59 protein-coding genes (2 of these 59 cut by a window edge) are annotated in these 54,275 nt (G+C 69.4%); 30 read left to right on the top strand and 29 right to left on the bottom strand.

Annotation, left to right across the window (positions count from 1 at the left end; translation table 11 throughout):
• Nucleotides 1-1,048, top strand: partial view of a GNAT family N-acetyltransferase gene (locus ACZ60E_RS36885; protein WP_469446247.1) — the 3' portion only. The gene continues 209 nt to the left of window position 1, outside the view; only the last 1,048 of its 1,257 coding nucleotides appear in the window; the start codon falls outside the window, past its left edge; its stop codon occupies nt 1,046-1,048.
• A 195-nt stretch (nt 1,049-1,243) separates the two neighbouring features.
• On the opposite strand, the gene ACZ60E_RS36880 is transcribed toward ACZ60E_RS36885, so the two are convergent.
• Nucleotides 1,244-1,429 (bottom strand): hypothetical protein, encoded by a 186-nt coding sequence (locus ACZ60E_RS36880; protein WP_384813079.1) that lies wholly within the window; start codon nt 1,427-1,429, stop codon nt 1,244-1,246.
• Between the two features lie 264 nt (nt 1,430-1,693).
• Between ACZ60E_RS36880 and ACZ60E_RS36875 the strand changes: the two genes are divergently transcribed.
• A complete protein-coding gene (locus tag ACZ60E_RS36875) occupies nt 1,694-2,545 on the top strand; it encodes a winged helix-turn-helix domain-containing protein (protein WP_384813081.1) in 852 nt (283 codons plus the stop codon).
• 57 nt (nt 2,546-2,602) lie between these two features.
• On the opposite strand, the gene ACZ60E_RS36870 is transcribed toward ACZ60E_RS36875, so the two are convergent.
• The gene (locus ACZ60E_RS36870) at nt 2,603-2,791 is read right to left on the bottom strand and encodes a hypothetical protein (protein ID WP_210881204.1); all 189 of its coding nucleotides are present in this window, start codon (nt 2,789-2,791) and stop codon (nt 2,603-2,605) included.
• 265 nt (nt 2,792-3,056) lie between these two features.
• On the opposite strand from ACZ60E_RS36870, the gene ACZ60E_RS36865 reads away from it, so the two are divergent.
• From ACZ60E_RS36865 to ACZ60E_RS36835, 7 genes are all read left to right on the top strand, one after another.
• The gene (locus ACZ60E_RS36865) at nt 3,057-3,935 is read left to right on the top strand and encodes a GntR family transcriptional regulator (RefSeq protein WP_385837937.1); all 879 of its coding nucleotides are present in this window, start codon (nt 3,057-3,059) and stop codon (nt 3,933-3,935) included.
• Nucleotides 3,936-4,004: 69 nt separating this feature from the next.
• Complete coding sequence (locus tag ACZ60E_RS36860) at nt 4,005-4,763, top strand: HAD family hydrolase (protein WP_469446245.1); 759 nt, start codon at nt 4,005-4,007, stop codon at nt 4,761-4,763.
• 237 nt (nt 4,764-5,000) lie between these two features.
• Complete coding sequence (locus tag ACZ60E_RS36855; protein ID WP_469446244.1) at nt 5,001-5,828, top strand: GntR family transcriptional regulator; 828 nt, start codon at nt 5,001-5,003, stop codon at nt 5,826-5,828.
• A gap of 141 nt (nt 5,829-5,969) precedes the next feature.
• Nucleotides 5,970-7,103, top strand: coding sequence for an aminoglycoside phosphotransferase family protein (locus ACZ60E_RS36850; RefSeq protein ID WP_469446243.1), 1,134 nt, complete (start codon nt 5,970-5,972; stop codon nt 7,101-7,103).
• Between the two features lie 10 nt (nt 7,104-7,113).
• On the top strand, nt 7,114-7,977 hold the full coding sequence (locus ACZ60E_RS36845) for an HAD family hydrolase (protein ID WP_469446241.1): 864 nt from the start codon (nt 7,114-7,116) through the stop codon (nt 7,975-7,977).
• An 81-nt stretch (nt 7,978-8,058) separates the two neighbouring features.
• Nucleotides 8,059-8,679 carry a TetR/AcrR family transcriptional regulator gene (locus ACZ60E_RS36840; protein WP_469446269.1) on the top strand — a complete coding sequence of 207 codons (621 nt, stop codon included), beginning with the start codon at nt 8,059-8,061 and terminating at the stop codon, nt 8,677-8,679.
• Nucleotides 8,680-8,720: 41 nt separating this feature from the next.
• Complete coding sequence (locus tag ACZ60E_RS36835; protein WP_469446240.1) at nt 8,721-10,847, top strand: HelD family protein; 2,127 nt, start codon at nt 8,721-8,723, stop codon at nt 10,845-10,847.
• Nucleotides 10,848-10,883: 36 nt separating this feature from the next.
• On the opposite strand, the gene ACZ60E_RS36830 is transcribed toward ACZ60E_RS36835, so the two are convergent.
• Entirely contained in the window at nt 10,884-11,801 is a 918-nt protein-coding gene (locus tag ACZ60E_RS36830; RefSeq protein ID WP_469446239.1) for a nitroreductase/quinone reductase family protein, read from the bottom strand.
• A 548-nt stretch (nt 11,802-12,349) separates the two neighbouring features.
• Here ACZ60E_RS36830 and ACZ60E_RS36825 point away from each other — a divergent pair.
• The 3 genes from ACZ60E_RS36825 to sigJ all read left to right on the top strand — a co-directional run bounded on the left by ACZ60E_RS36825 (nt 12,350) and on the right by sigJ (nt 14,443).
• The gene (locus tag ACZ60E_RS36825; protein WP_469446237.1) at nt 12,350-12,769 is read left to right on the top strand and encodes a hypothetical protein; all 420 of its coding nucleotides are present in this window, start codon (nt 12,350-12,352) and stop codon (nt 12,767-12,769) included.
• A 130-nt stretch (nt 12,770-12,899) separates the two neighbouring features.
• Nucleotides 12,900-13,562: a carboxymuconolactone decarboxylase family protein gene (locus tag ACZ60E_RS36820; RefSeq protein ID WP_469446236.1), complete on the top strand. Its 663-nt coding sequence runs from the start codon at nt 12,900-12,902 to the stop codon at nt 13,560-13,562.
• The gene (gene sigJ, locus ACZ60E_RS36815; RefSeq protein ID WP_384813113.1) at nt 13,559-14,443 is read left to right on the top strand and encodes an RNA polymerase sigma factor SigJ; all 885 of its coding nucleotides are present in this window, start codon (nt 13,559-13,561) and stop codon (nt 14,441-14,443) included. Before ACZ60E_RS36820 ends, sigJ begins: the two co-directional genes overlap by 4 nt.
• Nucleotides 14,444-14,576: 133 nt before the next feature.
• Here the strand turns inward: sigJ and ACZ60E_RS36810 are convergent, their stop codons facing one another.
• Nucleotides 14,577-15,458, bottom strand: coding sequence for a GNAT family N-acetyltransferase (locus ACZ60E_RS36810; RefSeq protein WP_469446235.1), 882 nt, complete (start codon nt 15,456-15,458; stop codon nt 14,577-14,579).
• A 146-nt stretch (nt 15,459-15,604) separates the two neighbouring features.
• On the opposite strand from ACZ60E_RS36810, the gene ACZ60E_RS36805 reads away from it, so the two are divergent.
• From ACZ60E_RS36805 to ACZ60E_RS36795, 3 genes are all read left to right on the top strand, one after another.
• Nucleotides 15,605-16,183: a helix-turn-helix domain-containing protein gene (locus ACZ60E_RS36805; protein ID WP_469446234.1), complete on the top strand. Its 579-nt coding sequence runs from the start codon at nt 15,605-15,607 to the stop codon at nt 16,181-16,183.
• A gap of 170 nt (nt 16,184-16,353) precedes the next feature.
• Complete coding sequence (locus ACZ60E_RS36800; RefSeq protein WP_453794506.1) at nt 16,354-16,950, top strand: hypothetical protein; 597 nt, start codon at nt 16,354-16,356, stop codon at nt 16,948-16,950.
• 167 nt (nt 16,951-17,117) lie between these two features.
• Entirely contained in the window at nt 17,118-17,462 is a 345-nt protein-coding gene (locus ACZ60E_RS36795) for a DUF2516 family protein (RefSeq protein WP_107015800.1), read from the top strand.
• A 182-nt stretch (nt 17,463-17,644) separates the two neighbouring features.
• Here ACZ60E_RS36795 and ACZ60E_RS36790 read toward each other — a convergent pair whose 3' ends face one another.
• From ACZ60E_RS36790 to ACZ60E_RS36780, 3 genes are all read right to left on the bottom strand, one after another.
• Nucleotides 17,645-19,126, bottom strand: coding sequence for a PP2C family protein-serine/threonine phosphatase (locus ACZ60E_RS36790; RefSeq protein ID WP_469446232.1), 1,482 nt, complete (start codon nt 19,124-19,126; stop codon nt 17,645-17,647).
• 521 nt (nt 19,127-19,647) lie between these two features.
• Complete coding sequence (locus tag ACZ60E_RS36785) at nt 19,648-20,745, bottom strand: C40 family peptidase (protein ID WP_385839199.1); 1,098 nt, start codon at nt 20,743-20,745, stop codon at nt 19,648-19,650.
• 323 nt (nt 20,746-21,068) lie between these two features.
• On the bottom strand, nt 21,069-21,878 hold the full coding sequence (locus ACZ60E_RS36780) for a class I SAM-dependent methyltransferase (protein WP_469446231.1): 810 nt from the start codon (nt 21,876-21,878) through the stop codon (nt 21,069-21,071).
• Nucleotides 21,879-22,286: 408 nt separating this feature from the next.
• Here ACZ60E_RS36780 and mshA point away from each other — a divergent pair, with 408 nt between their 5' ends.
• From mshA to ACZ60E_RS36765, 3 genes are all read left to right on the top strand, one after another.
• The gene (gene mshA, locus ACZ60E_RS36775; protein WP_453794510.1) at nt 22,287-23,624 is read left to right on the top strand and encodes a D-inositol-3-phosphate glycosyltransferase; all 1,338 of its coding nucleotides are present in this window, start codon (nt 22,287-22,289) and stop codon (nt 23,622-23,624) included.
• Nucleotides 23,617-24,126, top strand: a complete 510-nt coding sequence (locus ACZ60E_RS36770; protein ID WP_384813134.1) for a type III secretion system chaperone family protein — start codon at nt 23,617-23,619, stop codon at nt 24,124-24,126. Before mshA ends, ACZ60E_RS36770 begins: the two co-directional genes overlap by 8 nt.
• A 156-nt stretch (nt 24,127-24,282) precedes the next feature.
• A complete protein-coding gene (locus ACZ60E_RS36765; protein ID WP_469446229.1) occupies nt 24,283-25,983 on the top strand; it encodes a glycosyl hydrolase family 28-related protein in 1,701 nt (566 codons plus the stop codon).
• Between the two features lie 24 nt (nt 25,984-26,007).
• On the opposite strand, the gene ACZ60E_RS36760 is transcribed toward ACZ60E_RS36765, so the two are convergent.
• Nucleotides 26,008-26,805, bottom strand: a complete 798-nt coding sequence (locus tag ACZ60E_RS36760; protein ID WP_469446228.1) for a helix-turn-helix transcriptional regulator — start codon at nt 26,803-26,805, stop codon at nt 26,008-26,010.
• A gap of 49 nt (nt 26,806-26,854) precedes the next feature.
• Between ACZ60E_RS36760 and ACZ60E_RS36755 the strand changes: the two genes are divergently transcribed.
• Nucleotides 26,855-27,322 (top strand): DUF2000 family protein, encoded by a 468-nt coding sequence (locus tag ACZ60E_RS36755; RefSeq protein WP_453794513.1) that lies wholly within the window; start codon nt 26,855-26,857, stop codon nt 27,320-27,322.
• 21 nt (nt 27,323-27,343) lie between these two features.
• Here ACZ60E_RS36755 and ACZ60E_RS36750 read toward each other — a convergent pair whose 3' ends face one another.
• Nucleotides 27,344-28,660 carry an MDR family MFS transporter gene (locus tag ACZ60E_RS36750; protein ID WP_469446227.1) on the bottom strand — a complete coding sequence of 439 codons (1,317 nt, stop codon included), beginning with the start codon at nt 28,658-28,660 and terminating at the stop codon, nt 27,344-27,346.
• A gap of 139 nt (nt 28,661-28,799) precedes the next feature.
• Entirely contained in the window at nt 28,800-28,946 is a 147-nt protein-coding gene (locus ACZ60E_RS36745) for a hypothetical protein (RefSeq protein ID WP_469446225.1), read from the bottom strand.
• Between ACZ60E_RS36745 and ACZ60E_RS36740 the strand changes: the two genes are divergently transcribed.
• Nucleotides 28,945-29,706: a phosphoglyceromutase gene (locus ACZ60E_RS36740; protein ID WP_384813148.1), complete on the top strand. Its 762-nt coding sequence runs from the start codon at nt 28,945-28,947 to the stop codon at nt 29,704-29,706. The two genes, ACZ60E_RS36745 and ACZ60E_RS36740, sit on opposite strands and share 2 nt — an antisense overlap.
• A gap of 80 nt (nt 29,707-29,786) precedes the next feature.
• Here ACZ60E_RS36740 and ACZ60E_RS36735 read toward each other — a convergent pair whose 3' ends face one another.
• The 11 genes from ACZ60E_RS36735 to ACZ60E_RS36685 all read right to left on the bottom strand — a co-directional run bounded on the left by ACZ60E_RS36735 (nt 29,787) and on the right by ACZ60E_RS36685 (nt 37,492).
• Entirely contained in the window at nt 29,787-29,966 is a 180-nt protein-coding gene (locus tag ACZ60E_RS36735; protein WP_469446223.1) for a hypothetical protein, read from the bottom strand.
• Nucleotides 29,967-30,402: 436 nt separating this feature from the next.
• A complete protein-coding gene (locus ACZ60E_RS36730; protein ID WP_469446222.1) occupies nt 30,403-31,641 on the bottom strand; it encodes a tyrosine-type recombinase/integrase in 1,239 nt (412 codons plus the stop codon).
• On the bottom strand, nt 31,641-31,880 hold the full coding sequence (locus tag ACZ60E_RS36725; RefSeq protein ID WP_469446220.1) for a helix-turn-helix transcriptional regulator: 240 nt from the start codon (nt 31,878-31,880) through the stop codon (nt 31,641-31,643). Before ACZ60E_RS36725 ends, ACZ60E_RS36730 begins: the two co-directional genes overlap by 1 nt.
• On the bottom strand, nt 31,873-33,180 hold the full coding sequence (locus ACZ60E_RS36720; protein ID WP_469446218.1) for a replication initiator: 1,308 nt from the start codon (nt 33,178-33,180) through the stop codon (nt 31,873-31,875). The genes ACZ60E_RS36725 and ACZ60E_RS36720 overlap by 8 nt, the downstream gene beginning before the upstream one ends.
• Before the next feature lie 165 nt (nt 33,181-33,345).
• On the bottom strand, nt 33,346-33,591 hold the full coding sequence (locus tag ACZ60E_RS36715) for a SpdD protein (RefSeq protein WP_190855405.1): 246 nt from the start codon (nt 33,589-33,591) through the stop codon (nt 33,346-33,348).
• 25 nt (nt 33,592-33,616) lie between these two features.
• Nucleotides 33,617-33,811 (bottom strand): hypothetical protein, encoded by a 195-nt coding sequence (locus tag ACZ60E_RS36710; protein WP_404192587.1) that lies wholly within the window; start codon nt 33,809-33,811, stop codon nt 33,617-33,619.
• A gap of 15 nt (nt 33,812-33,826) precedes the next feature.
• A complete protein-coding gene (locus tag ACZ60E_RS36705) occupies nt 33,827-34,018 on the bottom strand; it encodes a mobile element transfer protein (protein WP_469446216.1) in 192 nt (63 codons plus the stop codon).
• 22 nt (nt 34,019-34,040) lie between these two features.
• A complete protein-coding gene (locus tag ACZ60E_RS36700; RefSeq protein ID WP_469446214.1) occupies nt 34,041-34,721 on the bottom strand; it encodes a DUF2637 domain-containing protein in 681 nt (226 codons plus the stop codon).
• An 87-nt stretch (nt 34,722-34,808) separates the two neighbouring features.
• Nucleotides 34,809-36,194, bottom strand: coding sequence for an FtsK/SpoIIIE domain-containing protein (locus ACZ60E_RS36695; protein WP_469446212.1), 1,386 nt, complete (start codon nt 36,192-36,194; stop codon nt 34,809-34,811).
• Nucleotides 36,194-36,550 (bottom strand): SCO3933 family regulatory protein, encoded by a 357-nt coding sequence (locus ACZ60E_RS36690; RefSeq protein WP_210880941.1) that lies wholly within the window; start codon nt 36,548-36,550, stop codon nt 36,194-36,196. The genes ACZ60E_RS36695 and ACZ60E_RS36690 overlap by 1 nt, the downstream gene beginning before the upstream one ends.
• Before the next feature lie 156 nt (nt 36,551-36,706).
• Nucleotides 36,707-37,492, bottom strand: a complete 786-nt coding sequence (locus ACZ60E_RS36685; protein WP_275317495.1) for a GntR family transcriptional regulator — start codon at nt 37,490-37,492, stop codon at nt 36,707-36,709.
• A 107-nt stretch (nt 37,493-37,599) separates the two neighbouring features.
• Here ACZ60E_RS36685 and ACZ60E_RS36680 point away from each other — a divergent pair, with 107 nt between their 5' ends.
• From ACZ60E_RS36680 to ACZ60E_RS36670, 3 genes are read left to right on the top strand one after another with little or no spacing between them, the layout of a single operon-like run.
• Nucleotides 37,600-38,007, top strand: a complete 408-nt coding sequence (locus tag ACZ60E_RS36680) for an NUDIX hydrolase (RefSeq protein WP_469446267.1) — start codon at nt 37,600-37,602, stop codon at nt 38,005-38,007.
• A gap of 46 nt (nt 38,008-38,053) precedes the next feature.
• Nucleotides 38,054-38,482, top strand: coding sequence for an ATP-binding protein (locus ACZ60E_RS36675; RefSeq protein ID WP_469446210.1), 429 nt, complete (start codon nt 38,054-38,056; stop codon nt 38,480-38,482).
• A complete protein-coding gene (locus tag ACZ60E_RS36670; RefSeq protein WP_469446208.1) occupies nt 38,476-38,859 on the top strand; it encodes a hypothetical protein in 384 nt (127 codons plus the stop codon). Before ACZ60E_RS36675 ends, ACZ60E_RS36670 begins: the two co-directional genes overlap by 7 nt.
• A gap of 795 nt (nt 38,860-39,654) precedes the next feature.
• On the opposite strand, the gene ACZ60E_RS36665 is transcribed toward ACZ60E_RS36670, so the two are convergent.
• The 3 genes from ACZ60E_RS36665 to ACZ60E_RS36655 all read right to left on the bottom strand — a co-directional run bounded on the left by ACZ60E_RS36665 (nt 39,655) and on the right by ACZ60E_RS36655 (nt 42,201).
• Nucleotides 39,655-40,374: an ANTAR domain-containing protein gene (locus tag ACZ60E_RS36665; RefSeq protein WP_469446206.1), complete on the bottom strand. Its 720-nt coding sequence runs from the start codon at nt 40,372-40,374 to the stop codon at nt 39,655-39,657.
• A gap of 23 nt (nt 40,375-40,397) precedes the next feature.
• Complete coding sequence (locus ACZ60E_RS36660) at nt 40,398-41,132, bottom strand: ANTAR domain-containing protein (protein WP_469446204.1); 735 nt, start codon at nt 41,130-41,132, stop codon at nt 40,398-40,400.
• 637 nt (nt 41,133-41,769) lie between these two features.
• Nucleotides 41,770-42,201: an STAS domain-containing protein gene (locus ACZ60E_RS36655; RefSeq protein WP_469446202.1), complete on the bottom strand. Its 432-nt coding sequence runs from the start codon at nt 42,199-42,201 to the stop codon at nt 41,770-41,772.
• A 1,301-nt stretch (nt 42,202-43,502) separates the two neighbouring features.
• Here ACZ60E_RS36655 and ACZ60E_RS36650 point away from each other — a divergent pair.
• Complete coding sequence (locus tag ACZ60E_RS36650; RefSeq protein ID WP_469446200.1) at nt 43,503-44,057, top strand: hypothetical protein; 555 nt, start codon at nt 43,503-43,505, stop codon at nt 44,055-44,057.
• A gap of 360 nt (nt 44,058-44,417) precedes the next feature.
• Here the strand turns inward: ACZ60E_RS36650 and ACZ60E_RS36645 are convergent, their stop codons facing one another.
• Together ACZ60E_RS36645 and ACZ60E_RS36640 are read right to left on the bottom strand one after the other, a co-directional pair.
• A complete protein-coding gene (locus ACZ60E_RS36645; protein WP_469446199.1) occupies nt 44,418-44,948 on the bottom strand; it encodes a P-loop nucleotide/nucleoside kinase family protein in 531 nt (176 codons plus the stop codon).
• 9 nt (nt 44,949-44,957) lie between these two features.
• Entirely contained in the window at nt 44,958-45,488 is a 531-nt protein-coding gene (locus ACZ60E_RS36640) for an HAD domain-containing protein (protein WP_469446197.1), read from the bottom strand.
• A 169-nt stretch (nt 45,489-45,657) separates the two neighbouring features.
• Here ACZ60E_RS36640 and ACZ60E_RS36635 point away from each other — a divergent pair, with 169 nt between their 5' ends.
• The gene (locus ACZ60E_RS36635) at nt 45,658-47,682 is read left to right on the top strand and encodes a cell wall-binding repeat-containing protein (RefSeq protein ID WP_469446195.1); all 2,025 of its coding nucleotides are present in this window, start codon (nt 45,658-45,660) and stop codon (nt 47,680-47,682) included.
• Between the two features lie 115 nt (nt 47,683-47,797).
• On the opposite strand, the gene ACZ60E_RS36630 is transcribed toward ACZ60E_RS36635, so the two are convergent.
• Both ACZ60E_RS36630 and phoU read right to left on the bottom strand, forming a co-directional pair.
• Nucleotides 47,798-47,950, bottom strand: coding sequence for a hypothetical protein (locus ACZ60E_RS36630; RefSeq protein WP_188113919.1), 153 nt, complete (start codon nt 47,948-47,950; stop codon nt 47,798-47,800).
• Nucleotides 47,951-48,190: 240 nt separating this feature from the next.
• Nucleotides 48,191-48,868 carry a phosphate signaling complex protein PhoU gene (phoU, locus tag ACZ60E_RS36625; protein ID WP_107015299.1) on the bottom strand — a complete coding sequence of 226 codons (678 nt, stop codon included), beginning with the start codon at nt 48,866-48,868 and terminating at the stop codon, nt 48,191-48,193.
• Nucleotides 48,869-49,156: 288 nt separating this feature from the next.
• Between phoU and phoR the strand changes: the two genes are divergently transcribed.
• Together phoR and phoP are read left to right on the top strand one after the other, a co-directional pair.
• Nucleotides 49,157-50,434, top strand: a complete 1,278-nt coding sequence (gene phoR, locus ACZ60E_RS36620) for a two-component system sensor histidine kinase PhoR (protein WP_210881173.1) — start codon at nt 49,157-49,159, stop codon at nt 50,432-50,434.
• Nucleotides 50,435-50,439: 5 nt separating this feature from the next.
• Nucleotides 50,440-51,111: a two-component system response regulator PhoP gene (phoP, locus tag ACZ60E_RS36615; RefSeq protein WP_468666368.1), complete on the top strand. Its 672-nt coding sequence runs from the start codon at nt 50,440-50,442 to the stop codon at nt 51,109-51,111.
• A 151-nt stretch (nt 51,112-51,262) separates the two neighbouring features.
• Here phoP and ACZ60E_RS36610 read toward each other — a convergent pair whose 3' ends face one another.
• Complete coding sequence (locus tag ACZ60E_RS36610) at nt 51,263-51,958, bottom strand: copper chaperone PCu(A)C domain-containing protein (RefSeq protein WP_469446192.1); 696 nt, start codon at nt 51,956-51,958, stop codon at nt 51,263-51,265.
• A 700-nt stretch (nt 51,959-52,658) separates the two neighbouring features.
• Here ACZ60E_RS36610 and ACZ60E_RS36605 point away from each other — a divergent pair.
• The 3 genes from ACZ60E_RS36605 to ispF all read left to right on the top strand — a co-directional run.
• On the top strand, nt 52,659-53,141 hold the full coding sequence (locus tag ACZ60E_RS36605; protein ID WP_003953493.1) for a CarD family transcriptional regulator: 483 nt from the start codon (nt 52,659-52,661) through the stop codon (nt 53,139-53,141).
• A 370-nt stretch (nt 53,142-53,511) separates the two neighbouring features.
• Nucleotides 53,512-54,264, top strand: coding sequence for a 2-C-methyl-D-erythritol 4-phosphate cytidylyltransferase (ispD, locus tag ACZ60E_RS36600; RefSeq protein ID WP_384816665.1), 753 nt, complete (start codon nt 53,512-53,514; stop codon nt 54,262-54,264).
• Nucleotides 54,254-54,275 carry the beginning of a 2-C-methyl-D-erythritol 2,4-cyclodiphosphate synthase gene (gene ispF / locus ACZ60E_RS36595; protein WP_469446190.1) on the top strand. 485 nt of this gene lie beyond the right edge of the window, so the window shows 22 of its 507 coding nt (coding positions 1-22); its start codon is at nt 54,254-54,256; its stop codon lies beyond the right edge, outside the window. The genes ispD and ispF overlap by 11 nt, the downstream gene beginning before the upstream one ends.

The following is a 54,275-nucleotide window of genomic DNA, read 5'->3' as shown; positions in this document are numbered from 1 at the left end:
GATCACGGCGGTGGGCGGCGCGGCCGTGCGGGCCGCCGCGATCACGAACGTGACCGTGACCTCCACCCACCGCAGGCGGGGCATCCTGACGCGGATGATGGCCCGGGAACTGGCCGCCGCCGAGGAGCGCGGTGACGTCGTGGCGACGCTGATCGCCGCGGAGTACCCGATCTACGGGCGGTACGGGTTCGGGGCGGCGACGACGGCCGCCGAGTGGACGGTCGACGTCCCGCGGACGGGGCTCGACCCCCGCCTGGCCGGCCCCGAGGACGGCGGCCGTGTCGACCTGGTGGACGGCGACGACGTACGGAAGGCCGGGCCGGAGCTGTACGAGCGCTTCCGGCGGGCGCAGCCGGGCGCGGTCGACCGGAGCGAGCGGTGGTGGCGGATCGCCACCGGTGCGCTGCTGCTGGACCGGGTCTCGTGGACCGAACCCTTCCACGCGGTGTACCGCGATGCGCGCGGTGAGGTCGAGGGGCTGCTCTCGTACACCGTGGACGACCGCTGGGGGGACGCGAAGCAGCCGCTGCAGACCGCGAAGGTCACGGACCTGATCGCCGTCTCGCCGGCCGCGGAACGCGCCCTGTGGCGGTACGTCTGCTCGATCGACTGGGTCACGCGGGTCAGGACGGGGTGGCGGGCGCCGGACGACCTGCTGCCGCATCTGCTGCCCGACCCGCGCGCGGCGGCGATCACCTCGCAGGCCGACTGGCTGTGGGTACGGATCCTGGACGTCGTGGCGGCCCTGGAGGCGCGTACGTACGCGGCGGCCGGCGCCCTCGTCCTGGAGGTGGTCGACGGGCAGGGGTCGGCCGGGGGCCGGTACCGGCTGGATGCCTCACCCGAGGGCGTCAGCTGTGTCCGGACCAGCGAGGACGCCGAACTGACACTGGGCATCGCCGAGTTGAGTGAGCTGTGGCTCGGGGGCGAGTCCGTGGTGCGGCTCGTGGCGCTGGGCCGGGTCCGGGAAGAACGAGCGGGCGCCGGCCCGGCGGCCGACGCCCTGCTGCGTACGTCCAGGCGACCGTGGTGCCCGGACATCTTCTGATCCTCTTGCTCCTGATCCTCTTGCTTCTGCTTCTGCTTTCGCTTCCTTCCGTTCTCGGTCTGTTGGTGCAGGTCATCCGTAGCGATTCAGTTGTTGTGCGGTGGTGCGGTGGTGCGGTGGTGCGGGCCGACCGGGCTCCCGGCTCCCCTCCGGAAGGGAACCCGGTCGGCCGGACTGACGGGCGGTGAGGCCCGGTCAGCCGGACTGGGCGAGCAGCAGCACGAGGATCACGGCCCCGATGCCGCCGATCATTGAGTTCTTGGCCTTGACACCGATGGCGAGGGCGACGAAGGCGATGACGCCCATCACTCCGTACTTCACCTGGAGCAGTTGCTCCAGGCCGATGGCGAGGGCGGCGACGAGGATGGCGATGAGCGGCATGCGGTCCCTCCTTCGGGACGGGGAGGCGGACCCCCGCTGGGACCGATCCACCTGATCGCCTGTGCGACTCTGGCGGCCAACCCCCCGGAAGCCTGACCATGTTGCTCAAGTTGGTGACCAACTTCAATGAAGTTATCTCCACTTGGATGCGTCTCATAACCACCTTCTCGATAACTGCCCAAAGATGGCGCGAAGTTGTAGTGTTTGGCCGTGGACCCGGAACACGTCGCCGTCAATGGGCGGAAGAGGGCACAACGGCCACAGATGTCACACCGCGAGGTGGCCGACGAGCTGCGCAGCCGGATCGTGTCGGGTGAGCTGCGGGCGGGAGAACGCATGCCCACCCAGGCCAGGCTGGCCGACGAGTTCGGAGTCGAGCGCGGGACCGTACGGCAGGCGCTGCGCATCCTGCAGTCGGAGAACCTGCTGTCCAACGTGTCCAAGGGCAGTCCCGCGACCGTCGCCGACAGCGTGGAGAAGGCTCTGACCGGGCCGGCGGCCCCACCGCGGACCACCATGGTGGCGCTGGCCTCACGGATCACGGCCGCCTTCTCGGCGCCCCACGTGGAGATCGACGCCCTGTGCCTGACGGCCGTCTCCCTGACGCTCGCGATGGGCGAACCGCTGCGCCTCATCCACGAGGGCCGATTAAAACCGGCCAGGATCGACGTGCGCGTGCTCCTGCCGTCCCGCGACATCGATCTGGCCTTCCCGGCGGCGGTGGACGCGACGGAGGACGGGGAGCGGGTGCAGCGGCGGTGGCTGGCCCAGCGCAATGCCCAGGGGCAGGTCCTGAAGCACAACCTGCTGGCGTTGCGGACGACGCACGGAATCGACGTACACATCACGTTCAGGGCCCTGCCGTTCACTCCGCCGGTGAAGTTGTACCTGCTCAACGAGGCGGAGGCGCTCTTCGCGTACTACACGCTGTCGCGGCGGGGCGCGGAGATCGACAGCGAGTACCTGGAGACGTACGACGCCGAGGGGACCCAGTCGACGCTGTTCGCCTTCGAGCAGGGGGAGGGGCTGCGGGCCACGACGTTCGTGGAGCAGTCGCATCTGTGGTTCAACGCACTGTGGGAGACCATCAGCTCGGAGCTGGTGCTCACGGGCTGAGATCTCCCACTTGTACGGTGCCTGGTGCTCGTCGTGCGGGCGGGCTGTCGCCGCAGGTCATAGGGCAGGTCCCGCGAACATCAGCGCCAGGACGACGGCCCCGATCGAGCTGCAGGTGGGGCTTTTCATTTTCAGGCCCACGGTGAGCAGCAGCAGTCCGACGGCGCCGCTGGGGCCGTACTGCCATTCCACGAACTGCTCGAATCCGACGACGAGGAGGGCGGAGAGAAGGGCTATGGCGGGCATGGTGGATCCTCCTTCGGGTCTTGCGGGAGCGGGCGGGAGAAGTGCGATGGTGCTGTGGTGCGATGGAGAGCGGTGGTGCGTGAGTCGTGTTCCGGTGCCGCAGAGGCGCGGAACCTTCCCATCTGCCAACTATGTGCGAGAGGAAGGAGAACTTCCGCCATCTTCACTAAGTTGGCAACCAACTATGCTTAACTTATCCCCAGTTGGTACCTATCTCAAAACAACTTTCAAACAACTCCCCATAGATGGGCCAAAGTTGTAGCGTTTGGTCGTGACCCAGGAGAACGTGGCAGTGAACGGCAGCAGAAGGCTCTCGCCGCAGGAGATCGCCGACATCCTGCGGGACCGCATCCGCGCGGGCGACCTGCGCGCCGGCGACCGCCTGCCCACCCAGGCCGAGCTCGCCGAGGAGTTCGGCGTGGAACGCGGCACGGTCCGCCAGGCCCTGCGCGCGCTCCAGGACGACGGCCTGCTCAGCAACGTCAGCAAGGGCAGCCCGCCGCGGATCGCCGAGGTCACCCACACCCGGGACGAACCCCAGCCGACGATGGTCGCGCTCGCGCCGCGGCTGGTGGAGGCGTTCGCCGCGCAGCACGTGCGGATCGACGTCGTCTGCCACACGGCGGAGACCCTGATGCTGGCCATCGGCGATCCGGTCCGCCGGATCCACGAGGGCACCCTGCGCCCCGAGTCGATCGACGTCCGCATCCTGGTGCCGTCCCGGGAGATCACCCTCGCCTTCCCCGTCTCCGTCGACAGCGACGCCGACGACGACCCGGTCCACCAGCGCTGGCTGGACATGCGCAACGCCCAGGGACACGTCCTGCGGCACAACCTCCGCGCCCTGCGCTCCTCGCACGGCATCGACGTGAAGGTCACGTTCCGCGCGCTGCCGTTCACCCCACCGGTGAAGCTCTACCTGCTCAACGGGCAGGAGGCGCTGATCGGCTACTACGTCCTCACCCGACGGGAGGAGCCGTACGAGAGCCAGACCCTGGAGATGTACGACGCCCTCGGCTCCGAGTCCCTCCTCTTCTCCTTCCTGACGCGCTCGGGGCAGCGAGACGGCGCGTTCGTGGAGGAGTCGCAGAAGTGGTTCGACGGGCTCTGGGACACCATCACCACGGATCTCACCCTGACGTGAGCGCCCCGAGGGCCAGAAAGCGGCGGACGCCCTCTGGGAAACGATCGTCGTGAAGCCGACACTCTCTGAGTGACATTCGAAACCGAACAGTTCGAGCTGGTGGCGGGCGAGGCCGAGAAGTTCCATGAGCTGGTGGGACGGGCCACGTGTGTCCTCTTCGACTTCGACGGGCCGATCTGCCGGCTGTTCGCGGGCCACTCCGCGAAGTCCATCGCCACCGACCAGGAGGAATGGCTGGCCGCGCGCGGGCTGGCCGGGGTGCTGACCGAGGGGGAGCGCAGCAGCCGTGACCCGCACTGGGTGCTCAGCGAGGTCGCCGGGCGCCACCGCGGCAGCGATCTGGTCGTCGAACTGGAGGAGTGGCTCACCCAGCAGGAGCTGAAGGCGGTGGCGCGCGCGATGCCGACGGCGTACGCCGATCCGCTCATCCGCACCTGGCGATCCGTCGGCGCGCGGCTCGCCATCGTGACCAACAACTCGGACCGCGCCGTACGGGCCTATCTGGAGAGCCGTTACCTGGTGGGGTACTTCGCGCCCAACATCTACGGCCGCACCCGGGACCTGAGCCTCCTCAAGCCCCACCCGTACACCCTGAACCGCGCGCTGAGCGCGCTCGGGGCCGCGCCGGACACCACCCTGATGATCGGCGACACCCCCTCGGACCACGCGGCGGCCCTGAGCGCGGGCGTCCACTTCCTCGGCTACGCCCGCAACGAGGAGAAGGCACAGCTGCTGCTGGACGCGGGGGTGCCCCGATGGGGCATCGTGCGGTCGCTGGAGACGGTTTTGAGGGCTGTGCGGGGTGGGGCTGTGCGAAGCACGTCCTAAGTCCACCGTCCGCCTCCTCGCCCGTCGCCGGCTTCCGCCGCCGAACCGATCAGCCCACCAATTGGGCTGATGGAAGTGAATTGGTTGTCCCCGGGCTGGCTGATCGGTAATCACCAGTCCAATGGGAGTGCTGAATTGGTGGGAAGTGGTGTGTTGGCGGCGGCCGGGCGGTAGGTTCGGTGTGTGGATACTTCACGATCGGCGGATGGCGGAGGCGGAGAGTCCACGCAGGCGCGCGTGGAGAGAGTGCTCCGGGAGCAGATGGAGAACGGGACCTATCCGCTGAAGGCCCGGCTGCCCTCGCAGCGACAGCTGGCCGACGGGTTCGGGGTCAGCCGGGACACCGTCCAGCGGGTGCTGGCCAGGCTGACCGAGGACGGGCTGATCGAGACCCGGGGCGGCAGCGGCACCAGGGTGATCAGGGTCCCGAACTCCCGGCCCGAGTCCCCGCAGTCCCAGAGGCCGGGGTCCGCATCGCTCAAGCCGCTGATCGAGCAGGCCTTCCAGCAGACCGAAGTGTCCTTGGACGTCGCCACGCTCACGGCCGAGACGCTGCTGCGGCATCTCAGGAACCAGCATGACCTGATCGCCTTCGAGGAGGCGAGCGCACCGGAGAAGCTACGGATCCGCATGCTTCTGCCGTGGACGACGGAACGGCTCGCCTATCCTCGCGCCCTGGAAGCCGGGGACACCCGGATCTGGGAGCGCTGGCGCACCATGGTCCGCGAGAACGGCATCCAACTGGACGAGTTGAAGGCCGGCTTCACGGGCCTGGGGGTGGAGACCGAGGTCGAGATCCGGCGCATTCCGGTGACACCCCAGTTCAAGCTGTATGTGATCAATGACGAGCACATGCTGTTCGGGCCGTACTCGGTACTTCCGCGCACGATCAAAGTTCCTCGCGAGGGCCATCCCGACGAGGACGAGACCGTCGACTCGCTGGACGTGCTGGGCCTCGGCGCGACCCTGTCGTACCACCGCCTGGAGGCGGACGAGAGAACGCACGACTCCGTCTTCTTCACCAGCATGACGGAATGGTTCACCTCGAACTGGGACCACTTGTAGGAAGTTCCGCATCCCGAATAGGTGACGGATGGGTCACCCATGAAAAAGTTGGTATCGCGCCATTTACCGACAGTGATCGGAGGCTGTCCAAATGGTGACACGAGGTGAAAGCAGTCACTCCAGTCACTATTCTTTGCGCGCATGTTCTCCCCTCAGCCCCGTGGAGCGCGCCAGTCACTGGTGCGCCTGTTCGCGGAGGCGCGCCGCAGTGGTCGCGACGGGCTGGTGGTTTCCGGCCACCACAACACCAACCGCATCGCCCACCTGCGACAGCCGCTGGCATTCCTCTTGGGGGCGGAGTCGGGAAAGGTCCTCGCCAAGTTCCGTACGCCTCTCCCGACGGTGGAGGTCGTCCCGCGGATCTGGCGGCGCGAGTCGGACGTGCTGCGCGCGGTCGCCGCGCATGTGGGTGAAGTACCCCGCTGTCTGGCGGACTTCGACTCATGGTCGCTGCACGGCTATCTCGACGGGCGGGCACTGGCCGACGAGAACCCCGGGGGGCAGCTCGGCAGCGCACGGTTGCTGGAGCTCGCGGAGTTCTTCGCCCGCCTCGCCGGGGTGCCCGTGGGCGAGTTGCCCCCGCTGCCGGAAGGCTGGCCCGACGAAGGGGACAGCCGGGGTTTCCTTGCCTGGCTGGCCCGGTTCGCCGAACAGAAGGTGCACCAGTCCAATCGGTCGCGCTTTGGCGGCCTCTTCGACGCGGTGGGCGTTCCGGTGGACGCGATGGACCGCTTCATGAGGTCGGTACCGAAGCTGACCAGCCGTCCGTTCTCCCTGCTTCACACGGACGTCCACCGGGCCAATGTGGTCGTCGTGTCCGACTCCGCGGGCGGGCATCTGTCGGTCATCGACTGGGAACTGGCCCTGTACGGGGACCCGTTGCACGACCTCGCCACCCACCTGGTGCGCATGAACTATGACAAGTCGGAACAGGACCTGATGACCCTCATGTGGACGGACGCCATGCGGCGCGCCGGCCACGGGGACATGACCGACGGCATGGACGTGGACCTGCCCGTCTATCTCCGGTTCGAGTACGCGCAGTCGGTGTTCCCCGATGTGATGCGCGCGGCGCTGGCGCTGCCCGGCCACCCTGGCGAGCAGGACCTCACCGCGGCGGCCGAGCGAGTGGCCCGGGCCCTGCGCAGGGCCCGGGAACCGCTCGGCCTCACGGAGAAGGTGCCGGGCCTACGGGACCTGGGCGAGGCGCTCCGGGAATGGCACGCCATGGACGGGGCGACGCGTGATCAGCACGACGGTGAAGTGGTGAAGTGAGGAAAGCGGTATGGCTGCGGGCACCGAAGGTCTCGTCGAGGAAAGGGAGGCCAGGGCCGCCTGGGGACTGGTCGTCGGCGCGCGGTGTGTGCTCTTCGATTTCGACGGCCCGATCTGCCGGCTGTTCCCCAAGGACCGGTCCAGGCCGGTCGCCGACCAACTCCGGGATCAAACCGCTGAGTTCGGCGCCGGAGGCGTACTGACGCCGGACGAGCGCGTCGACAAGGATCCGCATGCCGTGCTGAGGGCGGTGCATCGGGCGGGGCGGAATCGGTCCCTGCCGGGCCTGTTGGAGGCGCTCGAAGAGCTGGTGGTGGCAGGTGAGGTGGAGGCCGCACGGACGGCATGGCCCACACCGGACGCCGACACCCTGCTCGACCTCCTGTCGCGGCGGCGCACGCGCATGGCCGTGGTCACCAACAACTCGCCCCTGGCCGCTGAGACCTACCTAGGCCAGGAGCGTCTGCTCCACCACTTCGCCGTCATCGAAGGCCGTACCGCCGACCCCGGCCGTATGAAGCCCGACCCCGATGTCGTGTTCCGCGCCCTGCGGGGGATGAAGCTCCGCCCCGGGGACGCGGTGATGATCGGCGACACCGGTACGGACGTCGAGGCGGCCGGACGAGCGGGTGTGGGTTTCATCGGGTACGGGCGCAACAGTGAGAAACGAGAGCGCCTGCGCGCCGCCGGGGCGACGGTCGTGATCGGCTCGTACGGTCCCTTGCTCCAGCAGCTGGGACAGGCGGGTCAGCTGGGGCAGGCGGGCCACGCGGGGAGAACGCAGCGGGAAGCGGTCGGTCGCGGGGCCGGTGCGGTTCCCGGCCTCAAGGCCGGTTCTGCTCAAGGGGACGGCGGGCGTCCGGAAAATGCGTAGGCTCGGGGTATGGGCGAGACGGGTGCGTGGGGCGCGGCTGATGCGGGCGGTGCGCTCGGGGTGAGGGGCGCGGTGGGTGCCGTGGGCGCCATGGGGTTGCGTGAGCGCAAGAAGCTGCGGATGTACCAGGACGTCTCCGACATCGCCATCTCGCTCTTCCTGGAGAAGGGGTTCGAGCGGGTCTCCGTCGCGGAGGTCGCCGCCGCGGCCGAGATCTCCAAGCCGACCCTCTTCCGGTACTTCTCCTCCAAGGAGGACCTCGTCCTGCATCGGTTCGCCGATCATCAGGCCGAGGCCGCGCGGGTGGTCGGGGCCCGGGCGCCCGGGCAGTCCGCGATCGACGCCCTGCGGCTGCACTTCCTGGCCGGCGTCGAGCGGAGCGACCCCGTGACCGGGGTCAACGACGATCCCCAGGTCCTTGCTTTCCACCGGCTGCTGTACGGGACCCCGTCGCTCGTGGCCCGGCTGTACGAGTATCTGGAGCGTTCCGAGGCCGCGCTGTCCGCAGCCCTCGGCGGAGACCTGGAGGCGCGGCTCGCCGCCGGGCAGATCGTTGCCGTCCAGCGGATTCTCGCGATGGACAACTGGCGGCGGATCGCCCAGGGCGAGGGCATCGCGAAGGTGCGCCAGGACGCCGTCGCCGCCGCCGAGTCCGCCTTCGCGAGGCTGGCGGCAGGCCTCCCAGCGCACGAGATGGAGTAAAGAATGTAACTAGGTTACGTTATTCCGGTACTCTTGCCCGAATGACGTCAGCCGACCCCGATCGCGCCCTCGCCGCCTCCCTCCGCCGTGAGAGCGGCTACCACGACCTCTGCCGCGCCGCCCTCGCCGCCATGGTCGACGGCGCCCAGGAACACGTCGTCACCGGAGAGGACGTGTCCGCGTCCGGCGCCGACGCCGAAGTGCTCGGGTACGCACTCCGGAGCCGCGCGAAGGAGATGCGGGAACTGCCCCAAGGGCCCTTGTTCTTCGGCCGGTTGGACTTCCGGACGGGGCCCTCGGCCGGTGATCACGCCGGGCAGAGCTATCACATCGGGCGCCGCCGGATCAGCGAGCACCCCGCGGCCCCGCCGCTCGTCGTCGACTGGCGCGCACCCGTCTCCCGCGCCTTCTACCAGGCGAGTGCCCGCCGTCCACAGGGTGTGGGCGTACGGCGGCGGTTCGGCTGGGCGCCGGGCAGCCGGGGGGAGTCGGCCGACCTCACGGGACTTGAGGACGAGCACCTCGGGGACCCGGGACCGCAGACCCCCTGGCCGCAGACCCCCCGGGCGGAAAGCCCCCGGCCGGAGAGTCGCATCCTCGCGAGCGAGATCGAGCGCCCCCGGGTCGGCCCCATGCGGGACATCGCGGCGACCATCCAGCCGGACCAGGACGACCTCGTACGGGCCGACCTCGCCGTGTCCGTCTGCGTGCAGGGCGCCCCCGGCACCGGCAAGACGGCGGTCGGGCTGCACCGGGCCGCGTACCTGCTGTACACCCATCCGCAGCGCATCCGGCGCGGCGGACTGCTGATCCTCGGGCCGAACCCCACCTTCCTCTCCTACATCGCGGAGGTGCTGCCCGCGCTCGGCGAGACCGGGGTGCGGCAGTCGACGATCGGCGGCGAGATCGGCCGGCATCCGGTCGCGGGCGAGGACGAGGAGAGCACCGCCGTCGTCAAGCACGACGCCCGCATGGCGCAGGTGCTGCGGCGCGCCCTGTACGCGCGGGTGAACCCGGCGGGGGGCGAGGGTCTTGGCGACCTCGCCGTGCCCGACGGTTCGTACCGCTGGCGCGTGTCCCCCGGCACGCTCGCGCGGATCGTGGCGGGCGTACGGGCCGAGGAGCCGCCGTACGCCGTCGGACGTGAGCGCGTACGGACCCGGGTCGTGCGGAACGTACAGGCGCAGGCCGAACGGCGGGCCGGGCCCCAGTCCAATGCCTGGCTGCAGAAGATCTCGCGGGCGCGGCCCATCGGCGCGTACGTCGACGCGGTGTGGCCCAGGGCGAGGCCGGAGGAGGTCGTCGCGGAACTGCTCGGCGATCCGGACGCGCTGGCCGCCGCGGCGGACGGGGTGCTGGACGCGGACGAGCAGAAGGCGATCCTGTGGGCCCGGCCGCCCCGTTCGTGGAAGTCCGCCCGCTGGTCCGCGGCCGATCTGGTCCTGCTCGACGAGGTCGCGGGCCTGGTCGAACACCCGGACGGCTACAGCCACTTGGTCATCGACGAGGCCCAGGACCTGTCGCCGATGGAGTGCCGGGCGATCGGCCGGAGAGCCGCCTTCGGGTCGGTCACGGTCCTCGGCGACCTCGCCCAGGGGACCACGCCGTGGGCCGCGCGGGAGTGGGGCGAACTGCTCGACCACCTGGGGAAGCCCGAGGCGTCGGTCGTGCCGTTGACCACCGGTTTCCGGGTGCCCGAGGCGGTGGTCGAACTGGCGAACCGCGTGCTGGCCCGGCTGGACGTGGGCGTGCCTCCGGGGCGCTCCCTGCGCAGGGACGGCGAGTTGCGAATCCGCCCGACGGACCCCTCGGACGTACTGCGGGAGACGGCCGAGTGCGTCCGCCGCGCGCTCACGTACGAGGGGTCCATCGGGGTCGTCGCCGCCGACCCGGACGTCGTACGGGTGCGGGAGGCGCTCGGGGCCGCCGGGATCGAGGCCGCCGAGGTGGACCAACTGGGCGCCCGAGTAACGGTGTTGGGGGCCGGTGTCGCGAAAGGGCTCGAATACGACCACGTCGTGGCCGTCGAACCGGCCGCGATCGCGGAGGACCACGGGGCGGGGGCAGGGGTGGGTGACGGGCGGGGACTGCGCCGGCTGTACGTCGTGCTGACGCGGGCCGTGTCCAGGCTGGACGTCGTGCACGCGCGGCCACTGCCGTTCGAATGATCCGGGTCATATGGGTGAGGGGTGGCCCGGGGTGGGCTAGTGCGTCGACCCGGTCTGCGCGCTTGCCGTGGTCGGCGCGTCGAGTACGGGGATCAACTGCTCCTCCTCGTACGTCAGATGCGCCTCCAGTGCCAGGGTGAGGCGCTCGACCTCCTTGCGTACGTGCTCGGGGTCCACCGGGACTGTCCCGCCTCCCGGGCCTGCCGGGCCTGCTGCGCCTGCCGGGTCCGCGCCGATGACCCGTTTCAACTCCGCCGTCAGTTCGGCGATCCGCTCGTGTTCCTCGCGCAGGCGGTCGAGGACCGGGTCGAGGTCCGGGTGGCTGTCGGCCAGGAACGGGAACATGGCGATGTCCTCGCCGGTGTGGTGGTTGTGCAGCCCCTGGCAGAACGTCAGGCAGTTGATACGGAGCTGGGCGCCGAGCGTGGGGCCCGCGTTGCCGATCTCCTTGCGGATCAGGGCGAGTTCGCGCCGGAAGGCGTCGTGGATCAGCTGCATGTACTGGCCCATCGAGGAGGCGCCGACGTTCGGCGGACCGTCGCTCGGGTTCTGGTGGAGGACGACCACCGGGATGATCCGGCTGGTCCCGGCCTGGTAGTCGGCCCAGCCGGGGTCGGCCTCGACCGCGCGGGCGAACGCGTCGTCACGCGCGGTGCCCTCCAGGACCTCGGCCGTGGCCTCGTACGTGAACACCCCGCTCTCGACGGTGACCTGCGGATGCGCCACCAGGTTGTGGAACCAGTCCGGATGCTTCGGAGCGCCGGCCGCAGAGGCGATGACCAGCACGTCTCCGTCCCCGTCGGCGTAGTACGCGACCGGAGTGGTGTGCCGTTCCCCGGAACGGGCTCCCGTGGTGGTCAGAAGGATCAGCCGGGCGCCCTCGAAGGGGCCGCCGACCTCCCCGGCGTTGGCGCGGAATTCTTCGATGATCTGCTGGTTGAAGGCGTTGGGCATTCTTTTCTCTCTGCTGGATTCATTCCGGAAAAGGGCATGGGGAATCGCCGCGGGGCGAATTGCACACCGTGCACGGTGGAACCCGCGGTGAATTGAGCGCAGGGCAGCGCAACGGAACGCAGCGCAACGGAACGCAGCGCAACGGAACGCAGCGCAACGGAGCGCGGATGCGCATGCGCATGCAGTGAGGAAGGTGAGGGCGCGCGACGAGACATGCAGGCACGAGACATGCAGGCACGAGACATGCAGGCACGAGACGTGCGGATACGTGCGCGAAGGCACACTTGGCGGCAACGTGGTGCGGCACCAGGTGCGAGTACGCGTGTGGGTGGGGGCGGCCCTCTGGCCCGCCCGGGCCTCACTCGGAGGCCGGGAACCCTACTGTTTCTTGGCCAATGGCCGACCCGGCAGTCACGGCGAAAATGCTAGGGGAATTCGCGCGTCCAGGCAATGGCGTTCAGGAAATCAGGTGCCGCAAAGGCTCTTTTGTCGAGCCGTGACCGGTGCACGGTGGACCGCCGGCACCCCTCCGTGGTCGACTCCTTGCCATGAGTCTGTCGGTCGATGTGTACGTGCCCCGCGCGGAGGGCGGCATCGAGGTGCTGGACATTCCGCCCGGGTGCTCCGACGCGGCGGGCCGGGAGGACTGGCGCACCGAGGTGTGGGGGTCGGAACCGGTCCGCTCGCTGGGCGCGCGGTTCCTTCCGCGGCTCGCCGCCGAGGACCTCACCGTGGCACCGGACGAGATCCCCGCCTTCCTCGCCGAGTGCGATCTCCTCCGCACGCATCTGGGGCGGATCACCGGACACACCGACGACGTGAGCCACACCGACGAAGTGAGCCGCGCCGGTGACCTGAGCCGCGCCGATGACGTGGGTTTCGCCGCCGACGTGCGCCGCAGCCTGGACAACATCGTGGCCGCGGCCCGGCGGGCGGCGGACATCGGGGGCGGGATCATCATCTGGTAGGCGACGGCCGCAGCCGTGGCGATGTCGATGTCGATGTCACGTTCGCGAACCCGCCGGTGTCTTCATGCCGTTCACGCTTCACGCTTCACGCCGAGCCGAAACGGCAGACGTCCGAGGAGGACAAGACACCATGGCACTACGCATCACGAAGGCGGAACTCCCCGCCGAGGTCGAGGAAGAGCTGATCAAGCAGTTCGGCACGGTCCCCGAGCCCTTCGCGGTGACCGCGCACAACCCCAAGGTCGCCCAGGACTCCTCGGAGATGGGCGGCAAGGTCAACGAGTGGGACCTGGCCGACGAGGGTCTCAAGACGTTCGCGCACATGGCGGTCGCGGCACTGGTCGGCTGCGGTTGGTGCCTCGACATCAACTACTTCCAGGCGCTGAACAAGGACCTGGACCTGACCAAGGCGAGCCAGGTGCCGCGCTGGCGGGAGTCGGAGGTGTTCACCCCGCTGGAGCGGGACGTGCTGGGGTACGCCGAGGCCATGACGCACACCCCGCCGACCGTCACCGACGCGCAGTACGCGAGCCTGCTCGGCCGGCTCGGCGAGGCGGCCATGGTCGAACTCACCGCGTCCGTCGCCTTCGCCAACCTGGCGACCAGGAACAACTCGGCGCACGGGATCAGCTCGCAGGGCTTCTCCGACGCGTGCGGAATCCCGCTGTCCGCGCGACCGGATGAGCGGTCGGATGCGCGGCTGGATGCACGGCCGGACGCGAAGACGGACACGCGGTCGGATGCACGGCCGGACGCGCGTCCCGCCGAGTCCGGCGTGGTGTCGACGGCATGACCGGTGACGCCGATCCGTTCGTCGTCCATCGCGCCCTGCTGTTCACGGTGGCCTACGAGATGCTCGGGTCGGCGGCCGACGCCGAGGACGTACTCCAGGAGTCCTGGCTGCGGTGGGCCGACGTCGACCGGTCGCAGATACGCGACCCGAGGGCGTACCTCGTCCGGGTCGTCACGCGGCAGGGACTCAACCGGCTGCGGACGTTGTCGCGCAGCCGGGAGGAGTACGTGGGTGAGTGGCTCCCGGAACCGCTGCTGACCAGCCCCGATGTCGCCGAGGACGTCGAACTCGCGGAGAGCGTGTCGATCGCGATGCTGACCGTCCTGGAGACGCTCGGGCCCACGGAACGGGCGGTGTTCGTGCTCCGCGAGGTCTTCGAGATGCCGTACGGCGAGATCGGCGAGGCCATCGGGAAGTCGGCGGCCACGGTGCGGCAGGTCGCACGGCGGGCCCGCGAGCACGTGGCCGCCCGGCGACCGCGGGTGCGGGTGAGCCCGTCGGAGCAACAGGCCGTCGTGGGACGGTTCCTGCTCGCACTGCGGACCGGACGACTGCGGGACCTGATGGAGATCATGGCGCCGGACGTGGTGCTGGTCGCCGACGGAGGTGGGCTGGTGCCCGCCGCGACGGCTCCGGTCCACGGGGCCGAACCGGTGTCGGTGCTGCTCGCGCGCGTGAGCCAGGTGACGGCGGTGGCCGGGACGACGACCGGGACCACGGCCGTGTGGCTCAACGGCGCACCCGCGGTACGCATCGAGATCGGCGGCGAGTCGGCAGCGGTGAGCCTCGTCGTGGAGGACGGGCGGGTCACTCGGATCTACGTGGTGAGGAACCCGCACAAGCTGACACGGCTGGACGAGCCGGCGGAACTCGCCAGGTAGGGGGAACGGGGAGCGGAGGAGGGGAGGGTGGCGTGGGTGTTCCGGCGGGTCGGGGCGGATGTCCACCGCCCCGCCCCGCCGCAACACCCACGGTCATTCGGTTACTCGGTTACTCGGTTACTCGGTCACGAGGTCACTCTCTCTTGCCACTTCCTCCCGCGAAGTCGTAGCCCGACCAGTTGGTCAGCCGGCGGTAGCCGAGGCGTTGGTAGAGGGCGTTGCTGGTGGGGTTCGCCAAGTCCGTGAACAGGACGACCTCCCGCGCGCCCGCGGCCAGCGCGGCCCGGCTCACCTCCGCGGTGACGGCGCCCGCGTACCCGTGACCACGCAGGTGGGACGGGGTGTAGACGACATCCACCTGCACCTGGCTGCCGATCACGGGGTTCATGCCCGCGACGGAGACGGGGGTGCCGTCGGGGGTCTCCCAGAGCGTGTAGGTCTTGTCGGCGTAGCGGGTGCCGGCCCAGGAACCGGCGTCGATGGACACGTCCTCCCCGGTGGCCCTGGCGAACTCGCCGCACCAGTACATGACGTCGTCGAGGTCCTGCTCGCCCAGCAGCCGGCTCCGGCCCGCCGGGTGCGGATCGGGCGGGGTGAGCGTGCCGAGGCGGTACAGGCCCAGCCGCGTGGAACGGAGGGCCGGTGTGGCCCCCGTGTGCCGCTCCCACGCCTCGGCGAACAGGGCGGCGGTGCCGTCGTCCGCGCTGACGGCGGGGAGGGAGTGCCCGAGGACGGCCAGGCGGGCGGCGAGGCCGTCGGCCTGCTCGGGGGTGAGCGGGGTGGGGACCAGCGCGCGGGAGGGGAGCCGGTAGAAGGCGGCGCGGACCACGCCCGCCTGCTCCAGCAGCCCGAAGAGGGGCGGCTCGACGCCGAAAGCCGCGGCCCCACGGGCCCGCAGCCGCGCGGTCCACGTCAGCGGCATGACGTGCAGGCCGGGCCGCGACCGCAGGAAGCCGCCGGCCAGGCCGAGAAATTCGTCGACATCCTCGGTGAGGTGCCAGTCGTCCGGTCGCATACGGGGGCAGTCCTTGGGGTGAGGGCCGGATGAGGGCGCGGGTCGGATCGGTCGGATCAGGGTGCGGGATGCGGGGCGCAGTGGCGTAGCGCACTTTTGCAAGCATGTGCTTGCAATAGTTAGCAAGGGTGGTGCAGGGTAGACGCATGGCATCACTCAACGTCGGCAATCTCGGTGAGTATCTGCGGGACCAGCGGCGCAACGCGCAGCTGAGTCTGCGGCAGCTCGCCGAGGCCGCCGGGGTGTCCAATCCGTATCTGAGCCAGATCGAGCGCGGGCTGCGCAAGCCGAGCGCGGAGGTGTTGCAGCAGGTCGCCAAGGCCCTGCGGATCTCCGCCGAGACGTTGTACGTCCGCGCCGGGATCCTCGACGCCGAGCGCGACCGGGACGAGGTGGAGACGCGTGCGGTCATCCTCGCCGACCCGACGCTCACCGAGCGGCAGAAGCAGGTGCTGCTCCAGATCTACGAGTCCTTCCGCAAGGAGAACGGGTTCGAGATCAAGGCGGTCGAGGACCTGCTGGACGCGGAAGGCGTGCCGGACGCGTCGGACATGGCGAGTGTGTCGGACGTATCAGCCGTCACGCGCGTAACGGATGGCGGGGACACCGTCGTTGACAGGGCCCGCGCGGCCGACGGCAGCGATGCCGCACAGAAGGACCCGCAGGACCCGCAGGACCCGCACGACTCGCAGCACCCGCACGACCAGCAGTCCTCCGCGAGCTGACCTCGTCCGGCGTCACGACCGGGCACGGCGTGTCCCGGCACGGTCCCGTACGGACCGGCCGGCCCGCCGGTCGACCGGTCGGCCACGGAGCAGCGACAGACAGACCGCACGAACACGCACACCCATACCCTCACGCCCCACGCGACAGTGATTCCGGGAGGACCATCACCATGGCCATCACCGACGACCTCCGCAAGACCCTCAGCGACCCCACCCCCCTCTACTTCGCCGCCGGTACGGCCGACCTGGCCCTCCAGCAGGCCAAGAAGGTGCCGGGCCTCGTCGAGCAGCTGCGCGCCGAGGCGCCGGCCCGTATCGACGCCGTACGGGGCATCGACCCGAACGCCGTCCAGGAGAAGGCCACCGCCCGCGCCAAGGAGGCGCAGGAGACCCTTCAGACCCGGGTGAACGGCTTCATCAGCACCCTGGACACCGACCTGAAGAAGATCGGTGAGACGGCTCAGGACTTCGCCCTGCGCGGTGTCGGCGTCGCCGCCGAGTACGCCGTGAAGGCGCGCGAGACGTACGAGAAGGTCGCCGAGCACGGCGAGCAGACCGTGAAGACCTGGCGCGGCGAGGCGGCCGAGGAGATCGAGGAGCTGGCGATCGCCGTCGAGCCGAACCCCGAGCCGGCCGAGGGCACGATCGCGACGCCCGCCGAGGCCAAGACCGGGCCCGCCCCCGCCAAGAAGGCCCCGGCGAAGAAGGCCCCGGCCGCCCGCAAGACCACCGCCACGGCCAAGAAGCCGACGCCGCCCGCGAAGTAGGACGGCTGCCGCGTACGCGAAGAGCCCACGGGCGAAGAACGCGTACGCAGCGAGCGTGTACGCAAAGAGAACGGGTCGGGCACTCCGGGCACTATCGGAGTTCCCGACCCGTTCTGCGGGTACGGTGACCGCGTAGAAACGACGACTCGACACGGGTGGTGGGCAACGTGCTCCTGACGGCATTCGGCGGCCTCATGTGGCTGATCTACACCGCCATGCTGGTACTCGCGGTGGTGGCGCTGGTCATGGCCGGGCTGGCCCGCGACGACGCCTACCGCGCCGCGAACAAGCAGACCAAGATGTTCTGGCTGATCCTTCTCGGTCTCGCCGTGGCCGTGAACCTGCTGGTGCCGATGCTCTTCCTGCAGATCGCGTTCCTCGTCGCCACGATCGTCTTCTTCGTGGACGTCCGGCCGGCTCTCCAGCAGGTCTCTGGCGGCGGCCGGGGCGGTCGCCGAGGTGGTGGCAGCAGCAGCGACGGTCCGTACGGGCCGTACAACGGCGGCCGCTGAGCCGTTGCCTGGAGCGGCGTGTACTGAGCGTGCGGCGCCGTGGGGGTTGCTCGCGCAGTTCCCCGCGCCCCTGAAAAGCGGGGCTGCGCCCCGGCTTTTTGTCTTTGGGGGCGCGGGGAACTGCGCGACCAGCCCCCACCGGACCCGCACAGGGCGCAGGTAGCTGCAGCGCAACCGCGGGCTTACGCCACGCGGTCCAGCAACAGCACCGCAACGTCGTCCGTCAGTTCCCCGCCGTTGAGGTCCCGCACCTCGTTCACCGCGGCCCGCAGCAGTTCCTCGCCCCGCAGTCCCTCGGCGAGCTGGCGGCGGACCATGTCCACCATCCCGTCCTGGCCGAGCCGCTCCCTGCCCTCACCGGTGCGGCCCTCGATCAGTCCGTCCGTGTAGAGCATCAGACTCCACTCGCCGCCCAGCTCCACCTGCTGGCGCGGCCACCGCGCGTTCGGCAGCAGACCGAGCGCGGGCCCGCCGTTCTCGTACGGCAGCAGCTCGGCGACGGGCGGCACTCCGGCGGCGTCGGCCCCGTCGCCGCCCACCAGGGCAGGGGAACGGGCCGGACGCGAGATCAGCGGAGCGGGATGGCCCGCCAGGCACAGACCCGCGCGGCGGCCGTCCGGCGCGATGTCCACCGTGCAGAGCGTCGCGAAGATCTCGTCGCTGTCGCGCTCGTGCTCCAGGACCTGCTGGAGCGTCGACAGCAGCCGGTCGCCGCACAGGCCCGCCAGGGTCAGCGCGCGCCAGGCGATCCGCAGCTCCACCCCGAGCGCGGCCTCGTCGGGGCCGTGACCGCAGACATCGCCGATCATGGCGTGGACGGTGCCGTCGGGAGTGCGGACCGTGTCGTAGAAGTCGCCGCCGAGCAGCGCGCGCGAACGGCCGGGCCGGTAGCGCGCGGCGAACCGCAGCGAGGAGCCCTCCAGGAGCGGTGTGGGCAGCAGACCGCGTTCGAGGCGCGCGTTCTCCTGCGCGCGCAGCTTGGACTCGGTCAGCCGTCGCTCGGCCCGGTCGGACCGTTTGCGCTCCACCGCGTAGCGGACCGCGCGGCTCAGCAGCCGGCTGTCCAGCTCGTCGCGGAAGAGATAGTCCTGGGCGCCGACGCGTACGGCTTCCGCGCCGCGCTCGGTGTCCTCGGCCGGGGTCAGCGCGAGGACGGCGTGCCGGGGCGCGAGCCGCAGCACGTGCCTGAGCGTGGCCAGCTCGTCGTCGGGCTCCGCCTCCGCCGCCGTCCCCTCGGACGTGGCCGCGGGGCCGGGCGTCCGCAGCGCGAGGTCGAGCAGGACGCACTGGACGTCGTCGGTGAGCAGCCGCTCGGCCTCGGTGAGGTTGCGGGCGGTACGGACGCGGATCTGCCTGCCGGTCGCGTCCCGCAGTTCGGGCACGGTCAGGGCGCCGGCCGGATCGTCCTCGATCACGAGCAGCGTCAGCGGGGCGGTGCCGTTGGCGGCACCGCCGTGGTGAGCGCCATCGCTGTCGGCGGTGGCGCCGTGGTCGCCGTAGGAGGCGTCGCCGGAGGTGCCGTTCCTCGTCGAGGACGGCTCCTGGCCGGACAGGGCGCCGGGTGCGGGCGCGGCCTGCGCCGGTCCGCCGGATGGTGACGCGGCGTGAGCCTGTCCACCTTCCACGGCGGGGATCGCTCTCTGCCGCGGTACGGGTACGGGCATCGTCTTGGGTTCCTTCCCTCCCCCCGAGGGCACGGTGGGTCGAGGGATCTCGATCCACCGACGGGGACCATAGCGTCAGGCGCCGTCACATAGGAATGGCGGCAGCCCGCGCACAGGGAAAACGGCCGCCGTCATATGCCGCATCCTGTACCGCAATTGGGCAGGATGTGCGCTTGTACGGGATGACGTACATCACGCCCCACCGGTTTAGTGCCGGCCCCGAACGTGCCGCGTATCACGTGCGGCAGGTCACTGCGGGGGTCACGGTGGTGGTGGAGGCGGCGGGGGCGCGGCGGCGCAGGGTGACGGGGAGCGCCGCGCGGAGCGGGGGGAGCGCACCGCCGAGCCGAGGGGGGGTGCGGGACAGAAGCGACAAGCGTCGCTCCATGGGACATCGGATGCACCGAGGTGGCGTACGGCGCATCCGTGGTCGGGCGGCGCATCGGGCGGACGCGCGCCCCGTTCGGGCCTCGGCCCCGCGCGAGCCTCGGACCTGCGTGGGCCTCAGCCCCGCGCGGACCTCACTGGCCCGGGCGGACCACTCCGAGTATCGGCATCGAGCCCGCTCCCGCGATCGTCACCGTACGGCCGGGGCGCGGTGCGTGGATCATCGCGCCGTCGCCGATGTACATCGCGACATGGCTGGCGTCGGCGTTGTAGATGATGAGGTCGCCGGGGCGCATGGCCTCGACGGCGACGCGGTCGAGCTGCTTCCACTGCTCCTGAGAGGTACGGGGGATGGCCTGCCCGGCGGCGGCCCACGCCTGCGAGGTGAGCCCGGAGCAGTCGAACGTCTTCGGCCCCTCGGCGCCCCACTCGTACGGCTTGCCGATCTGTGCCGTCGCGTACTCCACGGCCTTCTTGCCCTGCGCGGAGGCCTTGCCGTCGATCTCGTCGAGGATGCCGGAGTCCAGCCAGGTCGTCTGCGCCTCGTACGCGGCCTGCTGCTCCAGCTTCGCCAGGCGCTCCTTCTCGTCCTTCTCCAGCTGGGACTCAAGCTTCTCGGCGGCGGCGATCTGCTTCTTGACCTTCTTCTTGGCCTCGGCCTTCGCCTCGCGGTTGGCCTCAAGCTTCGTCCACTGGGCCGCCGCGTCGCGCGCGTACTGCTCCAAGTCCGCCTGGGTGCGCCGCATCTCGGCGAGCAGACCCTTGGTCGCCTGGGCGCCCTGGCGGATCCGGCCCGCGCCGTCCAGGAAGGCTTCCGGGTCGTCGCTGAGCATCAACTGGGCCTGGTCCGGCAGCCCGCCGACGCGGTACTGGGCGCGGGCGGCGGCGCCCACACGCTTCTTCAGCTCGACCAGCCGGGCCTTGCCCTCGACGATCTCGCGGGCGAGCCCGACGATCTGCGTGGACTGCTTCTCGGTCCGCTCCTCGGCGAGGTTGTACGCGTCCGTGGCGACCGCCGCGTCGTGGTACAGCCCCTCCAGCTTCACGCGGACCGCTTCAAGGTCCGCGGTGCTCACGGGGGTTGGGCTCGCGCTCGGGCTCGGCGTCCGGGTCGGTGTCGGGCCGGGCGGCGGCGTCGGGGCCGCGTAGGCCACCCCCGGCGCGGCCAGGATGACTGCCGCGCAGGCCAGGGCCATGGCCGTCGTGGTCACGCTCCGCACACCGGTCACCATGCACCGACCCCCAAAACTGATTTACCGTCAGTAACTTAGGAACGCCCCGGGGATCGTGCCATGTCGGCGCGGAATATGACAGAGGCGGGCAAGAACTCCCGCTTCCCTTCCGCCCCTTCCCTCCCCCTCATTGCCCATCCGGTGGTGATCTCCTTCGCGTTCCCCGCCAATGTGACGAATGACTCACCGAGATCGTTCCCGCCACGTCAGAGGGCTGCCGGGGGTCTGTCGAGGGTCCATCGGGGACCTGCCGGGTTCCGGCCGGGGGGCTGGCCGGGTCTGCCGAAGTCCCCCTGGGTGCCTGCCGAGCGTCCGGCCCGGTCCTACGCGCCCGGCGCCAACGCCTCCCACCGCACGGTCACTTCGCCCTGCCGCCACCGCGACACCCCGTCCACGACCGGCCAGTCCGCCGTCAGATCGCGGACCGCCCGGATCCAGCGCTGCCGGGCGCCGTACGAGGCGTACGGCGCCGCCGATGCCCACGCGCGGTCGAAGTCGCGCAGGAAGGCATGCACCGGCTCACCCGGGACATTGCGGTGGATGAGGGCCTTGGGGAGGCGTTCGGCCAGGTCGGACGGGCGGTCCAGGGAACCGAGGCGGGTGGCGAACGTGACGGTCCGCGGACCCCCGGGGCCGAGCGCGATCCACACGTGCCGGCGGCCGATCTCGTCGCACGTGCCCTCGACGAGGAGCCCGCCGCGCGAGCCGGCGTCCGCCGGAGCCAGGCGTGCGCACAGCCGGGCCCACACCGCGGCGACCTCGGCCTCCTCGTACTGCCGCAGGACGTTCGCAGCGCGGATCAGCGTCGGCCGTACGGGCAGCGGGATCTCGAAGCCGCCGTGCCGGAACCGGAGGCCGTCGCGTTCGTACGGCTTCGCGGCGGCGACCCGGGCCGGGTCGATCTCGACGCCCACCACGCGCGCGCGGGGAGCGGCGGTACGCAGGCGCTGCAGCAGCTCGACCGCGGTCCAGGGGGCCGCGCCGTACCCGAGGTCCACCGCCACGGGGTCGTCGGCGCGGCGGAGTTCGGCACCGTGGGTGGCCGCGATCCAGCGGTCCATGCGGCGGAGGCGGTTCGGGTTGGTGGTCCCGCGCGTCACCGTCCCCACGGGTTTCGCTGCGCGGGCGTTCATGGGGTCAAGGGTAAGCGGCGCGCCCGGGGGGACGCCGGGTCGGTGCGGGCCTCGCGGGGGCTGCCGCCCCCGGCCCCCGCTGTCGGCCTGAACGGCCTCGTCCTCAAACGCCGGACGGGCTGAAAGGCGCGAGCCGCCCGACGGCCCGGTTTGCGCGGTACGCCGGACGGGCTGAGAGACGCGCGCCGTCCGACGGCCCGGAATGCGCGGCACTCCGCACGCGCTGAAGAGCGTGAGCCCGCGTCACCCCTCAGGAACGCAGAAACATCTCGAACGGTTGAGCGACCCACGGCAATGATTCGGTAAAGAGGAAATGGAGCAGACTCTTCCGGCGTTCAGGACTTGAAGGGCGTTCCACGCCCCGCCACAGGCATGCCCGCAGCACGTCCGTAGAAGGAGGAAGGCCACGTGAGCCAGTACGTGAGCAGGCTCGGGCGCCGCTCGCCGGCGGCCTCGACGAGGCTTCGCCTGCATCGCAGGCCGCGCCGCGTGGCGATGCTCTCCGTGCACACCTCACCGCTGCACCAGCCGGGCACGGGCGACGCGGGCGGCATGAACGTCTACATCGTGGAGCTGGCCCAGCGCCTCGCCGCGATCAACATCGAGGTCGAGATCTTCACGCGCGCGACCACCGGGGCCCTGCCGCCCAAGGTGGAGCTGGCGCCCGGCGTCCTGGTCCGGCACGTCGACGCGGGCCCTTATGAAGGCCTCGCCAAGGAGGACCTGCCCGCCCAGCTGTGCGCCTTCACGCACGGGGTGATGCAGGCCTGGGCCGGCCACCGCCCCGGGTACTACGACCTCGTCCACTCGCACTACTGGCTCTCCGGGCAGGTCGGCTGGCTGGCCGCCGAGCGCTGGGGCGCCCCCCTAGTACACGCCATGCACACCATGGCGAAGGTCAAGAACGCCGCCCTGGCCGACGACGACACCCCCGAGCCCGCCGCCCGAGTCATCGGCGAGACGCAGATCGTCCGCGCCGCCGACCGGCTCATCGCCAACACCGCGGAGGAGGCCGACGAGCTCGTACGGCACTACGAGGCCGAGCAGAACAAGGTCGCAGTCGTCCACCCGGGCGTGAACCTCGACCGCTTCCGCCCGGCCGACGGACGCGCCGCCGCCCGCGCGCGGCTCGGCCTTCCGCAGGACGCCCTCATACCGCTCTTCGCGGGCCGCATCCAGCCCCTGAAGGCCCCCGACGTGCTGCTGCGCGCGGTCGCCGTCCTCCTGGAGGAGCGCCCCGACCTGCGCTCGAACATCGTCGTCCCGGTGGTGGGCGGCCCGAGCGGCAGCGGTCTCGCCAAGCCCGAGGGGCTGCAGAAACTCGCCGCCCGGCTGGGCATCGCCGACGTGGTGTGCTTCCGGCCGCCGGTCGATCAGGAGCAGCTCGCGGACTGGTTCCGGGCCGCGTCCGTGCTGGTGATGCCCTCCTACAGCGAGTCGTTCGGGCTCGTCGCCATAGAGGCGCAGGCGGCCGGCACCCCGGTGCTCGCCGCCGCGGTGGGCGGTCTGCCGGTCGCGGTCCGCCACAAGGAGACGGGCTTTCTGGTCTCCGGCCACAATCCCGTCGACTACGCGCGCGTGCTGCGCGATTTCGCCGACAACCGGGCGCTCCCCGACCGGATGGGCGCGGCAGCCGCCTGGCACGCGCAGTCCTTCGGCTGGGACACGGCGGCGGCGGCCACGGCCGACGTCTACACGGCGGCGATGAACGAACACCGCCGTCACGTACGCTCCCACCATGGCTGACACGATGGCTGTGGAGCGGGCGGCGGGGACCGTCGAGGAGTTCCTCAAGGACGCCGAACTGGAGTGGGAGAGCCCGGAGTCGGGCCACTTCGTGGTGAAGCTCCCCGGCACGCGGAAGCTGTCGACGACCGTCTCGCTGATCGTCGGCAGACACTCCCTCTCGCTGAACGCCTTCGTCATCCGGCACCCGGACGAGAACGAGGGCGGGGTGCACCGCTGGCTCCTGGAGCGCAACCTCAAGCTCTACGGCGTGGGGTACGCCGTCGACCCGCTCGGTGACATCTACGTGGCGGGCAAGCTGCCGCTGGCCGCGGTCACCGCCGACGAGGTCGACCGGCTGCTCGGTGCGGTCCTGGAGGCCGCCGACGGCAGTTTCAACACCCTCCTGGAGCTCGGTTTCGCCTCCGCGATCCGCAAGGAGTACGCCTGGCGGGTGTCGCGCGGCGAGTCCACCCGCAATCTGGACGCGTTCACCCACCTGACTCAGCGTCCGACCGACTGAGCCGGTAGTCCGTACATAGCGCCTACGTAGTCCGTACCAATCAACCGCTGCACGACTCTTTCCCGCCGTGCGGATGCCATGTCATGCTCACCGCCAACGCACATCTGAACGTTGTTCACATCCATGGAATCCCTCTCCTTGGAAGGCGGTTCGGGCATGAGCGACCGTGGCGCGGAGAACACCCGGCGGACCCTCACCAGACGGGCCCTGCTCGGCAGCGCGACAGCCGTGGCGGCGGTCGCCGTGACCGGCACGGCGGCCGGGGCGCAGGCGTCGGCAGCGGCCCCGCGTCCGGAGGTGCCCGACCTCTGGCGGGAGTTCACCCGCACCCCTTGGACACACCCGCAGATCCCGTACATCGGCAGAGTCGGCCGGCGCGCCGGGGCGGCGCACTTCCCCCGCCGCCCCGGCGCCGGCGTCGTGGCCGACGTCCGCGCCCACGGCGCCACGGCGGACGGCTCGGCCGACTCCGCCCCCGCGATCAACCGTGCCATCGCCGCTGCCGGAAGGGCCGGCGGTGGCACGGTACTCATCCCGCCCGGCACCTACCGCCTCGACGGCCTGATCCACATCGGCCACTCGAACGTCGTCCTGCGCGGCGCCGGCAGCACCCGTACGACACTCCGCGCGACCCGGAACCTCACCGAGCTGATCGGTGTCTACGGGTCGCGTTACGGCGGCGACAAGTCGTCCTGGTCCTGGGCGGGCGGCCTCGTCTGGCTCTGCCCCACGGACCGCTTCACCGCCCTGACGGACGCCATCCGGGCCAAGGAGTGGCCCTTCGAGGGCTGGACGGGCAACAAGCGGGACGAGTGGCGGACGCTGACCACGGTCGAACCGGCCCGCCGCGGCTCCTGGACGGTGACCGTCGCGGACCCGGGCAGGCTCGCACCCGGAGACCTGGTCCTCCTACGCCTCGCGGACGACCCCGCCCACACCCTCCTGGAACACATGGCGGGCGACGGACCGGGCCCGGAGGCGTACTACTGGGACGACAAGACAAAATTGACCAGCTATGTCCCGTACGAGTGGCCCGTGCGTATCGCGCGGGTGCGGGGCCGGCAGGTCACCCTGGAGCGGCCCCTTCCGCTCGACGTCCGCCCGGAGTGGGACCCGCGTCTGACCACCCATGTGAAGGCGCTGACCGGATCCGGGGTGGAGGGCCTCACCCTGGAGGCCGTCGAGACCCCGCAGTCCCCGCATCTGCTGGACAAGGGCCACAACGGAGTCACCTTCCAGTGCGCGTACGACTGCTGGGCCGACGACATCGTCGTACGGCACATGGACAACGGCTTCGGGCTGGTCGCCGCCTCCGCCTGCACCCTGCGGAACACCCGGGTCGCGGGACGCGGCTCGCACCATCCGTACTTCTGCCGCGAGGGATCGCACGACAACCTCGTCGACCGCTTCACCATCGAGGAGCGCACGACCCCCGCCCCCGCGAACACCCAGCTCCACGGCATCAACGTGGAGGGGCTGTCCTCGTACAACGTCTGGTCGCGCGGGGACATGCGCATGGGGACCTTCGACTCGCATCGCGGGATGCCCTTCGCGAACGTCCGTACCGACATCACGGTCGTCAACAACGGCCGCCACGGCGGGGACGCGAGCGCGGGCCCCCTCTTCGGCGCCCGCTTCACCCACTGGAACATCCGCGTCACCAACGGCCGCGCCGGTCTGACGAGGATCGACGGCCTGGCCCCGTACAGCGCGACCGTCGGCATCAACGAGGTGACGGAGTCCGACCAGATCGACGTACCCGACTTCACCGGGCCGCTGCACTCCCGCCTGGAGCTGTACGGGACGACGGACGCGGTACGCCCCCGGAACCTGTACGACGCTCAGTGCGACCTCTAGCGCGTGGGGGTCAGGGGGTGACTTTCAGCGCGAGCTGTCGCGGTAGCGGCCGGGTGCCACTCCGACCAGCCGCTTGAAGTGGCGGTTCAGGTGCGACTGGTCGTAGAAGCCGGTCTCCGCGGCGACCTCGCCCGGCGGGCGGCCCGCCAGCAGCAGCCGGCGGGCGTGCTCCACCCGGCGTGACATCAGGTACTGGTGCGGCGGTATCCCGTACGCGCCGCTGAACGCCCGCACCAGGTGGGCGGGGTGCGCGTGCACGAGCCCGGCGGCCTCCTGGAGGGTGACGCCCTGGAGGAGGCGTTCGTCGAGCAGTTCGCGGAGCCGGTGCGCGAGCGGGTGGTCGGTGTCCCGGCCGTCCTTGACGAGCGCGGGCCGCAGATGGCCGCGCAGCCGCTCGCCGATCAGGGTCAGCCTGCTCTCCGCCTCCAGCTCGTCACCGGGGCGGGCGAGGGCCGTGTGCAGCTGCCCGACCCGCCGGCGCAGCACCGGATCGAGGAAGTCGGGGGTGTCCACGGCCGGCCCGATGTACGTCTCGTCGAGGCGGCTGAGATCCAGGTACAGCACCCGTTTGCGGAAGCCGTCCTCGGTGATCGGCGAACCGTTGTGCGGCACGTGCGGCGGCAGCAGTGAGACCGTGCCGTCCGGGGTGCCGTGCTCGTGCCGGTCGAGGTCGTAGCGCACCGCGCCCGCGTCGACGAGCAGCAGGGTCCACGCGTCGTGCACGTGCATCGGATACGCGTACTCCGTGAAGTGGGCGTGGAAGACCTCCACGACACCCGGCACGCTGGGGCGCCAGGCGGAGACCTCACGCCGGACCACCATGCAAACAACGTACAAGACAGGTGCCTACGCGGCTCGGCAGTCTCGAAGCATGAGCAGTGAGAGCAGCCAGAACCCTGAATACAGCCCGGACCCCGCGCCGGCCCCCGTCCGTTTCGACACCAAGATCGCCGTCCTGCTGCGCGAGGACCTGGAGCCGTGGCAGCGCCTGAACGTGACCGCGTTCCTGGTCAGCGGCCTGGGCCCGGCGGTCCCCGAGGTGGTCGGAGAGCCGTACGAGGACGCGGACGGCGTCGGCTACCTGCCGATGTTCCGCCAGCCGGTCCTGGTCTTCGAGGGGACGAAGGAGACGCTGAAGGCGGCCCACGGCAAGGCCCTGTCCCGTGCCCTGCCCCGCGCGCTGTTCACGGCGGACCTGTTCACCACGGGCAACGACCGCGACAACCGGGCGGCGGTACGGGCCGTACCGACCGCGGACCTCGACCTGGTCGGCCTCGCCGTGTACGGCCCGCGCAACGCGGTGGACAAGGTGGTGAAGGGGGCGCGGATGCATCACTGAGGTGCGCGTTGCCACGGGGCGCTAGCTGGTGCTGACCTCGGGCTTTTCGACAGCGGGCCGGGGCTGGTCCGGCGACTGGGGCAGCGGTAGCGGCAGGGGCTCGGGCCGGGGTGATTCGGCGGCGACGGGCTCCTCGTCCGGGAGCCTGCGCATGAGCACCCCGTACCCCACCCCCGCCACCGTGCCGACGACCGCGCACACGCCCCACAGCCACGCGGCCCCGTACCGGTCGATGACGACACCCGACATCAGGGGCGCGACGAGCGCGGCGACGGACCAGGACGTCGTGTACATGCCCTGGTAGCGGCCGCGGCCGTGGATGGGGGAGAGGCGCACGACGAGGCCGGTCTGGGTGGGCGCGTTGACGATCTCGGCGAGGGTCCAGACGCAGATCGTGAGCGCGAAGACGCCGACCGAGCCCGCGAAGGCGGTCAGCCCGAACCCGTACCCGGCGAGAAGGGACGACACGACGAGGAGCCGTTTCGGGTCCTGGTGCTGGATGAGACGGGTGACGGGGAGCTGGAGCACGACGATGAGGACACCGTTGATCGCGATCACCAGGCCGTAGTCGGCGGGCGTGAATCCGGCCTGCCCCATCGCCACCGGCAGGCCCACGTACCCCTGCTGGAAGATGAGCGCGACGAGGAAGGACAGCCCGACGACGCTCATGAAACGCCCGTCGCGCAGGACCGTCCCCAGACCCACCTCGGGCTCGCCGGCCTTCTTGGGGGCCGGCTCGGGCCGCGACTCGGGCAGCTTGACGAAGATGACGACCGCGCAGGCCATCGTCATTCCGGCCTCGACCAGGAAGCCGGCGAGGTAGCTGACCTCCGCGATGAACCCGGCGGCCGTGGACGACACGGCGAAGCCCAGGTTGATCGCCCAGTAGTTCAGCGAGAAGGCCCGCACCCGGTCCTCGGGCTTGACGATGTCGCCCATCATCGCCTGCACGGCGGGGCGGGAGGCGTTGCTGGCCATGCCGACGAGGAAGGCGACGGCCGCGATGGCCACCGGGTCGTGCACGAAGCCGAGCAGCGCGACGGAGACGGCTGTGGACGACTGGGCGATGAGGAGCGTGGGCCGCCGCCCGAGCCTGTCCGTCATCACGCCGGCGCCGAGCGAGGAGATCACTCCGCCGAGCCCGTGGAGCGAGGCGACGAGTCCGGCGTACGAGGCGGAGTAGCCGCGGTCCAGCGTGAGGTACAGGGCCATGAAGGTGGCGACGAAGGCACCGAGCCGGTTGACAAGCGTGCTGGTCCACAGCCACCAGAACTCACGGGGGAGCCCGGAGAGGGTCTCGCGCGCGACACGTCTCACGCTCAGGGACGCGAACGGCATGGAGGACCCCCAGGTTCTGACCAACTACAGACGAGCACAGCTCTTGTACGTGGCGTAAGCGGCCGGTGCAGGTGACTGGTGTAAGTGGCGCATACGGCGAGCACAAATTACGAGGGCGGGCTGGGCGTCGGCCACTCAATTAACAGAAGTCGTCAAGTGTCGGGGGTGTGCGTGTCCGGTGCCCGTCCTCGTACCAGTCCTCGTGCCCGTCCCGGTGTCCGTCCTGGTGTCCGTCCTCCGGGCGGGCGAGCGGCCGATCGGGGGCTTCGATTACGCTCGGGGCCATGGCCGACGCACCGTACAAGCTGATCCTCCTCCGCCACGGCGAGAGCGAATGGAACGCCAAGAACCTGTTCACCGGCTGGGTGGACGTCAACCTCAACGAGAAGGGCGAGAAGGAGGCAGTACGCGGCGGTGAGCTGCTCAAGGACGCCGGCCTGCTGCCCGACGTCGTCCACACCTCGCTCCAGAAGCGCGCAATCCGCACCGCGCAGCTCTCCCTCGAATCGGCGGACCGCCACTGGATCCCGGTCCACCGCAGCTGGCGCCTGAACGAGCGGCACTACGGCGCGCTGCAGGGCAAGGACAAGGCGCAGACCCTCGCGGAGTTCGGCGAGGAGCAGTTCATGCTGTGGCGCCGCTCGTACGACACGCCGCCGCCCCCGCTTGAGGACGGCACGGAGTTCTCGCAGTCGGACGACCCGCGCTACGCGACGATCCCGCCGGAGCTGCGCCCGCGCACGGAGTGCCTGAAGGACGTCGTCGTCCGCATGCTCCCGTACTGGTACGACGGCATCGTCCCGGACCTCCTGGCCGGCCGCACGGTCCTGGTCGCGGCCCACGGCAACTCGCTCCGTGCCCTGGTCAAGCACCTCGACGGCGTCTCGGACGAGGACATCGCGGGCCTGAACATCCCGACGGGCATCCCGCTCGCGTACGAACTGGACGCATCCTTCAAGCCGCTGAACCCGGGCGGCACGTACCTGGACCCGGACGCGGCTGCGGCGGCGATCGAGGCGGTCAAGAACCAGGGCAAGAAGAAGTAAGTACGCACGAACAGGCCCCCTAGCTGCGGTTTCTCCGCCGGTAGGGGGCCTGTTGCTATGCCTGGGCCGTCTCTGGGCCGTCAGGTGCGACGACGCCAGCGGCGGATGCGGATGTCGAGGACGATCAGCAGCGCCACGGGGACGGCGATCTCGGCGGGGGCGTCGGCCCAGAGGGCGAGCGCGCCGCCGGCCGTGCCGATGAGCGCGATGGGCACGTCGCGGGGACAGATGTCGACGGTGACACCTGTGCGTGGGAGCATGGATCTCCTCCTGATGGTCCGTTGCTAGATCGATGGAGACAGGGCCGTTCCCATGCCGGGGAGCGGCCCTGAATTTTGCGTGAATCCTATTCAGGTGATTCACCCTTCGGCAAATCTCCAGGTGAGGGCCTGCAGGTATTGTGCGGGTGGCGCTTCTAACTCGGCTCGCGAGCTCTCTTATGTGGACTCTAGAGCCCCAAAGTTCACCTAGTTGATCTTGGCTGCATGTGCATGCGTGCACTTGAGTGTGCACGCGTGCACGCCTGGCAAGTGATCGATGTATTGGGAGTGATTAAGCTTCCCTTCGCCTTGTAAGTCGCAAGGCAAGTCATTAAGAGACTCCTCTTGTTAATGCGGAATGCTAACAGTTGCATCTGATCTGGATGGCTAATGCCATCCTCTAGTTACGTCCCTTGTCTTTATAGGAGTCGCTGCTTTATTCCTGTCTCATGTCCGTGTTGAAGACTTGTGAGACTGCGTTTCGAGTGCGTTCCCGGCTGGACGGCATCAGGTGCGCGTACACCCGCAGTGTCAGTCCCGGGTCTGAGTGGCCCAAGTACTCTGCGAGGGCCTTGATGTTCTCTCCCGCGTCCAGAAGCACCGAAGCGTAGAAGTGCCGCAGCGCGTGCATGCCGTTCTCGCGTGACTCGACGTACGGCTGTCCACGCTCGGGGATCGGGATCACCCCGGCCCCGGCCAGCGCTCGCTTCCACGCCTCCTCGTTCAGCGAGGTACGCCAGACATGGCCGCCCCGAGGTCCGGTGAAGATCAGCCGCTTCGTCACCGATGGCCCGTCCGCGACCTTCCACGGCAACGTGATCTCGACGGGCGGGAACCGCTTCAGGTGAGCACGGAGCGCGTCTGCGACAGGTCCGGGAAGCGGTACGTCCCGGAGCTTGCCGCCCTTGGGTGGGGCGAACACGGCCTTGCTGCGGCTCAGCTTCAGTTGCTGGACCACATGCAGCGTGCCCGACGCGAAGTCGATCGCGTCGACGGCGACGCCGAGGATCTCGCCTTGACGGAGCCCGCAACCGGCGCCCAGGTCGACCATGGCTTGGAAGCGTTCGGGCATGGCGTTCCGGACGGCGAAGACCCGTTTCGGCGTCCACGGGATCACGCGCTTTGCGTCAACGGTCGGAGGCCGAACCGAGCGAGCAGCACACGGGTTCCGGGGGAGATGGCCGTCATCCACGGCCGCACTCAGAGCAGCCCGCACGTTGGAGTAGATCGTCCGTGCGTACGACCCCCGGACGCCGTTCTCTTGGAGCTCCCGTACCCAGTTGCGGATGTGCGCGGGCTGGAAGGAGCCGAGCGGACGCGTGCCGAGGTACGGGAAGGCGTGCAGCCGCAGTTGTGACTCCATCGATGCCTGAGTGTTCGGGTCAGCCCCTTGGGTGAGCACCCACTGTTCGGCGTACTGCTGAAACGTGGTCCGAGCAGCGCGAGGGTCGATGTACTGCCCGCGCGCCATGTCCGCCTCGATGTGCGCCAGCCACTGATCAGCAAGCCGCTTCTGACGATCAGGGAAGCTCTTCGCCTTCTCCGTGCCGTCCGGACCGACGTAGCGGGCGCGGTAGCGGAGCCCCGACCCAAAGCGCTCGGACTTGACCTTGCGTGCCTTCCCGTCCGGGCCGGTCTCCGTCTTGTACCAGCGGTCTTGGATGTGTCCGGCCATCAGGCGGCAGCCTCTTCTCTCAGAGACTCGACCCATGCCTGAACGTCCACGGAGTCGTACCGGAGGTGCCGGCCGACTCGGAAACCACGCGGACCGGTGCGCTTCCGACGCCACTGGTAGACCGTCTCGACGCTGGGCAGCTCGAACATCACCACCAGGTCGTCAGGAGTCAGATACCGCGACGGCAGAACGCGCGGCGCGGTGGCCACGTCTGCGACGGCGAGGCGTCGGCTAGCCATGGGTGGGCTCTCCTTCGGTTCCGGGGGCGGGTGCGAGGGTTTCGGCAAGCCACGCTTCGGCGTCGGTGAGGCCGGTCCCGGCGTAGACCCAGTGCGCGAGGACGAGGGTCGTGTCGACCACCTCCGGATTTCCGTAGGTGGTGGTCCCTGCGGCTTGTGCACGGCGCCATTCGGCGCGGGCCGTGCGGAGGGCGCCGAGGGTGGTGGAGTACCGGCGGGACTTGGTGGAGAAGTGGCCGCGGAAGCCGAGCATGTGGGCCCAGGCCCGGAGCCTGAGTTCTTCGAGGTCTTTGCGGGCGCCGAGGGTCCAGGCGGTACGCACCAGCCGCCGCGCATGGTCGCTGATGTCGAGCTGGGCCAGTTCGGCGAGGAACTTCAGCGGGCGGTCGAGAGCTCCCGTGGCACTCTCGGCGCCCTTGGTGGCGTACTTGGCGATGTACGCGGCGACGGCCCTGTCAGTCAGCTCCTGGCCGCCGTCGAAGTCAGCGCCACGGATGGTGCGTACGTCGAGTTGACGGCCGAAGGCGAAGACGTGAGCACGGCCGTCGATGACCGGGCCATCCACGCGGGCAGCGGTCGCGGCGGCCCGTATGGCATCGGTCAGCAGCTCAGCGGTGGCCCAGGCCGGAGGCGGAGTGTCGCCACCCTCCGGACCGTCGATGCGGATGACGGCGTGGAAGTGCACGGCCCCGCGCTTCTGGTACTCGGCGACCTTGGCGAAGGACACCCGGGCGTGCTCGCGGAACTCCCGCTGTGAGAGTCCGGCCCGCTTGGCAACCTCGCGCCGCAGGTAGGTCGAGAAGCGCCGCCACAGCGGACCGGCGTGCGCGTTCCAGAGCACGGCCGCTTCGTAGTCGTACGTGTCCGGGTCGAGCGGAGTGCCAAGTACGTCGTCGTCCTGGTCGTGAAGGACGCCGCACCGACAGCGGCGGACCGAACCGGCCGGACCGGTGGGACGGTTGTGGACGGGTCCGAAGCCCGGGGCGGTGAAGGTGGCGAAGACGCGAGGGTGCGCGGCGACCTGCTCGGGGATGCCCTTACCGCCGCGCAGGCCGGAAGTGATCAGGTGGAAGGTGTCGCGCCGGTAGACCTCCGAGCAGGCGGCGCAGCGGGTCGTGCGGCGGTTGTTGCAGCGGACCAGGAGGTGACCGGCAGGGAGGCCGGTGGAGTCGAGGCGGTGGAGGAGGTTGCCGATTTCGCCGGTTCGGGTGTTCACGTCGTACTCGGCGCGGTGGCCGTCGAGGCGGATCGGTTGGGTGCAGCCTCCGAGGCCGGAGAGTTGGCGCAGGAGCGCGGGCATGGTGCCGAGGGAGGCCAGCTCGCCGAGTTCGGTCAGCGGGGGCGGGGTGGCGCGGGTGATGATGGCTTTCTCCTTCTGGCTTCGGTCAGGAGGGGTAGGGCCCCCGGGGCGGCGGATGCTTGGCGGTGTCGGACCGCCCCGGGGGTCTGGTGTGGTTGGCCGGTGTCAGCGGTGGCGCTGATCGCGGAGCATCGAGCGCAGGACCACGGCGGCGACGGCGACGGAGATGGCCGTGACGGCGACGGCGGCCAGGAGCGCGGTCAGCACGACTCCGCCGACGAGAACGGCCGCGACCGCTCCGGCGCTGACGGATATCTGCGGAGCCGGACGGCGCACGGGAGCCGGATCGGTCGGCGCGTGCGTGTGCGCGGGCGGCGGTGTCGGGCTGTCGGGGTACTTGGGCAGGAACACGGCGAAGCTCTCCTTACCTACTCGTCTAGTCATGTGAGCCGTTGATGACATCCACGCCGGAACGCGTGCCGGATTCGATGGCCGGGGCCATGAAGGTGTCGGAGAGCCAGAAGCCGAACAGGGCGATCAGGACGACGATCCAGATGCGGACACCGAGGAACTTGACCGCTCCCCAGGCGAAGAAGCCGAGGACGGCGACGAGCGGCAGGCTGACGGTCACGGGTACGGAGTCCTTTCAGCGGACGGGGCAGCGGTGAGTGCGGGCGGCGAGTTCGGCGGCGGCGCGGCTGTCGTAGTCGACGGAGAAGCCGCAGCGAGGGGCGGTGCACGCGGCCGTGTGCTTCTCGCGCCCCCGGCCGTCGTGGAAGGTGCCGACCTGGACGGGGCCGATGCGGGTGACGGAGCGGAAGCGACGGTTGGCGGTCATCCGGATCTCCTTTCAGGGCTGGTCAGATCTGGGCGGCGATGGCTTCGGCCATGGGTGCGGGGACCCCGAGGCGAGCGCGCAGAGTCGGGGTGTCGATGGCCCTTCCGGTACGGGTCCGATGCTCGGCAGCGACCTTGCGGGCGTGCTCGACCAGGGCGGCCGGGACGGATACCGCAGGAGCAGGAGCAGGAGCAGGAGCAGGAGCAGGTGGAGTGAGCGCGGCCGTCGGCACGGGCGCCGGATCTGCGGCCGGTAGTGCGGGCGGTTCGGGGACGGGTTCGGCGTGCTCCTCCTGGTCCACGTCGTCCTCAGCGGTCTCCCCCACGTCCTCCGCCGCTTTCGGCACCGAGTGCGCGAGGAGCGTTCCGCCGAGGAAGGCGACCGCGGGCCAGCCCGCGACGAGGATGCGCAGCCAGGCCGGCACCTGGTCGAGGTCGAGCAGTCCGGCGGTGGCGATGTTCGCCCCGAGGGAGGCGGCCAGGGCGATGACGAACCAGCACCACCCGGACGCTTTGGCGTTGCCGGTCCGCAGTTGGCTCCAGGCGGCGACGAGCAGCAGGTCGACCGAGACGGGATACGCCCACGCCTTCCACCCGTCCTGACCGGCCGCAAGGGCGATGTCGTGCAGGTGGGCGAAGGACAGCGCGGCGGCGATGACCGCTTGGACGAGTACCGCGTCGACGCGGGCCAGTAGGGCGCGCATGCTGGGGCTCCTTCCTGTTCGAGGCATGGGAGGGGTAGGGACGTGGCGCGAGGCGGTCACGCCGGCCGGGGTGGAGCGGAGTAGTGCCTAGCGGCTCAGCCGGAAGCGGCGCACGGCTGCACGACTCGGAGTGGGTGCCTTGACCGGCCGCACCGGCACAGCGGGCCGGAAGGGCTTGAGCGCGGGCAGGTCGGGGACCAGGTGGGCCGACTCGTGGCAGATCTCGGCGGCGTCGCCGAGGGAGAGATACGGAGTGCGGATGCGGGACCAGCCGCCGGAGGTGTCACCGGCCACGGCGAGGCCGGGCAGTTCCGGAGCGATGGCGCAGGCGGCGGAGACCGCTTCGGGGGCGATGTCGCCGAGCGCCATCTTGGCGGAGGCTTCGTCGTTGACGCGGTGGCAGACCCGGCCGGAGAGTTGAGCCCGAAGCATGGTCGCGCCCTTGCCCAGCTCGGCGCCGAAGCGCTGCCCGCAGACCTCCAGGTAGATCCCGGCGGCACGGCCGAGCTGGGCGAGGCGGATGAGCTGGGTGACCATCTCGTCCCGCCGGTCCTCGTCCTTCCGCGTGGCGACGAGGAAGAGTTCCGCGACCTCGTCCACGAACAGCACCACGGGCACGGGCCGTTCATGCTCGGGCAGGCCCCAGATGTCGGAGGTGATCTCCTCATCCGGCGTGCCCGCCGCAATGCCCTGCCGAGCCTTGATCAGGTCGTAACGGTCCTCCATCTCATTGATGAGCACGGGCAGCAGTTGAGCAGCCTGCGTGGGGTCGGTGGCCAGTGCCGAGAGCCGGGCAGCGAAGGGCGCCAGCTCCACACCGCGCTTGCAGTCGATGCCGACCAGGGCGACAGGCTGCCGGGCGAGTCCGGCGACGAGGTGGCGCAGGTACATGGACTTTCCCGACAGCGTGGCGCCGAGAGTCAGTTGGTGAGGAACGGCCCGGTAGTCGCGTACGAAGGGCGTTGCGTCCTCCCGCAGAGCCACCGGTATCTTCAGCGTCCCGGCCGGGGACTTGCGCGGCATGCGGACCTTGCGCAGCACGTCGAAGCCGACGAGCCGCAGTTCGACGACACCGGGCTTGACCGTCGTGACGTACACGGCGTGAACGCCCCAGGCGTGCCGGAGGCGTTCGGCCGAGGCGGCGACGTCGGCGGGTTCTTGCCCAGGGGCGAGCCGCAGCCGGATCCGCAGCCCGGTCGAGGTGGGCCGGATGATGCCCCGACGCGGCGGAACGGGCCGCACCTCACGCCGAGTGGTGGCCTTGACCGCCAGGACCCGCAGCCGGGAGGGAGCGACGGTCAGGCCGCACGCTTCCATGACCGAGCCGTACGAGCTGAGCAGGCGGGCCGTGGAAAGCGGCAGGCCGACCGTGGACCGGTAGACGCCGGGGTGTTGGGCCCGGGCGTAGGCGGCCCCACCGCCGAGTGCTGCGACGGGACCACCTACCTCCAGAAGCGTTGCCAGATCGGTCATCAGGCCGAGGCCCCCATGACAGCGGGGAAGGCGGCCGGGGTGACTGCGGCGGCGCGGTAGGCAATGCCGTGGCGCTGCTGCCCGTTGAACACGCTCTCCCACGGCCGGGCCACCAGGCCGGGCAGCGAGATCGGAGCACCGAGTGCCAGCCCCTCGGAGACTCCGCTTTCCGGGATGGTGACCTTGATCAGTGCCGACTCCCCTTCCTCGATGTAGACGACGCCGATCGTCATCAGTGCCTCACCGCTGTTGACGTCCTTGGCGATCTCGCCGGTCTGTCGGTCGCGAACCTTGGGTTCGGGTGCCTCGGTCAGCAGGATCGTCGCGGCCGAGGTCTCCACACGGATGGTGCGCAAGGTTTCTTCCTATCTACTCGTCTAGATGAGTGGCAGTCTGCGAACCCGGTGGATCCGGGAACGTCGGCCACTCTGGCATACAACTTGCCCACTCGTCTATATGAGTATGCGTGTCGGTGTGTGCGAGTCCGAAGAAATGGCCTCGCGCACCGCCGGTTACGTCGCCGGAAGCTGGTACGACAGCACGTATGCGTCCGCCGCCATGACGGTGTCGCAGACCTCCACGGGCCGCTTCTCGGTGTCGTACGCGGTACGGATGAGGTGGATCACCGGCACACCGGACGCGAGATGCAGCGTCTTGACCTCGGACGGCGAGGGCATCCGGGCCCGGATCTCCTCCTCGAAGTGGTCGAGGTGGTGGCCCAGTTCCTCAAGACGGGCGTAGATGCCGCCAGGTCCGGGGTTGGGTTCGGCGATCTGCGTACCGCGGGCGATGTCGAGGGGGAGGTAGGAGGTGGCGAACTCGACCGGGCGGCCGTCGAGCAGATATCGGCGCCGCCGAGCGAGCACACGCCGTACGGACCCGAGCCGGGCGGAGATGTCCTGCGTGGCCTTCTCTTCCTTGACCTCCAGGCTGTCCACCTTCGGGTGACTGCCGGCGGCGTCCGCTTCCACGATGAACGCGGACTTCCCCTGCTCACGGTGGCGCCGGGCGAACCGGTCAGAGGCGAGCCGTCGCACAGGCGGTCGCGGCCGGACGAACACGCCCTTCCCGTGCTCGGCATGCACCAGGCCCTCGCCCTGGAGCACCGAGAAGGAATTCCGAACGGTCATCCGGGATACGCCGTAGTGCTCGACAAGCTCAGCTTCCGAAGGCAGCTTCTCGCCTTCCTTGAAGCGCCCACGGTCGATGGCCTCGCGCAGCTGGTCGGCGATCTGCCGGAACACCGCACGATCGCTCGTGGGATCCAGGCCACCGAGCAGGGACGGAAGAGAGGTCACGAGTACTCCTTTAGGTATCTAGACGAGTGGGCGAGTGTTGTTGCTACGGTTGAGAGCCTAGCCATCTGAGAGGGCCGAGGAACGTGACCACTGACCGTCCGCACTCCGTGAGCGTTGCCGGAGTCATCGTCGACGACCAGGGCCGGGCCCTCTTGATCAAGCGCCGCGACAACGGCCACTGGGAGCCCCCGGGTGGCATCGTCGAGCGGGAGGAAACCCTCCCCGACGCGCTTCAGCGGGAAGTCCTCGAAGAAACCGGCATCAAGATCGCGCTTCCCGCGACCCTCACCGGCGTCTACAAGAACATGACAGGCCTGATCGTCTCCCTGGTCTTCCGCTGCGAGGCCGCCGACGGCACACCCACCACCGGGGACGAGACCCGCGCTCTGCGGTGGGCCACCCGCGAAGAAGTCACCGACCTGGCCGACGAGGCGTACGCGATCCGTGTCCTGGACGCTCTGGACGCGTTGTCTCCACCGGCCGTCCGCGCACACGACGGCGTGAAACTCGTCTAGCCCGAACCCGCTACACATGGCGGCCTACCAGCATAAAGGAACTTGTATGCACGAGTATACGAGCACTGCGCGGGTCTGGGGACTCACTTGCCCAGGTTTCCCGGAAGAGGTCAGCAGGGCCCGCCGCTGGACGAGAGACATCCTGCGCGGCTCACCCCTGGCCGACGACGCCGAACTGATCGTGAGCGAACTGAGCGCGAACGCGATCCTGCACACCGCCAGCGGCCGGCACTCGGGCAGCTTCCATCTGGCACTGGCGATCTCCCCGCAGATGGTCGCCCTGTCGGTCACGGACGACGGAGGCACCGGCCGGGCCCCGAAGGTTGAGCACCAGGACCAGGAGGCGGAACACGGCCGGGGACTGAGCATGGTCAGCGCGATCGCCCACCGGGTCGTGGTCCACGACAGCGACGGCGGCCACACGGTCACCGCGGAACTCTTCACGGGGGTCCGCCCAGGAGGCCACCCATGCTGAAGAACGAACCGCAGTGGGGCTACTGGTGCGAGTGCTGGACGGAAGACCTCACGGAGGGAGGAACGCCGGAGCTCCGAGCATCCTTCGACGCGCACTCGGCACCGCAGGCAGACAGGTGGGTAGCGGTGGCACTCCGCACGATCTCACCGGCACTCGACGCCGACGCTTCCGACGAGGCTTGGGGGTGGCTGTACGAAGGACGCGTAGAGACCCGACGAGCCCTCTTACGCATGCAGCCGTGCACAGTCTCAGTGACGCACGCCAGCACCCGCATCACCTGGACCATCCGCCCGGTCCTCTTCCTGCCACTCGCACACCGACAAGGCATCGAACTTCCCGCCTGCGCATACAACTTCAAGCCCCAGCAGCCCGACTGAGTTACAACTTTCTCTACTGGTTCAAGTCCGGCTGCGCTCCGCTCCGCCGGGCGCGCTTTCGGCTCTGCCGCCCTGCGCGCTCCTGCCTTCGGCCCGCGCTCCGGGCGCTGCGCCAACGCGCGCCCACGGGCAGATAAGCCGGTCTGATGAGAACTGATCAGCACACCGTGCGGTCTCGGTCAAAGCAGGGCCTCCGGCGGGGGCGCTCCGACTCCGGGATGGAGGGGGCGCCGTTCGCGGGTGCCGGCTGAGTGGGGTTTGCGCGGGGTGCTTCCATCCCGTCCGCCGTCGACCCAGGCAGAGCCGAGCAGTCGCGGCCCAGGGCGTCAAGGTCGTTCGTACAGTGGCGCGCTCCGCCTTGACGCCCTGAACCACGCCCACTCCACGGTGTGTGGGTCGACGGCGGACGGGATGGAAGCTGAGGTGAGTGATGGTCGAGGTAGAGATGTTGGCGAGGGCTCAAAGGTCAGATCAAGAATGCTCTGGGCTGCCAGCCCCAGAGCGACGCTGAAGAGACCGAGTACCTGCCCAAGCAGGCCATGAACCGTCTTCCGTCTTGCTTCAACATCGAGAGACGTGAGTCGAGCCCGCCAGTCACTACCGAGCTTCTGGGTGTCGTTCTCTCGTGCCTTCGTTTCGTGTCCCAGGCCGCATTGCGCGTCCTACGCCAATTTGTGCACGCGGTTCAGTCGGTCTTCAACTGAGGCAGAAGTGCTGAGGTGGTGCGGTAGCACACTCAGTGGGCAGGCACGCATAGGGCGACGACGTCGCCGTGCGTACTGGCGCCGGTTTCGTTCAGGGGGTGTCGGTGCCGGGCCCGAAGGTGCCGTCGACGGTGTTGTCGATGATTTGCTGGGCTAGGTCGGTCAGGCGTAGCTGGCGAGGACGGGAGTGGGTGCGCATGGCGTCGAAGCTGGCGTCGAGGCTGAGGCCGTAGCGTTCCGAGAGGATGCCTTTGGCCTGTTCGATGATGACGCGGCTGGTGAGGGCGGCCTGGAGCTGGGCTTTTTCGAGGTGGCTTGCTTCGATGGTGCGTTGTTGCAGGATGGCGATGGTGGCGACGTCGGCGAGGGCTTGTCCGATCTGGAGGTCGGAGTCGCTCAGGCGGTTGAGGCGGGTGTCGAAGAGGTTGACGGCGCCGATGACCTGGTTGCGCAGTTTCATCGGCAGGGCGTGGGTCACGGTGAAACCGGCCGTGCGGGCGCGGGCGGCGAAAGGCCCAAAACCCTCGGTGGAGGTACCGGAGGTGAGGTTGATGTTCAACAAAGCCCGGCCGCTGTGGTAGCAGCGCACACACGGTCCCTGATCGTGCTGGAGGGCGAACAGTTCAAGAAGGCGGGTCGTCTCGTCGGAGGCGGCAATGAGTTGGAGCTCGTCGTGCTCGTCGACGATCATGATTCCGGCCGCCTGGACGTCCAGGAGTTCGACACAGCGGATAGACAGCCGGTGCAGGAAATCGATGATGTCAAAGTCGTCGGTGAGGGTGTCGACCGCTTCGACCAGGATGTCCAGCACACGCTGTTGGCTTGTCATCGGCTTCAATCCTTGTCCGGGGACGGGACGACTGTCCCGTCCTTATCGTTCCTGAAGTGCAGGCGCCGGGCCACCACTTCGGCAGCGGTTTCCAGCAGAGGATTTTCCGTACGGTAGGCATGAGCGCGCAGCAGAACCATCGCCTCCGTGAGGGAGATATCGGCTTGGACGCTGATGATGCCCGCAGCCTGATGGACAGCAGCACGGTGCAGCGTGGTGGGGGGTTCGGCCCGAGCGAAGGACTCTCGTTGCGCGTTGTCGCGGATCAGTGCTGCAGTGATCGCGGCAGTCAGGATGAACGCGTCGTTCATCCGGGCGGTGTCCAGAGGAGCGGGAGTGGTTCGCTGTGCAGTGAACACGCCCAGGCAGACAGCGCCCATGTTCAAGGGAAAGCAGAACAGGGCTCGGGTGCCGAGGCGTTCGGCTTCAGGCAGGAAGGCGGGCCACCGTTGTGGGTCGGCTTGTTGCAGGTCAGATAGGGCGATCAGGCTACGGTGACGGCAAGCGTCCAGACCAGGACCCTCACCGAGGGTGTACTGGGCGTCCTCCAGGGCGGTGCTGCGGCCCGGAGTGGACCACACCAATTCCGTCAACGCACCATCGGTGGCCACGGATACCGCGATCCCGTCCACCCCAAGTACACGAGCGCATAGGTCCGGGGCACCGCCCAGGAGGCTGGAGCCGTTGCCTGCGGGAAGATCACGCAGGATACGGGCCATCATCGCGCTTGTGCCCGTCATGTCACCGCTTCCAGGCCCGCGCAGAAAACGCCACCCGGGGTGAGCAGCTGCCCTGGACAGCCTACAGAGTGTGTGGGGTCAGCGGCTGTGACTGGGAATACCGCTGAAGAGCGTATTTCGGGCCGTTTCAGTGCTGGAGGCTTTCTCACCCGCCGTGGATCTGCCGTAATGGATGTGCGGGAGCAGACCGCGCCGGGCAGGGCGCCTGCGCCACAGCGCGGGACATTCGTGTCCGACACGGTCTGGTACCCCTTGCTCCCCGTTCGGGTCGAGGAGCAAGGCATCAGAGGCGAGAACACCGCGCAGATCCCCCCGTGATCACTGAACGGTGTCCTCGCTCTGATCGCCCTCACCGGGCGCCCGAGGGGCGCGGGATGCCGCCGGGCGCGACACCGGGAAGGACGCCGGCTGGAGCTGCGTTGTCGGTGATGCGGCTCCAGCCTGCTCTCGGTCGGACAAATGACACGACCCGGGGGCAGGGGGCCCAGAAACCGACCAGCCCAATCGCCCGGTCACCCGGCCCCGACGGCTGTCGCCCTCCACTTCCACCCTAGGCCGCCGGCCGCAGACACCCACCACTACTTCCGGCCTCATGTCTGAAGGCTGCACACCCACTTTCACGAGGCTGCACCGGCCTTCATGGGCTGCTCCGGGGCCGTGGGATCGGCTGTGAGGCCGACAGGGCCTCACGGGGCCACGGCCCGGCCGGACCAGGAGAGCCCATCCGGGCATCGAAGGTGGTCGCGTAGCGGGGAAATTGGCCGGTAAGACACAACGCCCTCAGCAGAACATGAATGCTGCGCTGGCCGTAAACCAGGCGCACCCGCCCGCCCTCACTCTGGCGCCTTGCTCGTACCCGGCACAACTCGTGGATCCCGGCGGAGTCCATGAACACCACCGCCCGCAGATCCACCACCAACAGGAACGGCGCGACAGGAGGGGACGATGGGCGGGCAGGAGTGTTCAGCAGGAGTGCGAAGTCCATCGCGGTGAACAGATCGATCTCACCCGCCGCATGCACCACACGACAGCGGTTCAGCGAAACCGGATCACACACGTCCACGTCCATCAAGGACCAACTCCAGCCCACACCTGCACGAAAATCGCATAGCACGGAAAGAGCCAGAAGTTCGGCGCGGGCCGCTGCTCATCACCCTAAGAGCCACACCGCCACACGTCCCGCCAACAGCGTCGACAAGCTGAATGGGCACAGCAGCGACTGACTCCGACACAAAAATGCACAACTCTGACCATTTTAGAAGCGGTAACAGATCGCGGCAGCCCACCACGAGGACGGGTTGAGGGGATGAGCCGCTTGATCGACGCAACGGTAAGCGGTGCGAATCAAGCGCCCAGGAGGCCACCGGCCAGGCTGGAACCTGTCGCACAAGACAGGAATCCTCACCAAGAAGGCAGATAGTGGGGCATATAAGGGTAATTGACCTTGCCGCCGACGGCCAGGTCCGAGCGCGACGCGTTCTGAAACAGGCTTTAGCTCGATACGCAGGCCCCGTTCCTGTCGGGCGCTTCGGGCGGTGAGGTCCGTACTCGTACGATGAGGCTCGCTGAGACCGTTCAGCAAGCATTCACCCAGATCAGAACCATCCCGCCCTCGATTGCCCGCAGCTTCCCAAACTGATGCTCTGTAGATCGGATCTACGACTACGCGGTGCAGTCGTCCCAGTTGACGTTCTCAGTCACGTAGGCCCCGCCAGAATGCGCTCATGAGGCGTTGTTCGGGCGTGACACAGCAGGGGCGAATGTGCGGCAACCCAGCTAGGCGGAGCGGCTATTGCCACTTGCACGGTGGTGGTCGCCGAAGTCCGAGCGCCAACGTCCGTCCTCCGCGCATAACAGCCAGCCTTCAGTCGCAAGGAGTACGGCGAGGTTGGTGGTGGCGACTGCGGTGGCTCCTCATGAGCTGGCTGGAGACACTCCGCGGCGCCCTCAGCCGCCGCAGGTGAAGTCGTTGGCTGGGCCGTCCCTGGGCCGTCCGACGTCGCTCGACAGTGGCCAATGATGACCAACGACGACCGCCAGGCGCACGATCCCACCGCCCCTGACCAGCGAAAACCCAGCTCACCAAGATGCCCGGCAAGACCCAGGGCAAGAAGAAGTAAACAGACACGAACAGGCCCCCTGTCTGCGGTTCTCCGCTGGCAGGGGGCCTGTTGCTGTGCCTGGGCCGTCGGGTTCAAGTCCGGCTGCGCTCCGCCTTGCGGGTGCTGGGTGAGCGGGGCCGGCGCGGTCAGGGGCTCGATCTGGACCGAGCGCGGGAAGACGTAGGTGCACGGTCAATAGGCGGGGACCGCAGCTGTGTGGATCAGAAACCGTTGCGTCTGTGGCATGTATGTGCGACAGGATGTGCACATGATCCAAACCGCGCGTGCGCTGCTCCCCCTACTCCTACTGCCAGTGCTCCTCACGGCGTGCGCCGCGGACAAGGAGAACGGGTCGGAAGGGGCGACCGCCGACAGCGCCGACCTCGACGCCGCCGCGCGCGACTGGGGCATCTCGTCGGAACTCGTCTATGTCACCAAGGTCTCCGGTTACACCTTGTTCCCACAGTCGGTCGGCGCGTACGACGATGAGTTCGTCGCGGCGTATCGGTCCGAGAAGGGCGCTACCAAGTTCGGTCTATTCGTAGGTCGCGGCACGATGACGGCGGAGAGCTGCCCCAAGCAGCCGTTGGGTGAGGTCTCCGACAAGCAGGTCACCTGTGAGCACGACGGCGACGCCTGGTACCGCAGGGCCGGTGGCAGTCACGAATACGCGGTGCCTGACGACGGCGTGATGATTCGTCTGATCGCCGACGCGGACAAGGTCGACCGGGCCATTTTGCGTAAGGCGGCCGAGGCGGCCCACCGCCCGGATGACGCCGAACTGGCCGCACTCCAGACAGACACGGACGGTGCGGATACCTGAGCGGATGGCACGAAGTCGACGGATGCCACTTTTCGCACCGATCCGGGGGTCGTCAGCGGCGTTGTGCGGATTGGTCAGCAGCTTTGCCACGCGCATCAGGCCCGAGCGGCTGAGATCAACAGGCTGACGTTGTCTTGCCGGCGCGCGAGATCGTCCCCCGCCTCCATCAGCAGCGGTGCGTTGTCCCGGAGACGCGACAGGTTACGGCTGGGCTCGTAGACCATCCAGGCCGTGTCCTCTGAGATGCCGGGAGTACGGCCCTGTGTGTCCTCAAGATCTGCCTTGAGGACCTTGAGGAGTGATGTCAGCGGCCTGCTGTCGAGCTTGCCTTCGGGCCTGCTGTCGCGTGGCGGCCGCGCCTCAGTTCTTGACCGCCTCCGCGATCCGCGCAGCCGTCTCCGCCGGTGTGAGGTGTGTCGTGTCGACGACCTCCGCCTCCGCGTGCAGCCATGTGCGGGCCGCCTCCGCGTAGGGCTCAAGGTGGTGGAGGCGGAACGGGGAGTCGGGGCCGAGGACGGTGTCGCCCGCGATGCGTGCGCGCAAGGTGTCCTGGTCGGCGTGGAGTACGAAGTGACGTACGGGAATGGCGTGTTGCGCGAGGCCCGTGCTGATCTCGCGCCAGTACTGCTCCACCAGCACGGTCATGGGCATCACCAACACGCCCCCGGCGTAGTCCAGTACCCGGCGGGCGGTCTCCACGACGAGCGGTCGCCACGGCGGCCAGTGCTGGAAGTTGTCCGCCCCGGGCCCCGGCAGCCCCGGGGTGATGTCCATGAGCGTCTCGCCGACCTTCTCCGCGTCGAACACCCGCGAATCCGGGATCAGTTGCTGCACGAGCGCGCTGGTCGTCGTCTTGCCCGCGCCGTGAGTACCGTTGAGCCATACGATCATGGCCCAACGCTAGGACACGCCCCCGTGCCCGACGGTGCGGAGCCACTCCGCAAGCACCGCGAAATCGTCGTCCATCAAGCCCCGGTGCGGGTCCACGCGGTGAAGCAACGACGGCTCCCGGTGCTGCGCTTCGACCCAGAGGCGGTCCACGGCGCCGATCTCGTCGTCGACCCAGATGAACGGACGGCGGCCCGCCCGGTCGACGATGTGCCGGGTCTTCCAGTGGAGACCGCGTGGCCCCTCGGCGGCGGACGGATTCGGCCACCTCAGTACCGGCAGTGCCGGCAGCCCGATCCGTGGAGCGACCACCTCGTTCGCGTCGTCCAGCCAGGTCGTCGCCCACACCAGGTCGCATCCCAGTGCCAGGAGGCGCGGCCCGACGGCGGGGTCCAGCCGTCCGAGCAGCGGGTTCCCCGGGGGATTCCCCGGGGGAGGGGGCGCAGGGGAAGAACCCCCGTCGGTCCGCCGGCCGAACGGGATGAGTGGTCCGTCGACGTCGAGGAAGAGGACGGGACGCCCCACCTCGCAACGGTCGTTCAAAGGTGTTCCTTTCTGATCATGTGTGCCGCTACAGTGACCCAGCTGTCGTGGAGAACGTGAAGTGTCCGTTCCACGTCGGGGAGGCGAACGGCAGCCCTTTTCAACACCTTTTCGTCGCTTTCGCCATCACTTCTGGCATCGCGAACTTTCGGCATTCTTGTGGGGGCACATGAAGATTCACAGACGCCGCGTGCTCGCGGCACTGGGCACCGTCGTGGCCGTGGCCGCGGGCATGGCGACCGCCACGCCCGGCGCGGTCGCGGCGGAACCCGTCACCTGGCAGGCCGCCGACGGCAAGCTGACGTTCGTCAACGGCGCCCGTAACGTCATGCAGACGCAGGAACCCGGCAGCAGCACGTACACCGACTTCCTCGCCGACGCCCACCAGCCGGCCTGGTCGCCCGACGGCAGCCGGGTCGCGTACGTGAAGGACAACCGGGTCGAGACCCGCCGCTACACCGGCTCCACCCTGGTCAAGATCCAGGAGCAGGGCTCGATGACCAGCGTCGGCCACCCGACGTTCCTGCGCTCGGGCAACACCGTCGTGTACTCCGGCGGCGGTCGCCTCCGGTACGCGTCCTCGGACGGTTCCCGCTACGCCCAGCCGCTGTTCTCCACCTCGGAGGACGGCTGCGACCGTCAGCCCAGCGCGTCGATCAACGGCCTCGTCGCCTTCGTCCGCACCGGCGACACCTGCGGATCGCCGACCGGCTCGGCCATCTGGCTCTGGGAGGACACCACCGGCGGCTTCACGAAGCTGGCCGACTCCGGTACCAACCCCGCGATCTCGCCCGACGGCACCCAGGTCGCCTTCGTGCGCGAGGCGGACGGCCTGAGCCGGCTCTTCGTCGTCAACACCGACGGCACCGGCGAGCGCCAGCTCACCTTCACCGACGCCGCGTACGCCCCGGCCTGGTCGCCCACCGGCACCCGGATCGTCGTCACCAACGGCACCGACGAGGACGTGGCCATCCCGCGCATCGTCGACGTCGCCACCGGCGACATCACCAAGGTGGCGCTCCCGCCGGGTACGTCTTCGGTCCTCGACCCCGCCTGGCAGCCGTTGCGCAGCCAGGGCGTGGGCCGGGTCTGGGGCGCCGACTCGTACGCCACGAACGTCGCCGCGTCCCGCTGGACCTGGAACACGACCGGCCAGAGCGAGCCCGGCCTGATCGACGCGAAGACCGCCGTCCTCATCAGCAAGGACAGCCCGTCCTACGCCCTGACCGGGCAGACCCTCGCCGGCCAGAAGCTGGGCCCGCTGCTGATGACGTCGAAGACCTCGGTGTCGGCCGGCGTGCAGAGCGAACTGAAGCGCGCGCTGAAGCCCGGCGCCACGGTCTACCTGGTCGGCGGCACGGACATCCTGTCCAGCGCGGTCGCGACCAAGGTCAGCTCGCTCGGCTTCACCCCGAAGCGGCTGTCCGGCACCTCGCGCTACTCCACCTCCGTGGCGGTCGCCAAGGCCGTCACGAGCTCCCCGGAGTACGTGTTCATCGCCACCGGCACCGACTACCACTCGGCGATCGCGGCCTCGGCGGCGGCCGGTGCCCTCGGCACGGGCGGCAGGGGCACGGTCGTCCTCAACGAGGGCAACAGCCTCTCGTCGTCGGTGAAGTCGTACCTCAACTCCATCGACCCCGACCAGACCCTGGTCGTCCCGGTCGGCGCCTCGGCGAAGTACGCGCTCACGCACACGGCCTTCTCCAACTGGCCCAGCACCTACTCCTACTACCCGGTCAGCGGCAGCGGCCACGACGGTACGTCCGCCGAGCTGGCGCGGTTCTGGTGGAGCTCCCCGTTCCAGGTCGGCCTGGCCTGGACGGACAGCTGGCGCGGCGGGGTCTCCGCGAGCACCGGCATGCTCCACTACGGCCCGGTCCTGTGGACCGACGAGACGACCCTGTCGGAGACGAGCGCCACCTACCTGCGTCAGCAGGCGGCCGGCGTCAACTCCGTCATCGCCTTCGGCGGAACCGGTTCGGTCTCCGCGGCCGAGCTGACCGCGGCGGGCTCGGCCATCAGCGCAGGCAGCTCGCTGGTGGAGTACCGGCCGTACTACAACGGTGTCACCCCGGCGCAGGCGACCGCGCGCTCGGCAGCCCCCGGCACCGTGAGCGACACCGCGCGGCGGGCGACCGGTACCGCGGCCCCGCAGCCGAACCTGGACGCGGTGCGCACCACCAACCGGTAGCCGCCGCCCACCGGCGCATGAACCGATGAACGAACGGAAGGGCCCCGCACCTGAAGCGGGGCCCTTCCGGGTTCACATGGCACGCGGCGGGTTCACCTGGCACACCGCAGGCGCGTCAGCCGCACTGACAGGGATTGCCGGACTGGCACCCGCATCCGCAGCCCGAGCCGCAGCCGCAGGCGCCGAAGAGCGGCAGGCTCTTGATCTCGACGGGCTGCTGCGTCTCGCGTTCCTGGGTCGGGTCGGGCGTGGTGGGGGAATCGGCCATGGGTCCCTCCTCGAAGGCTTGTGCCTACTCCCATTGCATTCCCCCGAAGCCGGGCGCATCAACGGCGCACGGAGGCTTTCGCACCCCTGCCCGCACCCGATGCGCCCCCTCCCGGCGGGGACCCGACCGCCGGAGCCCGCCCTACGGACGGAGGACCGCCACCGGAACCCGCCCCACGGACGGAGGACCGCACCGAAGCCCGCCCCACGGCCGGCGGCAGCGCCGCCGGCCGTGGACGGATCACGCGCCCTCGACCTGCGGAGCGGTCTGCAGCTCGTCGGCGTGCTCGCCCGTCACCAGGTACACCACACGGTTCGCCACCGACACCGCGTGGTCCGCGAAGCGCTCGTAGTAACGGCCCAGCAGCGTCACGTCCACCGCGGTCTCGATGCCGTGCTTCCAGCGGTCGTCCAGGAGGTGCTGGAAGAGCGTGCGGTGGAGGAGGTCCATCGCGTCGTCGTCCTGCTCCAGCTGGAGGGCGAGGTCGACGTCCTTGGTGATGATGACCTCGGCCGCCTTCGCCATCAGCCGCTGCGCGAGCTGGCCCATCTCCAGGATGGTGGCGTGCAGGTCCTGCGGAATGGCACGGTCCGGGAAGCGCAGCCGCGCCAGCTTCGCCACGTGCTGGGCGAGGTCGCCGGAGCGCTCCAGATCGGCCGACATACGGAGCGAGGTGACGACGATCCGCAGGTCCGTGGCCACGGGCTGCTGCCGGGCCAGCAGGGTTATCGCCCGTGCCTCAAGGTCGTGCTGGAGATCGTCGACCTTCTGGTCGGCCGCGATCACGCTCTCCGCCAGCTTCAGATCGGAGTCGAGGATCGCCGTCGTGGCGCGACCGATGGCCGAGCCGACGAGGCGGGCCATCTCGACCAGGCCCTCGCCGATCGAGTCAAGTTCCTCGTGGTACGCGTCCCGCATCTGGATGTCCCTTTCCTACGTCTGCTTCGGAGGTTCACTGGGGCTCGTGAACCCCACGTTCCCACGCTCCGGCCTGAACGCGTCGGTTTACGTGCCCTCAAATGAACCATCACCGGCACCCAGGTGAATTCTGGGCGACGTAGCCTCTTCCCGCAGGTGGGAAGGGTGCGCGACCTGGTCGTACGAAGTGAACCAGCAGGGTCCCCAGGGTGAACTCTGGGCGACGAGTGTTCGAGTCCACCCTCGGACGGCTGTGACCGGGGCGTACAGCGTGCCTAACCTGGAGCCATGGACGTGAACGCGGCTGTCGCCGCAGCGGCAGCGATCGCCGGTGTACTCACCGGCGTCATCGCCGTGCTGGCGTTCCGCTGGAGTGAGCGGGAACAGAAACGCCCCACCCGCACCTCTCTGCACACCGACCCGGTCCTGCCACCGGGCGTCGACACGGTTCTGTCCGTGCTCCGCTCCTCCGCCGTCGTGCTCGACGAGTCCGACGCGGTGGTCAAGGCCAGCTCGGCCGCGTACGCACTCGGTCTCGTACGCGGCGGGAAACTGGCCGTCGAGCCGATGATCCTCATGGCCCGCGACACCCGCAGGGACGGCGAGATACGGCAGGTCGAACTGGACCTTCCCCGGCGCGGCACCGGCCGCGGCGAGGCGCTCGCCGTGTCCGCCCGGGTGGCGCCGCTCGGCTCCCGGCTCGTCCTCCTCCTGGTCGAGGACCTCACCGAGGCCCGCCGCATCGAAGCCGTACGACGCGACTTCGTGGCCAATGTCAGCCATGAGCTGAAGACCCCGGTCGGCGCGCTCTCCCTCCTCTCCGAGGCCGTCATGGGCGCCTCGGAGGAACCGGAGGCCGTGGAGCGCTTCGCCGGGCGCATGCAGATAGAGGCGACCCGCCTCACCAACCTCGTCCAGGAACTCATCGACCTCTCCCGCGTCCAGAACGACGACCCGCTGGAGGACGCCGAGCCCGTCCGCGTCGACGAACTGGTCGCCGAGGCGATCGACCGCTGCCGCCACCAGGCCGGCACCAAGCAGATCACCATGGCCGCCGGCGGCACCGCCGACCTGCGCCTGTGGGGCAACCGCGGCCAGCTGGCCGCGGCCCTCGGCAACCTCGTGGAGAACGCCGTCAACTACTCGCCCGCCCGCACCCGGGTCGGCATAGCCGCGCGCAGGGTGACCGCGCCCGGCGGAGACCTCATCGAGATCGCCGTGACCGACCAGGGCATCGGTATCTCCGAGAAGGACAAGGAGCGCGTCTTCGAGCGCTTCTACCGCGTCGACCCGGCCCGTTCCCGCGCAACCGGCGGTACGGGGCTCGGGCTCGCGATCGTCAAGCACGTGGCAGCCTCGCACAGCGGGGAGGTCACGGTGTGGAGCTCCGAGGGTCAGGGCTCCACCTTCACCCTGCGGCTGCCGGAGGCGGGCGCCGCCCGCGACCGCGCGAGCGGCCACCAGATGCCCGGCCTCGACGAAGACGACGAGACCGGTCAGACCGACGGGACGACCACCGTCTCATCCCCGTACGAACCCTTTTCTGCCCCGGAGGTCCACCCGTGACCCGAGTGCTCGTCGTCGAGGACGAGGAGTCCTTCAGCGACGCTCTGTCCTACATGCTTCGCAAAGAGGGTTTCGAGGTCGCCATCGCGGCCACCGGGCCCGACGGACTCGACGAGTTCGAGCGCAATGGCGCCGACCTCGTCCTCCTCGACCTGATGCTGCCCGGCCTGCCGGGCACCGAGGTGTGCCGTCAGCTGCGCAGCCGTTCGAACGTTCCGGTGATCATGGTCACCGCCAAGGACAGTGAGATCGACAAGGTCGTGGGGCTCGAAATAGGAGCCGACGACTATGTGACCAAGCCCTTCTCGTCGCGTGAGCTGGTCGCCCGCATCCGGGCCGTCCTGCGCCGCCGCGGCGAGCCGGAGGAGGTCAGCGTGGCTGCCCTGGAGGCCGGACCGGTCCGCATGGACGTCGACCGCCACGTGGTCACCGTCTCCGGCTCCAAGGTCGACCTCCCGCTCAAGGAGTTCGACCTCCTGGAGATGCTGCTGCGCAACGCGGGCCGCGTCCTGACGCGTATGCAGCTCATCGACCGGGTGTGGGGCGCCGACTACGTGGGTGACACCAAGACGCTGGACGTCCACGTGAAGCGCCTGCGGGCGAAGATCGAGCCGGACCCGGGCGCGCCGCGCTACCTGGTGACGGTCCGCGGCCTCGGCTACAAGTTCGAGCCGTAGACCGCACGGGACGATACGTCCGCATCGGGACAGTAAGTACTGCGAAGGGCGGGACCCCCGGAAGTGGGGTCCCGCCCTTCGTCATGCGTCATGCGTACATCACGTCCCGTACGGGACCTGCCCGTACGGGAGAACGGTGGCTGTGAGCCGCTCAGTGGCCCGCTGCGGACTCCGAGGCGTCGGCGCTGGCCGAGGCCGCGTCGGTGGCCTGCGTGCCCGCCTCACCCGTCTCCTCGGTCTCACCGGCCGCGGACCCGGTGGGCGTCGGCGAGCCCGTGGCCGTACCGGACGCCGACTCCGAGGCGGAGGGCTTGGTGCTCGGCGCCGCCGGGGCCGCGCTCGGGCCCCACTCGGCGTAGTAGCCGTGGCCGGGCACGACGAACGCTTCCAGCTTCACGTCGCCGGTCCTGCTGAAGGTGAAGGTGACGGGCTGCGCGTCGCCGTCCTTGAACGCCTCGCGGCTGCTCTCCAGTGCGGCGGAGGCGTTGCCCTTGCCGCCGAGGATCAGCGAGCCGCCGGCCGGGACGGTCAGCTTGCCCGAGCCCTTGGCGGGCTTGAGCTGTGCGGGCTGGCCGATGCCCTCGACCTGGACGGACTCCAGGGTCTGGGGCTTGTCGCCGCTGTTGAACAGGGTCGCGGAGACCGCGGCCGGGCCCGTCGACTCCAGCTCGGCCTGGGTGATGACGACGGCGTTCTGGATCTTGATCTCGCCGACGGTGACGGCGGCGTTGTCCGGCTTGATCTCCAGCGTCTGGGCCTTGTTGCCGGCACCGCACGCGGCGAGCGAGGCGATCGAGAACGCGATGGCGGCGGCGGCGAGGCTGCCGCGTCGAAGGCTGCTGCTCACGGCGGCGGCAACTCCTAGAACGTGGGCGGAACAGGGCGACTCCTCTGTAAAGCCGCCCTAAGGGTCAGTCAGCGGCCTCAGGTTACCGAGCCGTTCCCGCGCCGCCGCACCCGACCCGCCCCAAGGGCTCCCCGACCGCGACCGTACGACGCTTCTCCGTCCCCCGGGCTCTCACGTCATCCGGTGTACGTGCATGTCGCATGGACTCATCCGTCACGCGTTCGTCCGTCTTTCACATAAGAACCCTTGGTAAGCCACCGACAAGCCGTCGACGCGGTCTTGCGGATTTCCCGTAAGGAATGCATGACGGCCCCGGAAATTGATCTTCGGTTGATCTTCCGTGGATCTCCGCGCCGATCTCCGGCCGATCCGACGGTGATCTCCGGCCCGTGTGATCAATTCCGGATTCGGCTCGTACGTGACTCCGATGACCGAACGGAGTAGCGGAAGATGGGCCCCCGGAACCCGACAAATCTGGACGATCAGGCACGTGGGCGGGGATCGGAGGTGTTGTAACGTGCGCGTTTCTCCCCGCCGGGACAGCCGCTCCGACCTGCGAATACCGTCGTCCGCGACCCCTCCGCAGCACGTTCCTGTTGGGATTGTCAAGCCCCGAGATATGCCCTGACCTGCGAAAACGCCATTCAGAACACGCGGTTTCCGTGTTACCCTGGATAGCCACGGAAGGGGTACCTGTCACATGACGTTCAAGGTTGGCGACACCGTGGTCTATCCCCATCACGGGGCCGCGCTGATCGAGGCTATCGAAACTCGCCAGATCAAAGGCGTGGACAAGACCTACTTGGTGCTGAAGGTCGCCCAGGGCGACCTGACAGTGCGTGTGCCAGCGGACAATGCGGAGTTCGTCGGCGTACGTGATGTGGTCGGTCAGGACGGGCTGGACCGGGTCTTCGAGGTACTGCGCGCGCCGTACGCCGAGGAGCCCACTAACTGGTCGCGTCGTTACAAGGCAAATCTTGAGAAGCTCGCCTCCGGCGATGTCATCAAGGTGGCGGAGGTAGTCCGTGACCTGTGGCGTCGTGAGCGCGAGCGTGGACTCTCCGCCGGCGAGAAGCGCATGCTCGCCAAGGCCCGCCAGATCCTGGTGAGCGAGCTCGCCCTCGCGGAGAACACGAACGAGGACAAGGCCGAGGCCCTGCTCGACGAGGTCCTCGCGTCCTGACGCCCGTCGCGCTCTGATCGCTTTCTGACCAGAGGTGAAACGAGCGGTTCGGCGCAATGAAATGCCGCGGTGCCCGATGACGTATTCAATGTCGCCGGGCGCTGCGGCATGTTCGTACCCGGATCTGTTTCCACCCCGGGCACGTCCGTACCGGGAAACCGTGCACACACTCTCTGCACACCGTGCACTCGGACGTCCCTCGATAATTCAGGGATCCGATACATGGAGTGCCGGGCCCGGACAGCTGGCTCGACCATCTTCACGGAAGGGTCCGGTCAAAGCGTCGCGCCCGGCACTCCCCCAGCCCGTCGGCCGGGGTACGCCCAGGCCATACCCACGTCGGCCGAGCATACAAACCTGACAGGAACCGATGTCTGACGATTCGCGCCCCACGCCTCCCGGGGCCCGTACCGCGGCCGTGATTCCGGCCGCAGGCCGAGGCGTACGCCTCGGTCCGGGCGCTCCCAAAGCGCTTCGCGCGCTGAACGGCACCCCCATGCTGATCCACGCGGTCCGGGCCATGGCCGCGTCGCGTGCCGTCTCCCTCGTCGTCGTCGTGGCGCCGCCCGACGGGGCCGCGGAGGTCAAGACGCTGCTCGACTCCCACGCACTGCCCGAGCGGACCGAATTCCACGTCGTGCCCGGGGGCGACAGCCGCCAGGACTCCGTACGGCTGGGGCTCGAAGCGCTGCCGTCCGGCATCGACATCGTGCTCGTGCACGACGCGGCCCGTCCGCTCGTCCCCGTCGACACGGTCGACGGCGTCATCGAGGCGGTACGCGACGGGGCACCGGCCGTCGTGCCCGCGCTGCCGCTCACGGACACCGTCAAGCAGGTCGAGCCCGCGGGGACGGCCGGGGAGCCCGAGCCCGTGGTCGCCACCCCGGACCGGGCGCGGCTGCGTGCCGTCCAGACACCGCAGGGCTTCGACCGCGACACCCTCGTACGGGCCCACGCGACGGTCACCGACAACGTCACCGACGACGCCAGCATGGTCGAGCAGCTCGGACTGCGGGTCGTGGTCGTGCCCGGCCACGAGGAGGCGTTCAAGGTGACGCGCCCGCTGGATCTGATCCTCGCCGAGGCGGTTCTGACGCGGCGGAGGCTGAACGATGGCTTCTGACACGTCCCCGG

It is taken from the genome of Streptomyces sp. NPDC102514 (assembly GCF_055584525.1).
Note: the sequence above shows the minus strand (reverse complement) of the source record. Positions and strands in the feature narration are given on the sequence as shown.

Coding starts and splice junctions, on each gene's coding strand:
- ACZ60E_RS36880 (WP_384813079.1), bottom strand. CDS start 1,429: ATGCCGCTCATCGCCATCCTCGTCGCCGCCCTCGCCATCGGCCTGGAG.
- ACZ60E_RS36875 (WP_384813081.1), top strand. CDS start 1,694: ATGTCACACCGCGAGGTGGCCGACGAGCTGCGCAGCCGGATCGTGTCG.
- ACZ60E_RS36870 (WP_210881204.1), bottom strand. CDS start 2,791: ATGCCCGCCATAGCCCTTCTCTCCGCCCTCCTCGTCGTCGGATTCGAG.
- ACZ60E_RS36850 (WP_469446243.1), top strand. CDS start 5,970: ATGTTCTCCCCTCAGCCCCGTGGAGCGCGCCAGTCACTGGTGCGCCTG.
- ACZ60E_RS36845 (WP_469446241.1), top strand. CDS start 7,114: ATGGCTGCGGGCACCGAAGGTCTCGTCGAGGAAAGGGAGGCCAGGGCC.
- ACZ60E_RS36835 (WP_469446240.1), top strand. CDS start 8,721: ATGACGTCAGCCGACCCCGATCGCGCCCTCGCCGCCTCCCTCCGCCGT.
- ACZ60E_RS36830 (WP_469446239.1), bottom strand. CDS start 11,801: ATGCCCAACGCCTTCAACCAGCAGATCATCGAAGAATTCCGCGCCAAC.
- ACZ60E_RS36825 (WP_469446237.1), top strand. CDS start 12,350: ATGAGTCTGTCGGTCGATGTGTACGTGCCCCGCGCGGAGGGCGGCATC.
- ACZ60E_RS36820 (WP_469446236.1), top strand. CDS start 12,900: ATGGCACTACGCATCACGAAGGCGGAACTCCCCGCCGAGGTCGAGGAA.
- sigJ (WP_384813113.1), top strand. CDS start 13,559: ATGACCGGTGACGCCGATCCGTTCGTCGTCCATCGCGCCCTGCTGTTC.
- ACZ60E_RS36810 (WP_469446235.1), bottom strand. CDS start 15,458: ATGCGACCGGACGACTGGCACCTCACCGAGGATGTCGACGAATTTCTC.
- ACZ60E_RS36805 (WP_469446234.1), top strand. CDS start 15,605: ATGGCATCACTCAACGTCGGCAATCTCGGTGAGTATCTGCGGGACCAG.
- ACZ60E_RS36800 (WP_453794506.1), top strand. CDS start 16,354: ATGGCCATCACCGACGACCTCCGCAAGACCCTCAGCGACCCCACCCCC.
- ACZ60E_RS36790 (WP_469446232.1), bottom strand. CDS start 19,126: ATGCCCGTACCCGTACCGCGGCAGAGAGCGATCCCCGCCGTGGAAGGT.
- ACZ60E_RS36785 (WP_385839199.1), bottom strand. CDS start 20,745: ATGGTGACCGGTGTGCGGAGCGTGACCACGACGGCCATGGCCCTGGCC.
- ACZ60E_RS36780 (WP_469446231.1), bottom strand. CDS start 21,878: ATGAACGCCCGCGCAGCGAAACCCGTGGGGACGGTGACGCGCGGGACC.
- ACZ60E_RS36770 (WP_384813134.1), top strand. CDS start 23,617: ATGGCTGACACGATGGCTGTGGAGCGGGCGGCGGGGACCGTCGAGGAG.
- ACZ60E_RS36765 (WP_469446229.1), top strand. CDS start 24,283: ATGAGCGACCGTGGCGCGGAGAACACCCGGCGGACCCTCACCAGACGG.
- ACZ60E_RS36760 (WP_469446228.1), bottom strand. CDS start 26,805: ATGGTGGTCCGGCGTGAGGTCTCCGCCTGGCGCCCCAGCGTGCCGGGT.
- ACZ60E_RS36755 (WP_453794513.1), top strand. CDS start 26,855: ATGAGCAGTGAGAGCAGCCAGAACCCTGAATACAGCCCGGACCCCGCG.
- ACZ60E_RS36750 (WP_469446227.1), bottom strand. CDS start 28,660: ATGCCGTTCGCGTCCCTGAGCGTGAGACGTGTCGCGCGCGAGACCCTC.
- ACZ60E_RS36740 (WP_384813148.1), top strand. CDS start 28,945: ATGGCCGACGCACCGTACAAGCTGATCCTCCTCCGCCACGGCGAGAGC.
- ACZ60E_RS36745 (WP_469446225.1), bottom strand. CDS start 28,946: ATGGCCCCGAGCGTAATCGAAGCCCCCGATCGGCCGCTCGCCCGCCCG.
- ACZ60E_RS36735 (WP_469446223.1), bottom strand. CDS start 29,966: ATGCTCCCACGCACAGGTGTCACCGTCGACATCTGTCCCCGCGACGTG.
- ACZ60E_RS36730 (WP_469446222.1), bottom strand. CDS start 31,641: ATGGCCGGACACATCCAAGACCGCTGGTACAAGACGGAGACCGGCCCG.
- ACZ60E_RS36725 (WP_469446220.1), bottom strand. CDS start 31,880: ATGGCTAGCCGACGCCTCGCCGTCGCAGACGTGGCCACCGCGCCGCGC.
- ACZ60E_RS36720 (WP_469446218.1), bottom strand. CDS start 33,180: ATGCCCGCGCTCCTGCGCCAACTCTCCGGCCTCGGAGGCTGCACCCAA.
- ACZ60E_RS36705 (WP_469446216.1), bottom strand. CDS start 34,018: ATGACCGCCAACCGTCGCTTCCGCTCCGTCACCCGCATCGGCCCCGTC.
- ACZ60E_RS36700 (WP_469446214.1), bottom strand. CDS start 34,721: ATGCGCGCCCTACTGGCCCGCGTCGACGCGGTACTCGTCCAAGCGGTC.
- ACZ60E_RS36695 (WP_469446212.1), bottom strand. CDS start 36,194: ATGACCGATCTGGCAACGCTTCTGGAGGTAGGTGGTCCCGTCGCAGCA.
- ACZ60E_RS36675 (WP_469446210.1), top strand. CDS start 38,054: ATGCACGAGTATACGAGCACTGCGCGGGTCTGGGGACTCACTTGCCCA.
- ACZ60E_RS36670 (WP_469446208.1), top strand. CDS start 38,476: ATGCTGAAGAACGAACCGCAGTGGGGCTACTGGTGCGAGTGCTGGACG.
- ACZ60E_RS36660 (WP_469446204.1), bottom strand. CDS start 41,132: ATGACGGGCACAAGCGCGATGATGGCCCGTATCCTGCGTGATCTTCCC.
- ACZ60E_RS36655 (WP_469446202.1), bottom strand. CDS start 42,201: ATGGACGTGGACGTGTGTGATCCGGTTTCGCTGAACCGCTGTCGTGTG.
- ACZ60E_RS36650 (WP_469446200.1), top strand. CDS start 43,503: ATGATCCAAACCGCGCGTGCGCTGCTCCCCCTACTCCTACTGCCAGTG.
- ACZ60E_RS36645 (WP_469446199.1), bottom strand. CDS start 44,948: ATGATCGTATGGCTCAACGGTACTCACGGCGCGGGCAAGACGACGACC.
- ACZ60E_RS36635 (WP_469446195.1), top strand. CDS start 45,658: ATGAAGATTCACAGACGCCGCGTGCTCGCGGCACTGGGCACCGTCGTG.
- ACZ60E_RS36630 (WP_188113919.1), bottom strand. CDS start 47,950: ATGGCCGATTCCCCCACCACGCCCGACCCGACCCAGGAACGCGAGACG.
- phoU (WP_107015299.1), bottom strand. CDS start 48,868: ATGCGGGACGCGTACCACGAGGAACTTGACTCGATCGGCGAGGGCCTG.
- phoR (WP_210881173.1), top strand. CDS start 49,157: ATGGACGTGAACGCGGCTGTCGCCGCAGCGGCAGCGATCGCCGGTGTA.
- ACZ60E_RS36605 (WP_003953493.1), top strand. CDS start 52,659: ATGACGTTCAAGGTTGGCGACACCGTGGTCTATCCCCATCACGGGGCC.
- ispD (WP_384816665.1), top strand. CDS start 53,512: ATGTCTGACGATTCGCGCCCCACGCCTCCCGGGGCCCGTACCGCGGCC.